We start from the raw sequence: 54,648 nt of genomic DNA on the forward strand, positions 1-54,648 counted from the left end.
TAACACCCCCACCCCGCCACCCGCGATGTGAGTGAGACTCGTGGGCGCGTAGTTGTGTATATGACACCGGGAGACGGCGCTGCCGGTACCGGTACCGGTACCGGCAGCGGTGGTGGCGGTGAAGCGGTACCAGTAGGGGGTGTCCGGGGTCAGGCCGCGGACGTCGGCCTTGACGGTGTGGTCGGCGGCGGCGGTGGCGGTCACCGTGCCGCTCGCGACGACGCGGGTGAAGGCCTGGTCGGCGGCCAGCTCCCAGCGGACCTCGGTGTCGGGGCCGAGGCCCGAGCCGGGGAGGGACTCGGGGCGGGGCGTCACCCTGGTCCAGAGCAGGACGCCGTCGGGGAGGGGGTCGCCGGAGGCTATGCCGTGCAGGAAGCGGGGGGCGGCTTCGGGGGCCTGCGCGGGTTGGGCGGCTCCGGCGGCCTGGGCGGTCTGGGTGGCCTGGGCCGGCTCGGCGGCTTCGGCGGGGGTGGGGAGGGCGATCGGGAGGGCGGCGGTCGCGCCGGCGGCCAGCGCGCCGGCCTTCAGGACCTGGCGGCGGCGCGGGTGGGCAGGGGCCATGTCATGGACAAGATCGTTCACGTCCGGAAGGTTACCCGCTAGTAAAGCGTAGGTAAATCAGGTGACCTGACGATCCGTCGTGGAGCGGGCGGGTGTGGTTGCCCGGGGCGGGCGAGCGGGGAAGGCCGGGGCGGGCGGGCCGGGGAAGTCGGGTCGCCGGATCATGCGGGATCATGGGGGAGTACCCGCCCTCAGCTGCCGAAGGACCCCGACCGTGGCCCAGATCGTCCTCTTCCACTCCGCCCTCGGGCTGCGCTCCGCCGTCCATGCCGCCGCCGACCGGCTGCGCGCCGCCGGGCACACCGTGCACACCCCGGACCTGTACGACGGGCGGACCTTCGACGACATCGAGGCCGGACTGGCGTACCAGGAGGAGGTCGGCGGCAGCGAGGAACTGCTGCGCCGGGCCGTCACCGCCGCCGCTCCGCTGTCCGACGGCGGCCTGGTCTACGCGGGCTTCTCGCTCGGCGGCTCGCTCGCGCAGAACCTCGCCCTCGCCGACGACAAGGCCCGCGGCCTGCTGCTCCTGCACGGCACCTCCGACCTGCGCGAGGACGCGGCCACCGAGATCCCGGTGCAGCTGCACGTCGCCGAGCCGGACCCGTTCGAGACCGAGGACTGGCTGAACGCCTGGTACCTGGGGATGCGGCGGGCCGGGGCCGACGTCGAGGTGCACCGCTACCGGGGCGCCGGGCACCTGTTCACCGACACCGAGCTGGCCGACTACGACGCCGAGGCGGCGGAGCGGGCCTGGGCCATCGCGCTGGACTTCCTCGGCGAGCTGGATTCCTGACCGAGGGCGGGTGCCGGGGCGGGCCGGGTCAGCCGGCGAGCCCCGGCACCACCAGGCCGGACTCGTACGCGATCACCACGGCGTGGGTCCGGTTCTGCGCGCCGAGCTTGGTCAGCACGTTGCCGACGTGCGTCTTCACCGTCTCCAGGCTCACCCTGAGCGACTCCGCGATCTCCGGGTTGGACTGGCCCGTGGCCATCGACCGCAGCACCTCCTCCTCCCGCACCGTCAACGCCGCCCGGGGCAACGCCTCGGCGGAGTCCAGCGGGCGGGCGGAGACCATCCGGCGCAGCGCCGCCGGGAAGAGGATCGCCTCCCCGGCCGCCGCCACCCGCACCGCCTCCGCGATCTGCCGCACCGGAAGCCGCTTCAGCACGAACCCGCTCGCCCCCGCGCTGAGCGCGGCGGTGACGTAGCCGTCGTTCTCGAAGGTGGTGATCACCACGACCTTCGGCGGCGCGGCCGACTCGGCAAGCAGCTGCCGGGTGGCCTCGATCCCGTTGCGGCGCGGCATCCGTACGTCCATCAGGACCACGTCCGGCCGCAGCCGCTGCGCCTGCTCGACCGCGTCGACGCCGTCGGCCGCCTCCCCGACCACCGTGATCCCCGGCTGCGCTGCGAGCAGGGTGCGCAGGCCGCTGCGGGTCACCTCGTCGTCGTCCGCGATCAGGAGGGTGACGGGGGTGCCGGTGGCGTCGCCCGGGGCTTCGGGCGCGGCGTCGGTGGGATCTGGGCCGGTCATGCCGACAACCGTACGGGCAGCCGGACGGCCAGCCGCCAGACCTGGGGCCCGTCCGGCCCGGCCTCGATCTCGCCGTGCAGCAGCCGGACCCGCTCGGCCAGGCCCGGCAGGCCGTGGCCGGAGGTCGGGAAGGCGCCCTGGTGCGGGCCCGTCCCGGTCCGGTTGGCCACGCTGAGCTCCAGGGTGTCCGGCCCGGCCGCCACCCGGACCTCGATCGGGCCGCCCGCTCCGTGCCGCAGCGCGTTCGTCAGCCCCTCCTGGAGGATCCGGTACGCCGCCCGGGAGAGCGTCCCCTGCACCTGCGCCAGCTCGCCGGACAGCTCCGGTTCCACCACCGCGCCGGCGTGCCGCAGCCGGTCCAGCAGCTCGGGCAGGTCGGCCAAGGTCCGGGCCGGGGCCGCCCCCGACTCCTCCTCGCGCAGCGCGCCCAGCACGTAGTCCAGGTCCTCCAGGGCGGCCCGGGTCGACTCCTCGATGCTGCGCATGGCGGCCCGCGCCGCCACCGGGTCGGCGGAGAGCACCTCGCCCGCCACCGCCGCCTGGATCGTGGCCGCCGTCAGGGTGTGCCCGATCGAGTCGTGCAACTCGTGGGCCAGCCGGTTGCGTTCGGCCAGCCGGCGCTCCCGCTCCGCCGCCAGCGCCAGCCGCTCGGCCGCCGACGGACCCAGCAGCTTCGGGGCCAGCCCGCGCAGCGCGCCCGCCACCGCCGCGCACACCACCGGCGCCAGCAGCAGGCAGACCGCCGCCACCACCCAGCTCCAGGCGCCCGTCAGCTGCACCGACCGGCCGGGCCAGCTCAGCCGGGCATCACCGGAGACCCAGCCGCCCGGCAGGGCCACGGCTGCGCCGAGCAGCACGAGGCTCGCCAGGCCCCCCACCCAGCCCAGCGCCACGTGCAGCAGCAGCCACAGCGGGGTGCGCCAACGGTCGGAGCCGGGGGCGTCCGCCGCCCGGGCGCCGGACACCGGATCCGGCAGCGACACCCTCAGCAGCCGACGGACGCCGCCGATCAGCACCCGCCGGGTGGTGCGGGCCAGCCCGACCACGGCGAGCAGCGCCGCCCAGACCAGCAGGGTGAGCACCGCCCGCGCGAGGTAGGGGCCGGACGGCCAGGCCATCATCGGCAGCATCGCGAACGGCAGCAGCGGCAGGCTCGCCAGCGCGCCGAAGAAGGCGAACAGCACACCCGAGTACGTGGAGCCGCGCAGCAGCGGCCGGATTCCCCTGATCATGATCACCAGTATTGCGGCGCAGCTCATGGGGGGCCTCCCCCGATCGGGGGAGCGTTCGCTCCGGTCTTTCTGTTCCGGCGGGGCGGCTACGGCGAGGCGGCCCCGGCGGCATCGGCGCGGCCCCGGGTGAGCAGGCGGGTCGTGCTGCCGTCGTCCTCCGTGATGTCGCGGACGTGCCGGAAGCCGATCCTGCCCAGCAGCGCCAGCGAAGCGAGGTTGGCGTCGGCGACCGTCGCGTGCACCTCGGCCAGCCCCAGGGCGGTGAAGCCGTAGTCGACGATCGCGGCCGCCAGTTCGGTGCCCAGGCCGCGGCCCCACGCCTCCGGGGCCAGCGCGTAGACGATCTCGAAGCCCTCGGCCACGGTGGTGGGCTTGATCTCGGCGTGCCCGACGAGGCGGCCGCCCTGCCGGACGGCCCAGACGTCGAACCGGTTCGAGGCGTACACCTGGGTGAAGATGCGGCCGAACAGGGCCCGGTCCTCGGCCTCGGACTGCGGGCCGTCGCCCATCCACCGGGACACCTCCCGGTCCTGGAACAGCGTCACGAAGTCCTCTTCGTCCGCGAGGACGTACGGGTCGAGCAGCAGGCGATCGGTACGCAGGGTCGGGGTCACGCCGGGCGACGGTACGGGGGCCGTCGTCCGCCCGGCAAGCGGTTTTCGGGAGGCTGGAGCGCCGGTGGCGATCGGGGAGTGCGAGCGGGCCGGTACCGGGTGGTCCTCGTGTCGGCCAGGCCGGTTCGGGACATGCTGCCGGTGTTCGACATCACCGTCGCGGCCGAGCCGGCGGCGGTGGCGGCCGAGATCGCGCTGCTGGCACGGGCGGCCGAGGACCGGTAGGGCGGCGGGGTGCTCGCCACCGCAGGTGCCTGATCCGGGCGTCGAGGTCGCCGCAGCGCAGGAAGTCGGGTAGGCCGACTTCCTGCGCTGCTTTCATGTGACGCAGGTCACGTCGAACGCAGAACCTGCGCGCGGTCGCCGGCGTCTGGCTGGTGTGAGATCACGCAGGAGAGCACTGGACGAGCTGGACGAGGAACGCCTCGTCCGGCTGATCGCCAGAAGTGACCGCGCGGCGTTCGACGAGCTGTACCGGCGCACGTCGCCGTGGCTGGCGGTGCGGTTGCGCCGCCGCTGCGCGGACGAGCAGATCGTCGCCGAGGTCATGCAGGAGACCTATCTGGCGGTGTGGCGCGCGGCCGGTGCGTTCGCCGGGAGCGCCGTCGGCGGGACGGCCGTCGGATGGCTGTGGACGATCGCGGCGCGCCGCCTCGTCGACGCCTTCCGGCGCCGTGCCCACCACGCCGAACCGCCGGTCGCCGCCGCCGAGCGGGCCGTGGTGCCCGCGGCGGAGGAGGAGGCGCTCGCCGGGACCGTCGGCGGCGACGTGGGCGACGCCCTGCGGCGGCTGGCGCCGGAACTCCGAGACGTACTGCAGGCGACGGTGCTCGACGGGCTCTCCGTCCGGGAGACCGCAGTCCTGCTCAGACTGCCCGAAGGCACGGTCAAGACCCGTGCCCGCCGGGCCCGGATCGCGATGCGGGAGGCGCTGGCATGAACGCGGAACACGCGTCGAGGCGGCTGATCGACGACTACGCGCGTGGTGACACGGCGATGGCCGCGGACACGGTGTGGGCACTGGAGGCCCACCTGGAGACGTGCGCGCCGTGCCGGAGCCTGCTGGCGGCCTCCGTGGCCACCGAGGCGCCCGGCGTCGCCGCGCTCGTCGACACCGTCCGGGCCGGTCTGGACGCGCAGTTGGACGCGGCCGTCGGGGCGCCCCGGAGGCGGCACCGCCCGACCTGGGTGTCGGCCTGGCTGACACCGGCCATGACCCCGTGGCTGGCGATGACCGCCGTCGTCACCCTGATGGCGATGCTGCTGGACGTGGCCGCGCCGGCGAAGGTCTTCGGCGGCTCCTCGATGGTGGCGCTGATCGCGCCCGTGCTGCCGCTGTGCGGTGTCGCCGCATCGTGGTCGCGCGGCCTGGACCCGGCGCACGAACTGACCGCCTCGACCGCCCGGGCCGGCCTGGCCCTGCTGCTCAGGCGCACCACCGCGGTCCTCGTGGTGGTCGTGCCCGGGCTCCTGCTGGGGGGATGGCTGACCGGGAACACGACGGCCGCGCAGTGGCTGCTGCCCTCCCTGGCCTTCACCTCCACCGCCCTGGCGCTGGGCACCGTGATCGGCGTGACCCGCGCCGCCGTGGGGCTGGTGACCGCGTGGGGCGCTGCCGTCGTGGTGCCCACGTTCGTCACCGGCCGCATCCCCGCAGTCCTCGAACTCGCCCTGCACCGCGACCAGTTGCCCGTGTGGGGGCTGCTCCTCGCGCTCGGCGTCTGCGCCGTGATCGCCCGCAGGGACGCGTACTCAACGCTGTGAAACCCATGTCCACCCTGGAAAGGGACCATCGCATGACGTATACGGCGAGCGCGGCCGACACCGCGCCGAAGACCTACGCCTGGGAGATCCGGGCCAGCGGCCTGAGGGTGCGCGTCGGACGGAGCAAGATGGCCGTCGACGGGCTCGACCTCTCCCTGGGCATCGGCGCCCACGGGCTCCTCGGGCCCAACGGAGCGGGCAAGACCACCCTGATCCGGACGCTGGCCACCGTGCTGCGCCCCACCGAGGGCGAACTGGAGATGCTCGGCACCTCCCTGGGAGGCCGGGTGGTCGACCACCGGGCCCTGCGCCGCCAGATCGGCTACCTGCCGCAGGACTTCGGCTACTACAAGCGCTTCACGGTGCGCGAGTTCGTCGAGTACATGGCCTGGCTGAAGGAGGTGCCGAAGGCGGACATCCCCGGGGCCGTCCAGCGGGCCGTGGAACGGGTGGGCCTGGCGGACCGCGCCGACCACCGGATGAAGACCCTGTCCGGCGGCATGGTGCGGCGGGCCGGCATCGCCCAGGCCATCGTCAACTCCCCCGCGGTGCTGCTGCTGGACGAGCCGACGGCCGGCCTGGACCCGGCGCAGCGGCTGCGCTTCCGCGAACTGCTGCAGGACCTGGGCCGCGACACCTGCGTGGTCGTCTCCACCCACCTGGTCGAGGACGTCGCGGCCGCCTGCTCCGACGTGGTGCTGTTCGCCGACGGCCGCCTCGTCTTCCAGGGCACGCCGGACGAACTGGGTGCGGCGGGCAGCACCGACCACCCGGGCGACAGCCCCCTGGAGCGCGGCTACTCGGCGCTGCTCAGCAACTCCGGCCAGCAGGGGAGCGCCTGGTGAACGGACGTGTGCTGCGGACGGAGCTGAGGCGCTCCGCCGCCCCGTGGGCCGGCATCGTCGTGCTGGCCGGCAGCCTGGCGGTCTTCTTCCCGTTCGACGCGCTCTGGTGGCACGGCACCGCGGGGTGGACGGCCCAGTGGAGCACCATGGCCATGTGGACCCGGTCCCTGCTGGCCTTCTGGTGGCCGTTCGTGATCGGCATCGGGGCGGTGTACGGGCTGCGCGAATCCCGCTCGCGGATGACCGAGCTGCTGACGACCACGCCACTGCCGGCCTGGCGCCGTGCGGCGCTGCCGGCCGGTGCGATCGGGCTTGCGCTGGCGGTGGGCTTCGGTCTGCTGGTTCTGGTGGGCGGAGTCCAGGTGGCGGCCGGTCCGACCACCTACGCATCCCTCGGCTGGCTGCCGATCTCGCTGGTGGCGGCACTGTCCCTGGTCGCGGGCGCCGTGTTCGGGATGGGCGTCGCGCGGGCGCTGCCCTCCGTGCTCACCCCGCCGGCCCTGGTGGTGATCGTCTTCGTGGGGACGGGCCTGTTCCTGCGCATGAACAACGAAGGGGCGGTACCGACGGGCAGGGTGGAGAACCGGTTCGCCCAGCTGTCCCCGGCGACCGTGGAGCCGCGGCAGATGCTGCTGACCCTGTCCGGCTCCGTCCACCTCGGCCAGACGCTCTGGCTGCTCGGCCTGCTCGCCACCGGCTTCGCGCTGCTGGCGGCTGTGACCCGCCGGGCGCGGTTGCTCGCGGTGACTCCCGTCCTGGCCGGCCTGGGCCTGGCTCTGCTGGTCCTCCCGGCCGCCGCGCGCGACACCTACGTCGTCGACAAGGCCGCCGCGGCGTTGGTGTGCGACGGGCCGGTGTGCGTGACGCAGGCGAGCCGTTCACGCCTGGCCGAGCTCGCGCAGCGCAGCAAGGAGGCGATGCCCGTGCTGCGCGACGCCTTGGGCGACAAGGCGCCGACCTCGGTGCGGGAGGACGCCACGCTGCACGAGCTCGCCGCGGCACGCGAACTCTCCGCAGACGTGCTGCTGGTCGACTTCGGCGATCGGATGCTCGCCGACGCGAAGGGCGAGAAGCTGACCCGCGCGCTGATCGCCAGGGGCCTGGCGCCGAGCTGCTACCCGGACAACGACAAGGAGGGCGGGGGGAGCCACGACATCCCCGCCCAGAGCATCGCCGTGAGCTGGGCCCTCCACGACTCCCAGCTCCAACCGCTGCAGGAGAAGGGCACCAGCCGGTACGCGCTCGAAACCTGGGCCGAGGCCGACCTCGCGTGGCAGAAGCTGATGGCGCTGCCGCCGGCCGAGCAGCGCTCGCGGATCGTCGAGCTGCACGCCGCCGCGCTCTCCTGCGAGGGGTACAAGCAGGTTCCGAAGCTGGCCGGGGGAGCGTCGCGATGAGGTGGCTGATGCTGTACGCGCGTTCACGGCAGGTGTCCACGTCGGCCGCCGCAGTCGCGCTCACCGCGCTGGTGGTGTGGGCCTTCAACCGGGGCGGCGGCACGGATGGGATGGACGCGGACGCGATCAACCCGATCGTGTACTTCGTGCTCGCCGCGAGCGTGGCGGCCGGCTCCGTCGGGCTCGGCGGGCAGGACGCCGCACTGGACAGGACGGCCGCGATCCGGTGGGCGCCCCGCCGGGCGGCGCACGCGCTGCTGATCGGCGTGGTCACGGGTGCGGCGCTGCTGGCGGTCCAGGCGGTGGGGCCGAGGTTCGCCCCCACCGAGGTCGTCGTCCGGGACACCGCGGGCCTGGCCGGCCTGGCCGCGCTCGGGGCGGTGCTGTGCGGGGCGCACCTCGCCTGGACCCTGCCGACCGCTTGGCTCGCGTTCGCCGTCCTCTCCCCGCCGCTGCCGCCCAACACCGTGGGGAAGGCGTTCGGTTGGATGTCCTACCCCCCTGGCACGGAGGCGTCGACCTGGACCGCGGTGGCCCTGCTGGTGACCGGCGCCGGGGTCTACGCCCTGGCCGGGCCGCGCAGGTAACGGGCCCGCCCCGCGCCTCGCTTCCCCCAGGCTCGCCGGGGGAGCGGGGCGTTCGGCTGCGGGCCGTCAGTCGCGGCTGCCCAGGGTGTCGCGCGAGACCTGCCAGAGCAGGGCGGCCGCCTCGGGGTCGAGGGCGTACTCGGCGACGCCGGTGCGGGCACTGAGTTCGCCGCGGACGGCTTCGTTGCAGTCCTCGAAGTAGCGGCCGCTGACGCCCGCCAGCAGCGGCGAGGCCGCGAGCAGGACGGACGTCGCCGCGCCCTGCTCGGTGGTCTTCCACAGCAGTTCCGCGCCGTTGGCGGCCTGGGCGCGCAGCCGGTCGAGCTCCTCCTCGGAGACGTGGCGCTGGAGGGCGGTGCGGATGCCGCCGGGCATCAGGGCGTTGACGGTGATGCCGTCCGCCGCCCAGCGCTTGGCGGCCTCGACCGCGAACAGGACGTTGGCGGTCTTGGACTGGCCGTAGGCGGACCAGGGCTCGTAGGCGCGCTCGCGGAAGTGGATGTCCTCGAAGACGACGGGGGAGCGGTGGTGGGCGCTGGAGCTGACGGCCACGACGCGGGCGCCGCCGTCCCGGACCAGGGCCGCGTGCAGGCCGGTGGCCAGCGCGAAGTGCCCGAGGTGGTTGGTGGCGAACTGGAGCTCCCAGCCCTCCGGCGTGCGGAGCTCGGGCGAGGCCATCACGCCGGCGTTGTTGACCAGGATGTGCAGGGGCCCGTCCCAGGCGGCGACGAACGCGGCGACGGAGGCCTGGTCGGCCAGGTCCAGCGGGGCGACCCGGAGGTCCTTGTTGCCGGTGGTCGCGGTGATGTCCTCGGCGGTGCGGGCGCCGGCGTCGAGGTTGCGGACCGCGAGGGTGACCTGCGCGCCGGCCGAGGCGAGGGCGCGTGCGGTCTCGACGCCGATGCCGGAGGCGCCGCCGGTGACGACGGCGCGGCGGCCGGTCAGGTCGACGCCGGAGATGACCTCGGCGGCGGTGGACTCGGCGCCGAAGGGGGTGGTGAGGCGCGGGGCGCTGGCGTTCATGATCATTTCCCGTCTGGTTGGGTGACCGGAGCTGGGGTGCGCGGGAGGGGGCGGCCGGTAGAGTGGAAACCGGAGGGCCCTCCGCATGTCTCCAGGTTAAGCGGAGGATCCTCCGCTTGCAACCCGAGGAGGACCAGCCGTGACCACCGCCGACCCCCGGCCGCTGCGCGCCGACGCGCGCCGCAACCGCGACCGACTGATCGAAGTGGCCGCACGGGCCTTCGCCCAGGACGGGCCGGACGCGACGCTCGGGGCGATCGCCAAGGAGGCCGGCGTGGGCATCGGCACCCTCTACCGGCACTTCGCCACCCGCGAGGAACTCGTCGAGGCGGTCTACCGCAGCGAACTCGCCAAGCTGTGCGACTCCGCCGCGGAGCTCCTGGACGACAGGGGGCCCGACGCCGCGCTGCGCGCCTGGATGGACGGCTTCGTCCGCTACATGACCACCAAGCGCGGGATGTCCGACGCGCTGCGCGCGCTCATCGCCTCCGGCGGCGACCCCTTCTCGCACAGCCGCGCGATGCTGACCGCCTCGATCACGCAACTCCTGCGGGCCGGGGCCGAGTCGGGCGTGCTGCGCGCCGACGTCGAGCCGGAGGACGTGCTGTTCAGCCTCAGCGGCCTGTCCATGGCCGCGACGACCCCCGAGCACCACGCCCGGATGGAACGCCTCCTCGACCTCCTGATGGACGGCCTGCGCTACCACGCCGCCTCCGGGCGGGGCGTCGGCTGAGAACGGCCGAAGGGCGCCAACCGTACGGCTGGCGCCCTTCGTTCTTCGTCCTTCGTCCTTCGTCGTGACTGCGGCCTGGTGCGGCCGGTCAGAGGAGCTGGAAGGTCCACTCCTGCTTCCAGCCGCCCTCGCAGCTCCACACCCCGAGCTGCTTGAAGTCGGAGTCGTGGGTGAGGCAGTTGTCGTCGTCGATCTGGACCCGGTACTTGCCGTTGCCGAGGCCGACGAACTGCCACTTCTGGTTGGAGGTGTTGCCCCACGCCTGCTGCTCGGCGACGTAGGTGTCGGGGTTCTCGGTGAGGTTGTACCCGAGGTCGTTGACGATCCGGTAGCGGTCCCCGCCCAGCGGCTTGATCGTCCAGGTGGACCCCTTGTACCCCAGGATCCCGCCCACGATCGGCGCACCCCAGGTCGAGGTCTCGGTGGGTGCCGACGCGCCCAGGCCGTTGGCGAGCTTCAGGAACAGCGGCCGCTCGGTCGGGACGGTCGGCTTGGTGTCCGGCTTCGGGTCCGGCTTCGGCTTGGGGTCCGGCTTGGGCTTCGGGTCCGGCTTCGTCGGGGTGGTCGGGTCGGTCGGGGTGATCACGCCACCGGAGGTGGACTCCAGCACCCACGCCTGCTGCCAGCCCGACTTGCACGTCCACACGCCGAGCTGCTTGAAGTCGGCGTCGTGCGCGAGGCAGTCGTCGTCGGAGATGCGGATCTGGTACTTGCCGTTGCCGACTCCGACGAGCTCCCACTTCTGCTGGGAGGAGTTGCTCCACGGCTGGAGTTCAGCCATGTAGTTGCTGTTCTCGGTGAGTTCCAGCCCGTACGAGCTGGTGATCCGGTAGCGACCGCCGCCGACCGAGGTGAGCTTCCACTTGGACTCGTTGCCGCCCCGGAGCCCGGGGACGACCGACGCGCCGGCGGAGCCGCTGACCGGGACGGCGCCCAGGCCGTTGTCGAGCTTCAGGTACACGTCGGCGCCGTTGTTGCCGCCGCCTCCGCCGGGCGTGGGCGGGTTGGTGGTCGGCGGGGTGCCGCCCCAGGCCCAGTTCTGGTTGGGCGCGTCACGCCGGTCCTCGGAGCCGCAGGCCCAGGCCGCCACCGTGCTGCCGTTGGAGGTCTGGCCGTTGAAGTCGTCGATGCAGACGTCCTTGGACCGGTCGTCCATGTCCGTCATGTGCCGGAAACCGCCGCTGGCCGACATGTTCCAGCGCTGGCCGGGGATCTCCAGGCAGTCCCAGACCTGGAGCTTGGTCCCGTTCGCGGCCTTGTTGGCCTCCAGGTCGAGGCACTTGCCGTTGGCGGCCTGGAGCTTGTACCCGTTGTAGGTCCACTTCTGGGCGTCGCTGCCGTTGCACTCCCACATCTGCACGGGGGTGCCGTTCGCGTTGCCGTTGCCGTTGACGTCCAGGCAGGCGTGGTAGCCGGGGCTGGAGTCGGGGGTCAGGCTGCCGGTCCTGGTGCCGTAGCCGGACCGCGCGGGGAAGTGGATGGTGCGCACGTCGCCGTCGCACTTGTACGGCCGCGCGGTGCCCGCCCGGCAGGTCCACGGCTCCTTCTTGACGGTGTCGCCGTCATTGCCGATGAACGCCCAGTTCATGTAGCCGCCGTCGCCGCGGTTACGGATGGTCGAGTCCCCCTGGAAGACCCAGATCCGGAATATGTCGTAGCCGGAGGGATCCTTCTTCTCCTTGTCCAAGAAATGGTTGAGCTTGTAGGTGGTGTCGATCAACACCCCCTTCATGTCGGACTTGTACTCGTTCTTGAACCACTCGGTGTCGTACATGTCGGTGCCCACGGTCTTGAACACCATGACGTTGAACCCGGGAAACTTCGCGCTCAACTTCGACGCGGTGTTCTGGGTGAACTCCGCGTTGTCCAGCTTGTTGAGGTTGGCGGCGTTGCGCATGCCCCTGACCATGTCGAAGGCGGAGCTGATCAGCGCGGTCATGCAGTTGCCGCCGCCCACCGAGGCCGGGGTTCCACAGGTCTTGTCCGCGTGGAGGGGCGGCTCCGGCGCGGCCTGGGCCTGTGCGGTCAGGCCGGAGACCATGGCGACTGCGGCGATCCCGCAGGCCAGGGCGCGTTTGAGGCGGGAGAGGGGTTTCATATCGGATTCATCTTTCTGGTCGGCAAAGCTGGATCGTAGGTTCCGGAATCCTCCGTCTCGCGAGTCCATACGGAATCCATATGGCGAGCCGGGAGGTCTTGACGCCTTTTTATGTGCCGCCCCGGAACGGTGGACTCCACGGACCGAATTCAATGCCGGTGGCCGGCCTTCCAAAGGTCAAGGGACGGCTCTGGGCAGGTCAAGCCGGCGGCCCCGTACGGCTCTTCGGGGAGTCGGTCGACCAGTGCCGGTCTGCCGAACGGCAGATGCCTGACGATCCGTCATGTGCTGGGGCGCACCGCTCCTCCGCCGTGCGTAGGCTCGGCCCGTGCAGACCGAACTGATGCCTGACACGCGTCGCCGCCGCGCGGTGTGTGCGGCGGCGGCGGCAGTGGTCGCGGCTCCGGCGGCGATCGCCCCACCGGGTGCGTGGATCGGGGCCGTCGTCGCCGTCGTGGCGATGGCGACCGCGATCCTGCGCCGGCCGCTGGGCCCGGTCGCCCCCGTCCTGGCGGCCGGCCTGGTCGCGGGGCTCTCGCTCGTCACGGACGCCGTCCACCCCGGACCGCAGGGGTTGGTGATGCTGTGGTTCCCGGTCGAGTTCGCGGCCATGCTGGTGCTGGCCGGGAGGGTGATCCGGCGGGCGCCGGTCCGCCAAGCCGCCCTGGTCGGCTCGGCGTTGGCGCTCGCACTGATGGTGCTCCCGCTGCGCTTCACGCTCCTGCTGCCGCAGGCGGTCCTCGAACCGTCGGTGGTCGCCGTCGCCATGGCGATGTTCCCGGTGGCCTGCGCCGTCGGCGTCGGGCTCTACCTGCGGGGCCAGGACAACCAACGGGCCCGCGCCGTCCAGCGGGCCCGCCGGGAGCAGCGGCTCGACGTGGGCAGGGATCTCCACGACTTCGTCGCCCACGAGTTGACGGGCATCCTGCTGGAGGTCCAGGCCGCCCAGGTCAGCGCCTACGACGAAGAGGAGAACAGCTAGCTCCTGTCCCGCCTGGAGGCGGCCGGCCTTCGGGCGCTGGACTCGATGGACCACACCCTGCAGGCGCTGCGCGACCCGGAGGCGCCCGCGCTCGCCGAACCGCCGCCGACCAAGGTCCACGGCCTCGCCGACCTACCGGAGATGGTCGACCGCTTCCTGGCGTCCGGCACGGCCGACGGCTCCCTCGAACTGGAGCCGGGCCTGGCGGGGACAGCCCCGCGCGCGATCCAGGACGCGGCCTACCGCGTCGTCCTGGAGGCGCTGACCAACGTCCGTCGGCACGCCCCGAGCGCGGGCCGGCTGGAGGTGGAGGTGGTTCGCGTCCCGGGCCCCGCCCTGCGGGTCACCGTCACCGACAGCGGGCGGCAGGGCGGCCCCGGCGGTCTGCCGGCCCGCCGCCCCGGCGGTGGGGGCACCGGCCTGGCCGGCTTGTCCGAGCGGATCGGCGCCCTCGGCGGGGACCTGTCCGCCGGCCCGCACGCCCGCGGCTGGCGCGTCCGCGGGGTGCTGCCGCTGCGACTCGACCGGAGGGGGCGGGGCTGACGGGCGGGGGCTGACGGGTTCAGACGGCCTTGGGCTGACGGGTTTCGACGGCCCGGAGACTGCCCGCCGCCCGTCGGTGGGTGGGGTCTAGGGTGGGAGCTGCGGCCACGCCGGTGGGCACCGGTGGCCGCACCGGCGTTTCCATCGCCAGTGCCATGGCGATCAACGTGGACACAGAAGGTGGGAGGACACGCGAAGTGTCAACAACGCCAGAGTTCCGTGGCTTCGACCTGGTGCGGCGCGGCTACGAGCGCCATCAAGTCGACCGCTACCTCAGCGCCCTGTCCGAAGCCGGTTCACCGCCGCCCCCGCCGGCGTTCGAGATCGTGCGGCGGGGCTACGACCGCGAGCAGGTCGACGCGCGCATCGCGGACCTCCTGCGCGGCAGGGGCACCAAGGGCTAGATCAGTCGGGCTGGATCAGGCGGGCTGGGTTCTCGGCAGGTCGGTTGAGACCAGTTCGGCGGCGCGTATGGGGTCGCCGTCCGCGCGGGTGAGCAGCGCCTCGATGTCGTAGCCCGTTGCCTCCGAGGCGGCGTGGATGCCGAGGAAACGGCCCCAGCCGCAGCGTTCCATCGAGACGGCGGCGTCCAGGTCGGGGCGGAGCCGGTGGAGCGTGCAGACCAGTTCCCAGGCGAAGGCGTCCAGGCGGGCCCGCCGCACCGGGTTGCAGGCGTTCACGGCGTCGGTGGTCCAGTCGTCGCCGGGCTCGTACTCGGGGAGGGGCGGCAGGAGTTCGGGGGCGCCCGTGATCGGCTCCGCGTCGAACGTGAGGACGTGTGCGCCCTCGGGGTTGCCGATCAGTTCGGCCAGGAGCGGGACGACGCGGGGGTCGTGCCGACTGGCCAGTCCGTGGAGTGCTTCCATGCGGGTCTCGTCGTGCTCGTCGGCCGTCCGCTCCCAGAGCGCGGCCCGGATCGCGGGGCTGTCCGCCCTGGACTGGACGCCGAGGGTGAACGTCGCCCAGTCGCGGACGTGCGGGTTCTGGTCCTGGGTCAGCCCGATGAGGGTGCGGATGTCCGGCCCGTCCGGCAGGCCGGTGAGGACCTCCGCGAACGAGCGGGCCACTCCCTCACGGACCTCGGCGTCGGGGTGCCCGGCGAGGGTGACGAGGACGGGGACGGCGCGCGGGTCGTGCGTCTTCTCGATCGCGCGTGCCAGGGCGCGCAGCACGTGCTCGTCGGTCTCCCGCTGGGCGAGGGCGACGAGTGCGGTGGCAGTTTCGGTGCGGACTGCCTCGTGGTGGTAGTTGGTGTCGCGCAGCAGGTCGCAGCCTGTCGCGCGCTCGATCGGATCGGCGGAGCCGATGAGCTCCAGGCCGAGCGGCAGCGCCGCCTCGTCGGCGGACGCGCGCCACAGCAGCGGTGCGTACTCGTCCCAGCCGTCGTGGTCGTCCGGGTCGTCCGAGGCGGTGATGGCGCGCATTGCCGACAGTGCCCGCGTGACCAGTTCCGCCACGGTGTCCGTTTCCATGCGGGCATTGTGGTGCACGAAACCGCGAGTGTGCGCGGTAATTGTCGGCCCGACCGCGCTTCCGGTCCACGGACGCGTCGACGCCGGCGGGCGTGTGCGGGTGCCGTAGGAGTGACCCCGGAAAGGATCTTGACGTGGTCATGAGCAGGGGTGATCATAGCGGAGCACTGCGCAACGCTGATGCGCGAGAAGGTCGTTGAAGGCGTTCGGCCCGAGGCGTCAGTGGCGGTCCAGTAGCCCGTCGTGTTCGGGTGTGCCGGTCGGGGCGTTTGCTCGGGCGGCCGGAGTGCAGTCCGGGGATTTCCCGGACAGGACCCATCCCTTTCGAAGGGTCGGCGGTGCGGAAGCCGGCCGGGTGCGGATTCGGCCTTGATGAAAGGGAGTTGGTGGATGTTGCGAGGCTGTGGGTCCGCTGGTGTCGATCGGTTCTCCCGGTTGGGGCCTTCGCGGTGAGAGGGTTCGGCAATGACCGGGCTGCGGCTGCCGACTCCCCGGTGGCGCCGATGCTGCTCGCCGCGGCCCGGAACAACTCGTCCTGGTGCGAGGCGATGTGTCGGGCGCACGGGTTCTCCGGAGAACTCTCCGACGTCGCGTGGGTGAATCTGAAGAAGAGCCTCACGTACTACCCGAATCTGGTGATTCTGAGCCCGTCGATGTCCGGCTCTGAGGTTCTCGACGTCCTGCGGGAGGCACCGCTGGGGCCGCTTTTCGTCAAGGACAGTTTCGCCAACGCCGACCTCCTCCCGGGGAACTATCGAATTCTCATCGAGGCGGAGTGGATCCATCGGCCGGCTGCGGTCGCGGCCTCGGTGCCGGTGGCGTCACGGGGCGGCGCCGACCAGCGGTGGCGGCGTATCACCGGTGCCGATGAGTTGCGTGCGTGGGAGCGGGCATGGGCGGGCGGCGACGCGTCGGTGAACACGTTCCCAGAAACCCTTCTGCTCGATGACGACGTGATCTTCCTCGGGGGGTTCTCGGGCGACGGCCTGGTGGCGGGAGCCGTGCTTCACCTGAGCCATGGTGTGGCGGGGGTGACGAACGTCTTCGGCCCCCCGGGGGAATCCGCCCGGACATGGGCCGGTCTCATCTCCTGTGCTCACGAAGAGGCGCCGGGAGTCGACCTGGTCGGATATGAGCGGGACGCGGAGCTGGCGGCCGCCGAGGAAAACGGATTCGCGCCGCTTGGGCCGGTTCGGATATGGCAGCAGATGGCCGGAAGCCAATAAATACCTGCCCGTCCCGCGCGGAGGGCTGCAGAAGAAGTCCGAAGAAGTCCAGGGGGAGATCAGGAATGAACTTAGCAACCGCAAGAGAACTTGGCGCCGCGCGCAGAACCCTGCGTTTCACCATCCGCTATCTCAGCTATCCGATCCTCATGGTGCTGACACTCGGGGCGTCCATCACCCTGGTCGACACCTCGTTCCCGCAGTGGGCCATCGTGCCGATGGTCACCCTCTTCGCCTCGGTGTACGTGGCCGTCCTGGAGCGGGTCCAGCCGTTCTACGAGGGCTGGAACCGCTCGCGCAAGGACGTCGTGTCGGACGCCACCTCCAGTCTGGTGGCCCTGCTGGTGGTCGCCCGGCTGATCGAGCCGCTGTTCCTCTCGGTCCTGTTCGCCGGATCCGTCCTGCTGTCCGAAGAGCTGGACAGCACGTTGTGGCCGACGAGTTGGCCTCCCGTCGCCCAGGCCGCGCTGGCGCTCCTGGTGGGAGAGTTCTTCTACTACTGGATGCATCGCTGGATTCACGGTTCGCGGGTCTTCTGGCGCTTCCACGCGGTGCACCACAGCTCGGAGCGGCTCTACTGGCTCAACTCCGCCCGGTTCCACCCCATTGACTTCTTCCTCGACGACGTGGCGATCGTCTTCCCGCTGGCCCTGACCGGGTGGACGCTGCACAGCATCTCCGGCCTGATCATCCTTCTCACCTTCTACAACTGCCACGGCGTCACCATGCACTCCAACATGGACGTCCGGCTGGGCCCGCTGAACTACCTGGTGCCCGGACCGGAAGGGCACCGCTGGCACCACTCCAGGGACCTGCGCGAAGCCAACAAGAACTTCGGTGGCAAGGTCGTCCTGTGGGATCTGCTGTTCGGGACCTTCTACCTGCCCGGCGACCGGATGCCGCCCGAGGACATCGGCCTGGCCGACCAGGTCCGCCTGCCGGACTCCTACCTCGGCCTGCTGCTGGCTCCGTTCCGCTGGTCCAAGCTCCCGCTGCGCAAGCCCGAACCGGCGTCCGTCGCCGTCCTGGTCGAGGAAAAGGCGGGCAGCGTCTGATCCTGCGCCGGGCGTGCGGGCGTGCGGGCGTGCGGGCGGGCCGGCGTGCCGGCGGGCGTGCGAGCGGGACTTGGGCGTGGTGGTCGAAATCGCCGGCCTCGGCTGCTTGAAGGCGTCGTATCCAGGCGGCGCCGCCCGCTCGTGTGCGCGAGTGCGTCGCCACTTCGGCGACTGCTACTTTTAGCGGCGATATGACTACCATCAGTCATCTGGAAAGGGACAATTCTGTGCGAAGGCCCCTCAAGATCGCTCTGGTCCCCACCGTCGCCCTCGCGTTCTCGGCGATCGGTTTGCTCCCCGCATCGCCTGCCGTCGCGGCCTCGACCACCTGGTCGTGCGCCCCGTCGGCGTGGCGCTACCCCGTCTCCCACTTCGAGGTCAGGGCCATGCTCTGCCTGGGAGAGAGCCTCGGCCAGCTCACGCCCAGCCTCACCAGCGAATGCAAGCAGAACGACGCGCTGGCTGGCTGGCAGGCCAAGGAGTGCACCGCCACCAACCTGAACTACCGTCTCACCGCCCCCGACGGGACCGTCTACAACGGCAAGCTCCCCGACGGCACGGGGTACAACTTCGACATCTACGGCACCACGACGTACAAGTGCGCTGCCGGTGACTGGACCTACGAGCAGCAGTCCACGCACACCCTCAACACCTATGCCGGCGGCTCGGGAGATACCTCCCAGACCCAGACGATCAACGTCGCATCCTGCTCCTGACGGCGCGCCTGACGGCTGGTCGGGTCGGCTCGGCGCCGGCCTGACCGGCCTTCCCCGGTGGTTGTTCGGCGCAGGAAGTCGGGCCGGCCGACTTCCTGCGCAGTGGGGCGCCGAGTGCTCCAGTGTGACGTCGTCGTCTTGATCCGAGGCTCGGAGTCGGAACGCGAGTTGGGCATCGATCGACATGGGTCGAACTCGCGTTCTAGGATTTCCGATCGTTCGTGCAACAGACTGAAGTTGACGTCAACGGGCGGGAGCGGTTCGGGCATGGCAGAGATCGTCTTGTTCCACCACGCGCAGGGGCTGACCACCGGCGTCGTCGGCTTCGCCGACGAGCTGCGTGCGGCCGGGCACGTCGTGCACACCCCGACCTGTTCGACGGGCGCACGTTCGACTCCGTCGAGGAGGGCGTCGGCTACGCGCAGCAGGTCGGCTTCGGCGAGATCATCGAGCGCGGCGTCCGCGCGGCCGGGGACCTGCCTCGGCGGGTCGTCTACGGGGGCTTCTCCCTCGGGGTGCTCCCCGCCCAGAAGTTGACGCAGACCCGGCCGGGCGCCCGGGGCGCGCTGCTGTTCTCGGCCTGCGTCCCGGTCTCCGAGTTCAGCGCGGAGTGGCCCGGCGGCGTGCCCGTACAGGTGCACGCGAAGGAGGCCGATCCGTTCTTCGCCGAGGACCTCGACGCCGCCCGCGCGCTCGTCTCCGGTTCCGCCGACGCGGAGCTGTTCCTGTACCCCGGAGACCAGCACCTGTTCGCGGACGGCTCGCTGCCGTCCCACGACCCGGAAGCCGCCGCGCTCCTGACGCGACGGGTGGTCAGGTTCCTCGACGCGCGGTGAGGCGTCTCGCGGTCCGCCGGCGGCTCGGCTGCGCCCGCAATGGTCGGCGCAAGAGGCCATCTGGGCGGGGAAAACGCAACTTCGACAGGGGCCGCGGAGGCGGCTACCTTCACCCCTGGTCCTCGGCGATCGCCCACGGTCGCACGGGAGTTCCCTCGGGCTGCGCCGCCCGCGACGGGGTGAGTCGGTCACGCCCCACGGATCCTCGCCCCCACACCAGGCACCCCCAACCAGGGAGAGACGCATGCCTCATCTTGCGCTGTACACGTTCGGCGTCCTGAAGTCACCTCTCGCCGATCCCGCACCTCTCACGCGCGAACTCCACGACACCGGCGAGGCCGTCTACCGGAAGATCAGCCGGCACCCCGGGTACCTCGCCCATGCCGAAGCGGCAGGCGGCGGCCAGGGCCCGCATTTCGACCTGGACTGGGGCGCATGGGGAGAGTTTGCCGTACCGGCCTGGTACGGCAAGGGCTGCACGGCGGAAACGACCGCCCTGGCCGCGACCCTCTCCCTCTGGACCGACCCGCACTCCGCCTTCGACGCCATCTACACCGGCCTGCACCGTGAGGCGCTGAACAGGCGTCACGACTGGTTCGAGAGGACCGGACGCCCGGCTTACGCGTTCTGGTGGGTGCCCGACGGCGTGATACCCGTCTGGCAGGACGGGGTTTCCAGGCTGGAACACCTCCACGACCACGGCTCCGCGCCGCACGCCTTCACCTTCCACCACGCGTTCGCCCCGGACGGAACTCCGGCCAGGCTGAGGCCCGGAGTGTGACCGTCGGCGATGCCCGGCGAGACCGGTTGAGAGTTCCGCCGGTCGTGACTGGAACCGGAGTGCCCCAGCTGTGTCGACGCACGATAGGCGTCACATTTGCGCGATACCTGTCACCAAGATCACCAGGGTGCGGGTCCCGAGTTGAGCCGTGACACGTTAGTTGGAACCGGCATCGGGGGCGGCGGGCGGGGACGGCACCGAGAGAGTCGGCTCGTGACCGAGCGCATTGCCCAAGCCTTCCCTGCCGACCGGAGATCAACTCTGCGCCCTGCGTGACTTCGTTCATGGGCGGAGTTACTCCGCTGGCTCGGTTGCCATCGGCTTCCCGGCGAGGCGCCTCATGCTGCGGACTCTGGTGTGGCCGATGCGGCTCGTGCCTCGGGCGCCCTGTATGACGTCACCAACGTTCTCTGCAAGCGGCTGTTCGCCGAACTCGACGCTGGTCAGCCCGGCGCCGCTGCCGAGGTTGCTTGGGAGGCGCTTCTCGCGATCGCGAGTGGTTGAGCGGGTCGGGTCGTGAGAGCTGGGACCATGTGCTACTGCGCCGGAGGTGCCAGGCCCGGCGGACGTCAAGGGGTTGTGCCGCCTCGATGGGCGCGGAGCGAACCGGGGTTCGCCTCGGGTGACGTAGGCCCAGACGAAGGCGGACGCCTCCTGTCGCTTGCGGTCGTCGAGATTGGGGCGGACGGGAACACGCTGCGGGCTCGTCCACCGTCGGTGTGCCGCGGTGCTCCGGATCGACGCACCGCGACGTTCGGACAGCCCACCAGGGCGGGCGGGGCCGTCGGCGGATGGTGAGGATGGCCGCAGATCCGGACGGTGCGCAGTGGGCCTCCGTCGGCTGGTTCGTTCAATGGAAAAGGTGATGGCTTTGTCCGGGATGGAGAAGGGGTCGGCGGTCCGGGAGCCGGGGCGGCGCGGGGTGCGCGGGGTGGCCGCCGTGGGCGCTGTGGCGTTGGGCTGGACGACGTTCGCCGCGCCGGCCCCGGCTGGCGCTGTGGCACCCGGTGCCGCGGTGCGGCCGACGGCGTCGGTGCGGGCCACGGGGTCCCTGCTGCTCGACAAGCCGGGCAGTCAGAACTTCGTCTTCCCTGCAGGGGTGACCAAGATGACCGTCTCGGTATGGGGTCCCGGGGGGCCCGGTGGTGGTGGCGGCGGTGGTGGCGGCGGGGCGGGCGGTGGCGCAGGCGAGAAGAGCAGCTCGCTCGGGTCCGGTGGCGGCGGCGGGGGCAGCGGCGGGAGTGCCGGCGGTGGGCAGGGTGGCCAGGCCGGCGGCTTCGCCACCTGTGTGGTGGACGTCGCCAAGCTCGTCAAGAACGGCGTCCTCGGGTTCAGGCTCAGGGTAGCCGCGCCGCTGGCGACCGCCGCCGGTGGTGCGGGCGGCGCGGGGGGTGCGGGCGGCGTCGGGAACGACGAGGACGGCAGCGGCGGCGACAACGGTGCGCGGGGCGGCCAGACGGTGCAGAACAATGTCAACACCCCGGAGACCTCCATCATCTTCGGGGTCCCTGGGGTGCCCTTTCCGGCTACAGTCGCGCGGGCCTACGCGGGCGCTCCCGGGTACGCGGGGGACGGCGGCACGGGTGGCACCGGCGGCGACGGAGCCGGGGCGGTGCTCGAAGGGGCCGGGTCCGGCGAGCCTGGCGGGTCGGCTGGCAGCGGCGGCAGCGGCGACCAGGGCACCTACTCGCCCGGTTGTGCGGGGACAAGCAAGCGCACCGTCGTCGGTTCCCAAGGCAGCACCGGTGCGGCCGGAAAGGACGGTCGCCGGGGCCTCAACGGCAACGGGCCGATCGGCGGCACCGCGGGCAGTCCCGGCACGGGTGGCTCCGGTGTCCTGGGCGGCATCGGCGGCCAGGGCGGCGCTGGCGGTGCCGCCACCTCCTCGGGCACGCATGCCTACGGAGCGGGCGGCGCCGGCGGCGCAGGCGGGCACGGCGGCGACAGCGGGCACGGCGGCGACGGCGGCAGCGACGGCGGCCAGCCCGGCAGCGGCGGCCTCGGAAAGAACGGCGACACCGGAAACCCGGGTACCACCGGCGGCAACGGGGCGATTCTCTTGACGTGGTGAGCGACGGCGTCTCGTCCTGCTGCTCTCCCGGCCCAGCCTCCTTCGAGGCCAGGGCAGGTGGCGAATCGGTGCGGGTGCCGGCCGAGTGCTGGCGGGCCCGGACGAAGGTGATTCCCCCAATCTCCGCGACGCCCGGTACTGCAGGCGTGCGCGGCTACGTGACCATCCACTGGTCCTTCTGACCCCGCCTCACGCGAACGCCGGGGCGACAGCTTCAGTCGCCCCGGCCTTTACGCCGGTCCCTCACCAGCCCGTTCAACGCGACACTCCCCACCAGCACACCCGCCCCTTCCGCCGGAACCGGCACCGGGCGGTGCGGGCGGCCACGGCGGAGGGCCGGACCCCAGCCCCGGAAGCCAGGCCGGCACCGACGGCACCGCAGGCCTGCCCCCGGCCGCTGGCAGGACGGGGTTTCGAGGCTGGAACACCTCCACGACCACGGCTCCGCGCCGCACGCCTTCACCTTCCACCACGCGTTCGCCCCGGACGGAACTCCGGCCAGGGTCGAAGGCATCGGGCCGAAGAGCGACCAGGTCCGCTGACAGGGAAGCCTCAACGACCAGTTGGTGGAAGTGGAGGCGGTGGCCGTGCTGCCGTGAACCCGCACTCCTGCGGACATAGGGGGATAACCCCACCCAAGACCGGGTGGGTAGCGGCATCGTCGCAGGTGGTTTGTTCCGGAGAGGGTGGGGGTAACGGCGCGATCCGCCGTTTCCCTCGACGAACAACCGGAGTTGACACATGCGCAAGCAGGCGCGGCAGACCGTCCATCCGTCCCGGCACCGGAAGGTCCTGGTGGCCGCCATGGCCGTCGGTGCCCTGGCGACGGGGGTGCTGGCCCCGACCGCGGCGTTCGCGGCGCCGAAGCCGGACATCGTCCAGCAGGGCCTCGACGCGCTGGTGCGGGACGACGGCATTCCCGGCGCGCTGGCGAGCGTCGAGAAGGGGCACGGCCGCGCCCGCAACTACACCGCCGGGGTGGGTGACCTGGCCACCAAGGCGAAGGTCCCGGTCGACGGCCAGGTGCGGATGGGCAGCAACACCAAGACGTTCACGGCGACGGTCGTGCTGCAACTGGTCGGAGAGGGGAAGATCGACCTCGACGGGCCCGTCGAGACCTACCTGCCGGGCCTCCTCCGCGGGGACGGCATCGACGGGCGAAAGATCACCGTCCGCCAGCTCCTCCAGCACACCAGCGGGCTCCCGGACTACCTCAAGGGCGATGTCCCGCCCCGCTACTACGAGCCGCGCGACCTCCTCGACACCGCACTGAAGTTCAAGGCCGACTTCGCCCCGGGCGACCGGTCCAAGTACAGCAACACGAACTACATCGTGGCCGGCCTGATCGTCCAACGGGTCACCGGCCGCCCGCTCGCGGCGGAGATCGACCGCCGCATCGTCAAGCGCATCGGCCTGCGCCACACCTACTTCCCCGCCCCCGGCGACGTGACCATCCGCGAGCCGCACCCCAAGGGCTACTACCGGGACACCCCGGACGCGCCGCTGGGCGACGTCACGGAGACGGACCCGTCCTTCGGCTGGGCAGCCGGTCAGATGATCTCCACCAACTCCGACCTCAACCGGTTCTTCTCCGAACTGCTCCACGGCGACCTGCTCCGGCCCGCCCAGCTCGCCGAGATGAAGAAGACCGTCCCCGCCGACTACCTCGGCCCCGGCGCCGCTTACGGGCTCGGCCTCGTGAGCAAGCCCCTGCCCTGCGGCGGCGGCCTCTACTGGGGCCACGGCGGCAGTTTCCCGGGCTACGAGACCCGGGGCGGCGTCACGGAGGACGGCAGCGCTGCGGCGAACATCGCCGTGACGAACCGGCCGGCCGACCCGGCGGCCATGAAGCACGTCGAGGGCCTGGTGGAAGCCGCCCTCTGCCGCTGAGGCCGCTGAGGCCGCTGGGGCCGCTGACGTCCCGGCGCCGAGGCCGCCCGGCGCACTTCGGTGCCGGGCGGCCCCGGTTTGTTGGCTCTCTCCCGGCCTCGAATGGGCCAGGGGCGCGGTAGCTGGACTCTTGCCAGCTGGTGTCGGTCAGCCGGGGTCCCGTTGTTTGGCGCAGGAAGTCGGGCTGGCCGACTTCCTGCGCTGTGGTGTGTCCAGATGAATGAGTCCAAGGGGCGTCGGCGGCTGTCCGGTCGAAGCCGGGGTTCTGCATCCTCCGCGCGGGGGAGTCGAGTTGGACCTTGCGCATGATTCGGCGGGGCGGACCGCGAGACAGCATGGGGCCATGGTCATGTTTGGGACACCGACAGCCGCTGCCGCCTCCGAGAGTCGGTCTCCTGCCCGTTGGGTGGTCCGAGTCGCGCACATTGCGGCACTCACCGCTGTGCCGTCCGGGATCTGGCGGATCGCGATGGGGGTCGGCATGCCGGTGGGGTTCAACACCACGGGATTGGACATCCCCGGCTGGTTCAGCGTCATGTGCATCGGGATGAGCCTGGGTGCCGAAGGGCTCACGTTGCTCACCCTCGGGCTGGTCAAGCCCTGGGGCGAGGTGGTGCCGGGCTGGATCCCGCTGATCGGGGGGAAGCGTGTCGCGCCGCTGGCGGCGGTGATTCCGGCGTTGCTCGGCGCGGCCGTTGTGATGCTGTTGACGATCCCCCGGGCGGGCGGCTTCGGAGGGGCGCAGGGAGCCCCGACCGGGGCGGCACTCGTCGTGATGGACGCCTGTTACGCCCCACTGCTGCTGTGGGGGCCGCTGCTCGCGGTCGTCACGATCTCCTACTACCGGCGGCGCCGGGACTGAGCAGGCGCAGTGAGCCTCGCTGCGGCCGACCCGGATCCCTTGGACTCATTCATGCAGAGGTGCGGTAGCTGGACTTCTTCCAGTTGGTGTCGGTCGGCTGGGGTCCCGTTGGTTTGGCGCAGGAAGTCGGGCTGGCCGACTTCCTGCGCTGTGGTGTGTCCAGGGCGTGTTTCGTAGCCGACGGAGCCCGGAGCCCGGAGCCGAACGGACGGGACGTCAGCGCATGCCGCCGGAAGCGAGGATGACATCCCCGGTGATCCAGCGCGCGTCGTCGGAAGCCAGGAAAGCCACCAGCGGGCCGTAGTCGTCCGGGGTGCCCGTTCGGCCCAGCGGGGTGCCGGCGATCGCCTGTGCTTCCTGGGCCGAGCCGGGGAATCCCATGGCCCTGGTGCCCTCGGTGTCCGACGGTCCGGGCATGATCGCGTTGACCCGGATGCCGCGCGGGCCCAGCTCCTTGGCCGCAACGATGGTGAACGCGTTGACAGCGCTCTTGGACGCGACATAGAGCGAGGCGTACGGCGGGTGGGTGAGTGTGCCGGCCGTCGAGACGTTGATGATCGATGCGGCGCCGATGTCGTCCTGCGCGGCCAGGGCCTGCGTAGTGAGGATCGTGCCCAGGACGTTCGTGGTCATCTCGCGCTGGAACTCCTCTTCGGTGATGCCCGACAGTGGCGCGAAGGCGGCGACGGCCGCGTTGTTCACGAGCACGTCGACCGGTCCGTACTCCTCGCGCGCCCGATCGAACAGATGGCGCACTTCGTCGCTGCGGGCCACGTCGGCCCGGACCGCGATCGCCCGGCCGCCCTCGGCGGTGATGCCCGCGACGACCCGCTCGGCGCCCTTCGCATCCTCCCGGTAGTTCACCACGACGGCTGCGCCGGTCCCGGCCAGCGCCTTGGCGATCCCCGCGCCCAGGCCCTTCGATGCGCCCGTGACGATCGCCGTACGCGCGTTGCTGCTGCTCACAGTGGCTCCTCGAACGTTGGTGCTTACGAGGTCACCGTAGGAAAGCCAGTTACTGCTGGGAAGTACCTACTTTTTTGTAAGCTCCTGCTGTGATGGAAACTCAGCAGGTCGCGACAGCCGCCCGGCTCCTGGCCCACGACACCTTCGACAACAAGTGCGCGCTCAGGCCGATCATGGACCAGACGACAAGTCGCTGGGCGACACTGATCATCTCGGCCCTCATCGCCGGCCCGCACCGCTTCGCGCAGCTGCACCAACGAGTCGGTGGCATCAGCCAGAAGATGCTGTCGCAGAACCTCAAGGCACTGGCCCGGGCCGGGCTCGTCGACCGCCAGGTCGCGCCCACCAACCCGCCCCAGGTCACCTACAGCCTGACGGAACTCGGTGTCAGCCTGGCCGGGCCGCTGACCGAACTGATCCAGTGGTTCGGCCGGTACGGAGGCGAGCTGCTCGCCGCCCAGGAGCACTACGACAGCCAGCAGGCGTCACCGCGCGAGTAACGGGCCAGTCCCATGGGCCGGTTCGGCGGAGTCTTGCGGCAGCACCAGCCGCCCCAGCCGGAGAGCACAGGTCCCGTCCCCGCTTCAACATCCACCACACGCCCGAACAGGCCGGCCGGCTCGACCAAGTCGAGCTGCTCTTCTCCACCCTGACCCGACGTCTACGACGCCGCGGCCAGTTCGCCTCCCGCGACGAACTGGCCGCGGCCATCGACACCTTCGTCCTGGCCTGTGACGAACACGACGCCAAGCCCTACTGCCGGACCTGCGACGGCAGCCCACTCAAAGCCGCATGAACCCCCGAAGGATCAACGCGGCGCTGCACTAGGACTGGAAGAGCACTTCCGGATTGTTCGGCGAGGGGCCGTCCAGCAGCGGACTGTCGATCCCCTTCAGCGTCTGGTCGAAGAACGCTGCCACGTACTCGCGGGTGATCGCCACCCCGCGTTCCGGGGAGAGGGGCGGCGTCGGGAACCCGGCCTGCTCCAGAAGCAGGTCCAGGTCGGCGAAGCTGAAGTGGTCGGCTCCGGCGACCGTCAGCCACTTCTTGTAGCCGCCGAGGGCGGCCCAGGTCTGCCCCCACGAGGTGTCGTGGCCGCCGACCGAGTGGTAGTCGGCCGTACCCAGCATGAGGAGCGGCCGGTTGATCTGGCCGGGCATCGGGGCCGGGTGGAAGCTGCCGTCCATGTTCACTCCGGCCCGTACTCGCGGGTCGGCGATCATCGTGGCGGCGGCCGCCGCTCCGCCGAGGGAGTGCCCGGCCATGCCGATCTCGTGCTTGTCGATGAGGTGCGCCAGGGGCCACGCGGTATTGCCGTGCGTCAACCGGTCGATCACGAAGGACACGTCCAGCGCGCGGCTGGCGGCGACGGAGTCGAAGTCGAGCGTCTTCGGGTCATCGCAGATCGCGCACGGCGGCGTCTGGCCGTTCGCCAGCGTCTCGCCGCTGTCCTCGTAGGTGTGGCCGACGAGCGCGACGACGTAGCCGTGACTGGCCAGGTCGGTCGCGAGCGAGGTGAGCGTCATGCGCGGGTCCTCGTACGCGGGTGAGAGGACCACCAGCGGATGCTTGCCGCGCTGCGGCCGCGCGCGGTCGAAGGCGTGAGTGGTGACGCCGGAAAGGTTCTGTGCGGTGACGCCGTAGCTCGCCGGCAACTTCCGCCGCTGGATGACTCCGGCTGCCTCGGCGAGGCTCATGTAAGGGGCCGGAGTCCCGGTCCCGGGGACGGCCGGGTAGACCATCGTGACGGTCAGTTGGCGGGGGCCGGATGACGGCACCCACGGGTCGGGACGGCTCTCGTCGGTGAGGTGGATGACGTCCTCGCCGGCGGCGTAGGGGCCGGTCGGCGCGGGGAGCGCGCCTTGGAAGGACCGCGTGGGCGCGGTGGCCGTGGCCGGTGCGGTGTCTAACGCGTGCGTGGCCACCGGTGTGGTCGTGGCGGCGAACCCGGCGCCGGTTCCGGTGACGAGGGCGGCGAGCGCCAACACCGCGACAGCGCTGATACGGCGATTGCGTTTCATGGGATCGACGCTAGGTTCCGCAGCTCCGTATCGAATCAGCCCATGGATGTAGACATTCTGGTGTCGTTCGTAGCCTCCGCGAGGTACCGGAGTCATCCGCCGGGATTATGTCGTGCGGCGCGGGGTTCCCTTCGCCGGCATCGTCGAGTGCCACCTTCGTCTTGGGCTACGACGAACACGACGCCAAGCCCTACCGCTGGACCTACGACGGCAGCCCACTCAAAGCCGCATGAACCCCCGAAGGATCAACGTGGCGCTGCACTAGGCGTGGTGGTCGAACTCGCCGGCCTTGGCGGCTTGGAGGAAGGCGGCGAAGTGGGCGGGGGTGGGGTGGAGGGTGAGGTGGCCCTGGTCGGACTTGCGGAGTTCGACCAGGCCGTCGGCGGTGCGGATCTCCACGCAGTCGCCACCGGATCCGCTGAAGGACGACTTCTGCCAGTTGGTGTCGGTCATTTGGGGTCCCGTCGGTTGTTTGGCGCAGGAAGTCGGGCTGGCAGACTTCCTGCGCCGTGGTGTGTCTAGTACTGCAACCGCATCTGTCGTTACCGCTGGCGTTCGGCGTCGTTGGTATGACTGTGTGCTGACGGTTGAGCAGGTCGAGTCGTGGTCCGAGGTGATAGTGGGCTTCCATGCCCGCTTCGCGCACCGTTTCGGCAGGCCACCTCATCGTCACACCCCGCCACCACACCAACGAGCACCATCTGCGCTGGTCACGCTTCCGCCGACGCAGCCAGGCCCGAGCCCGCCGCTCCCACTACAAACGCCGAGGCCGCAACCCCCAGATGCGGTTGCAGTACTAGTCGCCGGGGATGCCGCCTACGGCGGGCACGGCGAGAATGTCGAGGGAAAGGGTGAGGTGACGGGCGGTCATGCCTTTGTCGACGGTGATACCGAATGCGTACCTGTCGATTCTGGTGGTGGCGCGGAACCGGATTCCATCGGCTGTGAATTCCGGCTGCTCGACGGTAAGTTCGATGGGCCGCGTGGCGGCTTTGACGGTCAGCTCTCCGCGCAGGACGTACCCGGTGTCCGTGGACTGGACGGCGTTCGAGGCGAAGGCTATGTGGGGGTGTGCGGCTGTGCCCAGGTACTTGGGTGAGCGCACGACCCTGTCGCGGGTACCGCTGTCGGTCGAGAAGCTGTCGGCATCGATGACAGCCGTGGCCGACGACTGCGTGGGCTCGGCGGCGACGTGCACCTGCCCCGAGGTAAGGCCGAACGTTCCGCGCACGGCGCCCAGGCCGAAGAAGTGGCGCGTGGTGAAGGCGATCGTGCTGCGTCCGGCGTCGATGGTGTAGGTGCCGACTGCAAGGGTGGTCGGTCGGTCGTCCGAGGTGTGCGGCACATGAATCCTTAGGCAGGGGCAGTCGGTTCCGCGGTGGGGACGAGGACGGCTGGGAGTGCTCCGTGTCAGAGGCCTCCGGGGCCTGTCCGCCCGGTCGTGGTTCCGTCGTTGCGCAGGCCCACGGGAAGGTCTCTTCGGCGTTTGACGTCGAGTTCCGGTACACGCGTGTCAGGCGCTGCTCCACCCTACTTGCGTTGATGCGCAGTTGCCTGGCGGTTTGGAGATTGGTGCAGTCCATCACGGTCAGCTGCGGCGACCCGTCGCTCGGAGCCGGCGATGGAGGTGCCACCGTCGGCACCCCGAGGCTGTCTCGAAGCGGCCGCGAATAGGCCACCGACTCCAGCTCTGGGTAGGGAGATTCGATAGGACCCGCTCGGCGTCCCGCCGCACTGCGGGACGCCGAACCCCGAGTTGCAAATCGTCCTACCCGAGGGGCGACTCGACCTGCTCGACCATCAGCTCATCAGCACACAGACATACCAACGAGCCCAACACCGCATCCGTCACGCAGATGCGGTTGCAGTACTAGGCGTGGTGGTCGAACTCGCCGGCTTTGGCGGCCTGGAGGAAGGCGGCGAAGTGGGCGGGGGTGGTGGGGATGGTGAGGTGGCCCTCGTCCGACTCGCGGAGTTCGACGAGGCCGTCGGCGGTGCGGATCTCCACGCACTCGTTGTTCGCGGCGCTGTAGCTGGATTTTTGCCAGTTGCTGTCGGTCATCTGGGGTCCCGTTGGTTGTTTGGCGCAGGAAGTCGGGCTGGCCGACTTCCTGCGCTGTGGTGTGTCTAGGCGTGGTGGTCGAACTCGCCAGCCTTGGCGGCCTGGAGGAAGGCGGCGAAGTGGGCGGGGGTGGTGGGGATGATGAGGTGGCCCTCGTCGGACTCGCGGAGTTCGACCGTCCCGTTGGCCGTGCGTACCTCGACGCAGTTCTCGACGCTGCCGCTGAAGGAAGACTTCTGCCACTCGGTGTCGGTCATGATGGGCCTTTCATAGGTCTCGTGCGATTTTGCGGATCAGGTCGCGAGAGCCGCTCGCGCTCAGCGCAACCGATTCAGTGCGCTCGAAGATGTACCGGTAGCTGGCCAGCTCGTTGACGGCGTCGAGGTATTCGGGGCCCTGGGAGAGTTCCCGTTCGACAGTGTCGAGCTCAGGGACCGAGCCGAACGCATAGGCGAGGTTCTCGGCGGCCCCGGGGAAGGTCTCGACGTTGAACGGTACGACTCGAATGGTCATCCAGGGCAGTTCGGAGTCTTCGAGCAGGGAGCCGAGTTGTTCCTTGAGGATCTGGGTACCGCCGAACCGAGTCCACAGTACCGACTCGTAGATGAAAGCGGTCAGCGGCTTCGGATTGCGGCGCAGGTCGGCCTTGCGCTGCATTCTGAATGCGGTGCGGGCCTCCAACTCGTGCCGAGGGAGTGGAGGAAATACCCGACCGAAGACTGACGAGGCGTAGTTGATGGTCTGGCAGGGGCCCGGCATGTGGGTGAGGAGCCACATCATGAGCCCGTTCGAACGCTTCTCCAGCTCCGCGTTCTCAAGGATGCCGTCAGGGAGGGACCCTCGGTACTCCTCCCACCAACCCTTGGAGCGGTCCTGGACCATGGACTCCAGAGCCTCGATCAAGGGCATGTTCGTGCACTTGCAGGCTGCGGCGAAGGAGCGGAGCCGTTCTGGGCTCACGCCGATCTTGCCAGACTCCATCTGGCTGACCTGAGTTCTGTCGATGCCAAGGGCCCTGCTCAGGTTCACCGTCTGAAGACCGGCGGCCTCGCGCATCTTCCGAAGCTCGGCACCGATACGACGTTGACGGAGCGTCGGATTGAGTCGTGGCGGCATTGGGTCCTTCCTTGCCGGTGTGTTCCAAGTCTGCCGCGCCGCTTGGCGCGGGTCCACCTGGGGGCGGAGGGTGGCACTTCAGGGTGAACCTATCCGGTTTTCGTTCTACACGTGATACCGCTGCTGTATGTTCGGTGTCATGGCGATCCGACGGATCGTCAATAGGGCTCTCTCGTTGGGCCTTCGGCGGCATGCCCGCCGGTTCTTCCCTCACCGTCACGCCTCGGGAGAACTCCCATGCGCCACCTCAACACGCCCTCCCTCGCCATCGCCCGCCAGTCCCTCCGGGACGCGATGGGTCGTTGCGGGTACCTGCCCTCGGTCACCGACGACGCCGAACTCGCGCTCGTGGAACTGCTCGTGAACGCCTGGAGGCACGGCGGCACCCCCGCGCCGCTCGTCCTCATCCTCGCCGTCGGCCCCACCCTCCGGGTGTCCGTCAGTGACGAGAGCCCGGTCCTCCCGGAAAAGCAACAGCCGGCGCCCCTCGCCCAGTCCGGCCGGGGCCTCCAGCTCATCGAAGGCCTCACCCACCGCTGGGGCGTGGATCCCCAGGAACGCGGCAAAATGGTCTGGTTCGAGCTGGACGCCGCCTGATGTCCTTCCCGCTCCCGCGCCGTCGCCCCATGCTGCCGACCGACCCCCGGATCCGGCACTACACCGACGACCACATCCACACGCTCCTCGCCGAAGTCCAGGAGCGTGGCCGGAGGTTCGGCCTGATCTGGCCCTCCGCGACCACCGACAAGACCATCGACGGCCGCATCCTCGTCCGCTTCAACGCCGCCCCCGCCTCCACCCTCCTCAATCTCCTCTCCCTCCTCCTCGCCGCCGAGCGAGGCGACGACTCGTGCGTTTCCTGATCGCCACCGCCTTCGCCGTCCTCCTCGCGCTCGCGATCGCCACCGTCGCCCTGGGTGTCATCACCGCCCTGCGCGCGACCCCGCCCGACGAGGACACCTAACCCCCAGCCCCTCACCCCCACCTCCCCAGCCCCCGCCGCCCAGCCGTCGGGGGCTAAGGGACGATTGGGCACGTGGCACAGCGGAGATACGAGTACGCCCCGGCAGGCACCCTGCCCGGGCTGTTGCAGCGCGGCCGGGGCCTGGGCGCGCAGATGGCGGCGGAGGACCCGGCGGCAGCCGCCGACCTGGTCTACGGGTGCATCCGCTGGGACTGGCGCTGGGACCGGCAGGCGGACGACCGGCACCTCTACCTGGCGCGGCTCGTCCGGGACCTGGAACTGCCGGTCGGACCGATCGTCGACCTGCTGACCGGGGACGAGGACACCTGCCTGCGGGCCACCGGAGTCCTGGAGCTGCTCGCACTTGCCGACTCCGCCGAGGCCCGGGAAGCACTCCGTACCCACGTCCGAGAGGGCGAGCACCGGGTGGCCGGGCAGGACGTCCGTAAGCGGAGTGGCCCCCGCGGCTCGATGGACCCCGTCCCCGAGCAGGACAGTGCGAGCCCGCGCGCCCTGCTGCCGGAGCACGGCGGCGCGAGTGATCTGCACATCGCGAGCGATCTGCCCACGGCGACGGCCGAGCTGGAGCGGCAGTGGGCGGCCCAGGAGTGGTGTGGCCCGATGCACACCGCCCGGGGCCTGGCCCGGTTCGGCCCCGAAGCCGCCGGGGCCGCGTCGCTGCTGCGCCGCTTCTGGCTGTGGACGCCGCACTCCTCCGAGCGCCCCGCCTACCTGGAGGCACTGGCCGCCGTCGCCCCCGTCGGGCTGGCCGAGGTGTACACCGAGTGCCTCTGGGACTGCGAGGCCGGCGCCCGCCTGCCGGCCGTCGCGCACGCCCCCGACCGCCCCCACGTCCGGGAACGCCTCGCCCACCTGCGGGACGATCCGATGGAGGAGGCGGAGGTCCGCGAGGCCGCCGGGGCGCGACTCGCCGGGCTGAGCTCGGGAGGCTCCGAGCCGGAGGGAGCCGGCTCCGAAGGGGAGCTAGAGTAGACGCGTGAACGTGTGAGTGATGGTCCGGACCCCACGAGGTGGTCCGGGCCACATCCGTTTCCAGGCACCTTCCGTGACCTGCGCGTACCTGCGCGTTCGCCGGCCCACCAGACCCGCACTCGCCTCCGGAGGCCCCGCCTTGAGCGATCAGCCGTTCGCGCATCTGCACGTCCACACCGAGTACTCGATGCTGGACGGTGCCGCCCGGCTGAAGCAGATGTTCAAGGAGGTCGAGCGGCTGGGTCAGACCCATGTCGCGATGACCGACCACGGGAACATGTACGGCGCCGCCGAGTTCCACAAGCAGGCGACCGCCGCCGGGATCACCCCGGTGATCGGCATCGAGGCGTACGTCGCGCCGGAGTCCCGCTCCAACACCAAGCGCATCCTGTGGGGCCAGCCGCACCAGAAGCGGGACGACGTCTCCGCCTCCGGCGCGTACACCCACAAGACCATCTGGGCCCGTAACAAGGAGGGCCTGCACAACCTCTTCAAGCTGACCTCGCGCTCGTACGCCGAGGGCTGGCTGGTGAAGTGGCCCCGGATGGACAAGGAGCTGATCTCCGACCTGTCCGGCGGCCTGATGGCCACCACCGGCTGCCCGTCCGGCGAGGTGCAGACCCGGCTGCGGCTGGGCCAGTTCGACGAGGCGGTGAAGTCGGCCGCCGACTACCAGGACATCTTCGGCAAGGAGAACTACTTCCTGGAGCTGATGGACCACGGCCTCGACATCGAGAAGCGGGTCCGCGACGGGCTGCTGGAGATCAGCAAGAAGCTGAACATCCCCCCGGTCGTCACCAACGACTCGCACTACACCACCGAGGCCGACGCCGGGGCGCACGACCTGCTGCTCTGCGTGCAGACCGGCAAGAACCTCTCGGACCCGGACCGCTTCCGCTTCGACGGCACCGGCTACTACATCAAGTCGGCCGCCGAGATGTACGCCCTGGACTCCTCGGACGCCTGGCAGGAGGGCTGCCGCAACAGCCAGCTCCTCGTCGCCTCCCGGGTCGACACCGAGGGCATGTTCAAGTTCCGCAACCTCATGCCGCGCTTCCCGATCCCGGAGGGCTTCGAGTCCGAGGCGGACTTCTTCAAGTCCCAGGTGTGGAAGGGCATGGACTGGCGCTTCCCGGGCGGGTACGACGAGGAGCACAAGAAGCTCGCCGAGTACGAGATGGACACCATCATCCAGATGGGGTTCCCGGCGTACTTCCTCGTGGTCGCCGACTTCATCATGTGGGCCAAGGAGCAGGGCATCGCGGTGGGCCCCGGCCGTGGTTCGGCGGCGGGCTCGCTGGTCGCGTACGCGATGGGCATCACCGACCTCGACCCCATCCCGCACGGCCTGATCTTCGAGCGCTTCCTCAACCCCGAGCGCATCTCCATGCCCGATGTCGACATCGACTTCGACGAGCGCCGGCGCGGTGACGTGATCCGGTACGTGACCGAGAAGTGGGGATCCGACAAGGTCGCCATGATCGTCACGTACGGCACCATCAAGGCGAAGGCCGCCATCAAGGACTCCTCGCGCGTCCTCGGCTACCCGTACGCGATGGGCGACCGGATCACCAAGGCGATGCCGCCGGACGTGATGGGCAAGGGCATCCCGCTGTCCGGCATCACGGACAACAGCCACCCGCGCTACAGCGAGGCCGGCGAGATCCGGGGGCTGTACGAGAGCGACCCGGACGTGAAGAAGGTCATCGACACCGCGCGCGGCATCGAGGGCCTGATCCGCCAGCCCGGCGTGCACGCGGCCGGCGTCATCATGTCCGCCGAGCCGCTGACCGACCACATCCCGGTCTGGACCCGGCACACCGACGGCGTCACCATCACGCAGTTCGACTACCCCACCTGCGAGGGCCTCGGCCTTCTCAAGATGGACTTCCTCGGCCTGCGCAACCTGACGATCATGGACGACGCCGTCAAGGCGATCGAGAAGAACAAGGGCATCAAGATCAACCTGCTTGATCTGCCCCTGGACGACAAGCCGACCTACGAACTGCTGGCACGCGGCGACACGCTCGGCGTCTTCCAGCTCGACGGCGGCCCCATGCGCTCGCTGCTGCGGCTGATGAAGCCCGACAACTTCGAAGACATCTCCGCCGTCCTCGCGCTGTACCGACCGGGCCCGATGGGCGTCAACTCGCACACCAACTACGCGCTGCGCAAGAACGGCCAGCAGGAGATCACCCCGATCCACCCGGAGCTGGAGAAGCCCCTGGAGGAGATCCTCAAGCCGACGTACGGCCTGATCGTCTACCAGGAGCAGGTGCAGAAGGCCGCCCAGATCCTCGCCGGCTACTCGCTCGGCCAGGCCGACCTGCTGCGCCGGGCCATGGGCAAGAAGAAGAAGGAGATCCTGGAGGCCGAGTTCGTGCCCTTCCAGAAGGGCTGCCGGGACCACGGCTACTCGGACGCGGCGATCCAGGCGGTGTGGGACGTCCTGGTCCCCTTCTCCGGCTACGCGTTCAACAAGGCGCACACCGCCGGGTACGGGCTGGTCTCGTACTGGACGGCCTATCTCAAGGCGAACTTCCCGGCCGAGTACATGTCCGGCCTGCTGACGTCGGTCAAGGACGACAAGGACAAGTCGGCGATCTACCTCAACGAGTGCCGCAAGATGGGCATCCAGGTGCTGCCGCCGGACGTCAACGAGTCGGACTCGGACTTCACCCCGCACGGTGACACGCTCGTCCGGTTCGGCCTCACCGCGATCCGCAACGTCGGCGGCCCCGTCGTCGACTCGATGATCCGCACCCGCAAGTCGAAGGGGAAGTTCAGCTCCTTCCCGGACTTCCTCGACAAGGTGGAGTCGGTGGTCTGCAACAAGCGGACCGTCGAATCGCTGATCAAGGCGGGCTCCTTCGACTCGCTCGGGCACACCCGCAAGGGCCTCAGCGCGCAGTTCGAGCCGATGATCGACAACGTCGTCGGGGTCAAGCGCAAGGAGGCCGAGGGCCAGTTCGACCTGTTCGGCGGGGACGCCGTCTCCGACGAGCCCAGCTTCGGCCTCGACGTCGTCTTCTCCGAGGAGGAGTGGGAGAAGTCCTTCCTGCTCACCCAGGAGCGCGAGATGCTCGGCCTGTACGTCTCCTCGCACCCGCTGCACGGCATCGAGCACGTGCTCGCCGACAAGGCCGACTGCGCGGTGGCCGACCTCGCCGAACGGCCCGACGGCACCATCGTCACCATCGGCGGCATCATCTCGGGCCTCCAACGCAAGATGACCAAGCAGGGCAACGCCTGGGCGATCGCGACCGTCGAGGACCTCGCGGGCTCGATCGACTGCATGTTCTTCCCCGCCAGCTACCAGCTGGTCTCCGCCCAACTCGTCGAGGACGCCGTGGTGTTCGTGCGCGGCAAGCTGGACAAGCGGGAGGACGTGCCGCGCCTGATGGGGATGGAGCTGACCGTCCCGGACCTGTCGAACGCGCACGCCGAGGCGCCGATCATCATCAACATCCCGAGCGTGAAGATCACCCCGCCGCTGATCGCCCGGCTCGGCGAGGTGCTGGGCAGCCACCGGGGCACCACGGAGGTCCGGGTGCGGCTGGAGAGCCGCAACAAGACGACCGTGCTGCGGCTGGACCGGCACCGGGTGAAGTCGGACCCGGCGCTGTTCGGGGACCTCAAGCAGCTGCTCGGGCCGAGCTGCCTGGCGGGCTGACGTGCGCCTGATCCCCCGTGCCTCTTAGCGAGGCCCGGGGGATCAGCCGTGCCCGCCCAGGCCTGGGGGGACGGCCGTGTGCAGGGCGGAGACGAAGGCCGAGATGGCCGGGTGGGAACCGGCGCCCGCGCGGAAGGCGGCCCGGGTGCGGCGGTACATCGGCAGCCGGGTGAGGACCACGCCGGGCGGGGGCTGCGCGGCGCCCAGCTGCGGGACCAGGGCCACGCCCTGGCCGGCCGCGACCAGGGCCAGGACGGTCGCGAAGTCGTCGATCTGGTGCCGGATCCGGGGCGCGAACCCGGCGGCCTCGCAGGCCCGGACGGCCATGCTGTGGCAGAGCGTGCCCGGCGGGGCCATGATCCACGGCGCGCCGCGCTGCTCGGCGACCGTGCCCGGACTACGGGCCGCCAGGTACATCGGCTCGGTGAACACCGGACGGGTCACCGCCAGGCCCGGCTCCGGATCGGCCGGGACGAGGTCGTACTCGTGGACCAGGGCGACGTCCAGCTCGCCCGCGCGCAGCGCCGCCGCGACGCCCGCCGGATCCACCTCCGTCACCATCGGCTCCAGGCCCGGGTGCCAGGCGGCCAGCTCGCCCAGCACCGCCGGGATGATCGCGCGGGCCGCCGACGGATAGGTGCCGATCCGCAGCGGGCCGGCCAACCCCCTTCGGGCGTGGGCGAGTTCGGCGCCCGCCTGCTCCAGCAGGGCGAGCACCGCCTCGGCGTGCCGGACGAGGTTGCGCCCGGCCGGAGTGAGCGCGACCCGCCGCCCGGTCCGCTCCAGCAGCGGGACGCCCGCCTCCTTCTCCAGGACGGACAGCTGCTGGGACACCGCCGAAGGGCTGAAGGAGAGCGCCTCGGCGACGGCGGCGATGGTGCCGAGGTGGGCGAGTTCGCGCAGCAGGCGCAGGCGTCGGACGTCGAGCATCGGCTCAGCTTACGAGAAGCATCACGAATGTGAACTGGACCTGGGTGATCGGCGGGCCGCAGGATCGTGACCATGGAACTCACCGGCATCCACGTCCCCCTGATCACGCCCTTCGCCGCGGACGGCACGGTCGCGCTGGACGCCCTCGCCGTGCTCGCCGCCGAGCTGCTGGAGGCCGGTGCGGCCGGGCTGGTCGCCCTCGGGACCACCGGCGAGCCCGCCGCGCTGAGCGAGGACGAGCGCTGGGCCGTGGTCGAGACCGCCGCGGCCGCCTGCGCCGCCCGCGGGGCCCTCCTGACCGTCGGCGCGCACGGCGGCGACACCCGCTCCACCGCCGAGTCGCTGGCCGCGCTCGGCAAGCGGGTGCCGCAGGCCGCGGCCGCGCTGGTTACCGTCCCGGCGTTCCTGCGGCCGGGCGAGGCCGGGACGGTCGCGCACTTCCGGGCGCTCGCCGGGAGCAGCCCGCTGCCGCTGGTCGTCTACCACATCCCGTACCGCACCGGGCAGCAGCTGTCCGCCGCCGCGCTGCTCGAACTCGCCGCGCTGGACGGCGTGGTGGGCGTCAAGTACGCGACCGGGGGAGTGGACCAGACGGCGGTGGAACTGCTCGCCGCCGCCCCCGCCGACTTCGCGGTGCTGACCGGGGAGGACGCCTTCCTGTCCCCGCTGCTGGCGCTCGGCGCGGCCGGCGGCATCCTCGCCTCCGCCCACCTGGCCACCGCCCGGTTCGTCGAGCTGACGCAGGCCTGGCAGGCCGGGGACGCCGCCCGGGCCCGGGCGCTCGGGCACCGGCTCACCGGGCTGGCGCTGGCCGCCTTCGCCGCGCCGAACCCGACGGTGATCAAGGGCGTGCTGCACGCCCAGGGCCGGATCCCCACCCCGGACGTCCGGCTGCCGCTGCTGCCGGCCGGCGGGGCGGAGGTCGAGGCGGCGCTGAAGCTGGTGAGTGGTCTGGACCACTAGCCGCTCTCACACCGTGGAACACCAGGCCGCCGCACCCTCGTGACAAGGCATGATGGGCAGAGTGCGGCTGTAGACAGCACCATCCAGAGGAGTAGTCGGAATGAAGATCGGCATTGTCGGGGCCACCGGCCAGGTCGGCGCAGTGGTCCGCGAGATCCTGGCGGAGCGCGCTGGTCGTGAAGGCGGACTGGGCCCGGTCGAGCAGCTGCGGCTGTTCGCCTCGGCCCGCTCGGCCGGACGCACCCTGCCCTGGCAGGGCACCGAGGTCACCGTCGAGGACGCATCCACGGCCGACTACACCGGCCTGGACATCGTGATCTTCTCGGCCGGCGGCTCCACCTCCAAGGCCCTCGCCCCCAAGGCCGCCGCGGCCGGCGCCGTCGTCATCGACAACTCCTCCGCCTGGCGCCGCGACCCCGACGTCCCGCTGGTCGTCTCCGAGGTCAACCCCGGCGCCATCGCCGACCGGCCCAAGGGCATCATCGCCAACCCGAACTGCACCACCATGGCCGCCATGCCCGTGCTGCGCCCGCTGCACGAGGAGGCCGGCCTCGCCGCGCTCGTCGTCTCCACCTACCAGGCCGTCTCCGGCAGCGGCGTGGCCGGCGTGGCCGAACTCCAGGACCAGGCCGCCAAGGTCGTCGACGGCGCCGCCGCGCTCGCCCACGACGGCTCCGCCGTCGAGTTCCCCGAGCCCAAGGTCTACCAGCGCCCGATCGCCTTCAACGTGGTGCCGCTGGCCGGCTCCATCGTCGAGGACGGCTCCAACGAGACCGACGAGGAGCAGAAGCTCCGCCACGAGAGCCGCAAGATCCTCGGCATCCCGGACCTCAAGGTCGCCGGCACCTGCGTGCGCGTCCCGGTCTTCTCCGGCCACTCGCTCCAGATCAACGCCCGCTTCGAACGCCCGATCAGCCCCGAGCGCGCCGCCGAACTGCTCGCCGCCGCCCCCGGCGTCGAACTGTCCGACATCCCCACCCCGCTCCAGGCCGCCGGCCGGGACCCGAGCTACGTCGGCCGCATCCGGGCCGACGAGACCGTCGAGCACGGCCTGTCGCTGTTCGTGTCCAACGACAACCTGCGCAAGGGCGCCGCGCTCAACGCCGTCCAGCTGGCCGAGCTGGTCGCCGCCGAGCTCAAGGGCTGACACCCGGCCCCGCCGGGCCGCGGGCGCTCGCACCCCGCACCTCGCGGCGAGCGCCTCGCCCCTCGCGGGGGGCGCCCCGCACCTTGGGGCGGGCGCCCGCTCGCACTCCCCGGCGTGACCAAGGGCGGGCCCCGTCGTTGAACGGGGCCCGCCTTTGCGTTCCGTTGGGCTTGCCGTTGCGGTACCGCGACATCCGTCGAGGTTCGGCGCGCGAACCAGGGGGAAAAGGTGACCCAACGATCGGGCGGCCACGGGGGCCCCTCACCCCACCACGTCCGGACGACGGGCGGATCCGCGCCCACCCGGCCCGACCCCCACACGAGGGCGAGTGGAAAGAGGTGCGCGATGGACCGCTGTGTCGTCCTGGTGGATGCCGGATACCTGCTGGGCGCCGCCGCCAGCCTGCTCGCCGGTGACCCATCCCGTTCCAGAGTCACCGTCGACCACACCGCGCTGATCACCGCGCTGCGCGAACGCGCCGAAGCCGAGACCGGGCTTCCGCTGCTGCGCATCTACTGGTTCGACGCCGCCCCCGACCGGCGCCCGATGCCCGAACACCGCCGGCTGCGCGTCCTGCCCCGCGTCACCGTGCGGCTCGGCGCCCTCACCCGCGCCGAAGGGCGCTGGGTGCAGAAGGGCGTCGACGCCGCCATGCACGCCGAACTCTCCGAACTCGCCCGCAACCGGGCCTGCGCCGACGTCGTCCTGATCACCGGCGACGGCGACCTGCTGCCCGGCATGATGACCGCCAAGGAACACGGCGTGGCCGTCCACCTGTGGGCGCTCCAGGCCGCCGACGGCGACTTCAACCAGTCCGAGGACCTGGTCGGCGAGGCCGACGAGCGAAGAGTGCTCGACCGCGAGTGGATCGAGGGCTCCTTCAGCCTCCGGGACAACGCCAACGTCTTTCCGGCGCCCGGCGCCCGCCAGGAGATCGCCAAGATCCTCGCCGCCCCGCCCGGCGCCCCGCCCGTGGTGGCACCCGCCGCGGCGCCGGTCGTGGCGCCCCCGGTCGTCCAACCGGCCGCCGCCGCCCCGGCCGCCGTGCCCGCTGCCCTCAGGGCCTCCGCCGTCGGGGCCGCTGTCGTCGGGGCCGTCCCAGGCGCCGGGCGGCCCCAGCCGGCCGCCGCGCTCAAGGTCGTCCCCACCCCCAAGGACCTCGCCGGGCGCACCCCCGCCGTCGCCCCGGCCGTCAACGGGCATGGCGGTACCGGACTCGCGAACGGCCACGGCGGCAACGGGCTCGTCAACGGGCACGGCGCCAACGGGCACGGCGGCAACGGGTTCCTGAACGGGCAGGCGAACGGGCAGGCGAACGGGCACGGCACCAACGGGCAGGCCGTCGGCACGACGGGCGCCCCCGGACAGGCCGGCCCCGTCCTGCGCTGGTCCTCCGACCGCGGATGGGTCGACCGCCCCGCCCCCGAACCCGCCGTCACCGCCGGCGACAGCCTCCCCACCCTCGCCCACCTCACCACCGCCGAACAGCGCTGGGCCGACCGCGAGGAGGACATCACCTCCATCGGCGGCGACGCCCACGAAGTCGGCCAGGTCTTCGCCCGCCGCTGGAGCGAACGGCTGGGCGACGTCGAACGGCTCACCGTGCTCTGGCCCGACTACCCCCGCATCCCGCACCGGGTCGACGGCGAACTCCTCCGCTACGCCGCCCGCTTCGGACTGCTCGCGCACAAGGACGACCAGATCGACGAACACGACCGCTACGCCATCCGGGCCGGATTCTGGAAGGAACTGGCGGTGCGGGTGCCCGGCGGATCGATGGTCGTCGTGGACGACTGACGGGCGCACGGCCCGGGTTGGACCCGGCGAGCCGCGTGCCGGTTTTCGGTGATCAGGCCCCCTTGTCCGGTTCGCCCGGGCGAACGCGTAAAGTCTTCGGTCGTGACCGAGTCGGCAGGGCGAGTACCCCAGAACACCCCGCCGTGCGTCGCCGTGCGCGACCTCGTCAGGACCTACCGCACCGGGCGCGGAGCCTCCGCAGGCGAGATCCGGGCCAACGACGGAATCAGCCTCACCGTCCGCCAGGGCGAGATCTTCGGGCTGCTCGGACCCAACGGGGCCGGCAAGTCCACCCTCGTCCGCCAGCTCACCGGCCTGCTGCGGCCGGACTCCGGATCCGTCGAACTCCTCGGCCACGACATCGTCCGCCACCCCGAACGGGCCGCCCGGTTGCTCGGCTACCTCGGCCAGGAATCCAGCGCCCTCGACGAACTGACCGTCGCGCTCGCCGCCGAGACCACCGGACGGCTGCGCGGCCTCACCCGGGCCCAGGCCCGTACCGAAGCTGCCGACGTCCTCACCGAACTCGGGCTCGAACCCCTCGCCCAGCGGCCGCTCGCCAAGCTCTCCGGCGGCCAGCGCCGACTCGCCTGCGTCGCCGCCGCCCTCGTCGGGGAACGGCCGCTGCTCGTCCTCGACGAACCCACCACCGGCATGGACCCCGTCGCCCGGCGGGCCGTCTGGACCGCCGTCGACCGGCGCCGCACCGAACGCGGCGCCACCGTCCTGCTGGTCACCCACAACGTCATCGAGGCCGAGACCGTGCTCGACCGGGTCGCCGTCATCGACGACGGGCGGGTCATCGCCTGCGACACCCCCGGCGGGCTCAAGGCCCTCGTCGACGGCGACGTCCGGCTCGACCTGGTCTGGCGGGACGAGGCGCCGCTCGCCGTCCCCGCCGTCGCCGCACTCGCCGAACGGGCCGAACGCACCGGCCGCCGCTGGACCGTCCGCACCACCCCCGAACAGGCCCGCGAACTGGTCGCCGCCGTCACCACCGGCCCGGCCTTCGCCGCCCTCGACGACTTCACCCTCGCCACCCCGAGCCTTGAGGACGCCTACCTCAAGCTCGGGGGCCGCCACGGAGGACTGGCCAAGTGACGCTGCTCTCGGTGCCGCCGCAGGCCACCGCCCCCGCGACCGGCGGCACCCCCGCCCCGCTCGCCCCCGCGGCCCGGCTGCTGCCCGCCCTCGCCGCCGTCTACCGGGCCCAGCTCGCCCGGGCCCGGGTGGCGCGGATCCCGCTGCTGTTCGTCGCCACTTTCCAGTCCGTCGGCATCCTCGTGATGATGCGGGGCGTGGTGGACGCCGGGCAGACCTCGGCCGCGCGGTCCGTGGTCGCCGGGTCCAGCGTGCTGGTGGTGGCGTTCGTCGCCCTCAACCTGCTCGCCCAGTACTTCGGGAAGCTGCGGGCCACCGGCGGACTCGACCACTACGCGACGCTGCCCGTACCCGCCGCCTCCGTGGTGCTCGGCGCGGCCGCCGCCTACGCCTCGTTCACGCTGCCCGGGACGGTCCTCACCGCGGCCTTCGGCGCCGTGATGTTCGGGCTGCCGCTCGGGCAGCTGTGGGTGCTGCTGGCCGTCGTCCCGCTCGCCGGAGCCGCCCTGTCCGGGCTCGGGGCCGCCTGCGGGCTGCTCGCGCCCCGCCAGGAGATCGCCACCATGCTCGGGCAGCTCGGCATGTCGGCGGCGCTGCTGCTCGGCGTGCTGCCCGTCGACCACCTCCCGCAGCCCGTCCTGTGGCTGCGCGACCTGCTGCCCTCCACGTACGGCGTCGAGGCCTTCGCCCGGACGTTCGAACCCGACCCGGACTGGGCGCTGATCGCGGGCGACCTCGCCGTCTGCGCGGGCGTCGGCGTGGTGTCGCTGGCGATCGCCACCTGGGCCTACCGGCGGGCCGTCTCCCGGTAGGGGGTGTCCCGGGGGCCGCCCGGGGTCCGGCTCCGCGCGGTGCGGGGTCCGGCTCCGGGAGGCACGGGCGGCGGCTCGTCCCGGCCGCGATCGTGAAACGATGGGGCCTGTGACCGTACCGAACACACCTCCGGACCCCACCCGCGCCGCCGCGGACGCGGTGCCGGACATCACCCCCGATCCGTACGCGCCGCCGCCCGCCCCCGACGCCGGGACCCCGCCGCCGGCCGGCCTCGCGGTCGCGCAGTCGCCGGGCCCCACGCTCAAGGAGCGGCTGCTGCCCGAGCTGCGGCTCGGCGCGGGCACGGTACTGGCCTGCATCGCGGTCGGACTGGTGATGGCAGGGCTGTGGGTCTGGCTCGCGCCCAAGGTGCCGCTGGTCGTGGACGGCGACCGCATCCTCTACGCCGACCCCGAAGGCGAACAGCGGGCGGGGGCCGACGCGGTCTTCGCCCTGATCGCGCTCGGCGCCGGCCTCCTGACCGCGCTCGGGGCCTTCCTGGCCACCCGGCAGCGCGGCGGCGGCATCGCGGTCGCGCTCGGACTGATGGTCGGCGGACTCCTCGGCTCGGTCGGCGCCTGGCGGCTCGGCCGGTGGCTCGGCCCCAGCAACGACCTGATCGCCGAAGCCCGGCGGGTCGGCAACGGCGGGCACTTCGACGCGAGCATCGACCTCGGCGCGCTGGGGGCGCTGCTGGTGTGGCCGATGGCGGCGATGGTGGTGCTGCTGGCGCTGTCGGCGGCGTTCGGCAAGCGCGAGGAGGACCCGCCGCCGTACTGGGCCGGGCCGTACGGGGCGGCTGCGCCGCAGGCCCCCGCGGACGGCGCTGTGTGGCCTCCGCAGGACGCCGTGCGGGCGGACGACGGTGTTCGGCCGGAGGACGCTGCGCGGCCGGGGGAGCGCGGGCAGGGCTGACCGCGTAGGCCCGGGCCCCCCCCCGGGGGGGGGCGGGGGGCGGGGGGGGGGGGGGCGCGGGGGGGGGGGGGGGCGGGGGGGGGGGGGCCGCGCGCGCGGGGGGGGGGGGGTCAGAGAGGGCGGGGGGCCCGTCGGCCGGGGTCAGCGAGCGATCGGTGCGGTGCGGGCGCCGGTCAGGGTGACCAGGTCGGCCGGGGCGAGTTCGACCTCCAGGCCGCGGCGCCCGCCGGAGACGTAGACGGTGGGGTGGGTGAGCGCGCTGGCGTCGACCACGGTCCGCAGCGGGCGGCGCTGGCCGAGCGGGGAGATGCCGCCGAGGACGTAGCCGCTGCTACGCTCGGCGGCCGCCGGATCGGCCATGGCGGCGCGCTTGCCGCCGACGGCGGCGGCGAGGGCCTTGAGGTCGAGTTGCCCGGCGACCGGGACCACGCCGACGGTGAGCACGCCGTCCACGTCGGCGACCAGGGTCTTGAAGACCCGCTCGGCGGCGACGCCCAGGACCTCGGCGGCCTCGCCGCCGTAGGAGGCGGCGGCCGGGTCGTGCTCGTAGGCGTGCACGGTGAACGGGACGGCGGCGGTCTCCAGGGCGACGGTGGCGGGGGTGCCCTGCCCGCCCTTCTTCGGCTTCTTCGCCATGTGGGGCTCCTTCTTCGCCGTGCGGGTTTTCCGGGCCAGCGTGCGGGCTTCCCGGGTCAGCGTGCGGGTTTTCCGGATCAACGTGCGGGCTGCCCGGGTCAGCGTGCGGGTTCTCCGGATCAGCGTGCGGGCTTCCCGGATCAGTTGGGGCTGAACGACTGGCGGGTGAGGTCGACGGCGGGCAGCGACGGCAGCCAGCTGAGCACGGAGCTCTCGCGGCGCAGCAGGTCGAGTTCGGTGCGCAGCCGCTGGGCGGTGTCGGGGCAGGCCAGCAGCTGCTGCTTGACCGGGGTCTCGAACACCGAGGCGGCGGCGACCAGGTAGGAGAGCACCTGCGGGTCGTCCGGGAGCTCCTGGCGCCCGACCGTGCTGGCCTCGCGGGCCCCGGCGAGGCGCTTCTGGTAGACCCGGAAGGCCCGCTCGACCTCGGCGGCGAGGGCGCCGGAGCCTTCGCCGGGCTGTTCCTCGACGAGTTCGGCCTCGCCGGTCAGGTACGGGCCGGAGACGTCCGCCGAGCGGAGCCGGAACCGGGTGGTGCCGGTGACCAGCAGCTCGTAGCGGCCGTCCGGCTGCTCCTGGACGGAGGCGACGTCGGCGACGCAGCCGATGTGGAACATCGCCTCCAGGGGGTCCCCGGTGGCGGTGCCGAGGCCGTCGAGCGGCCCGGCCGGGCCCTCGTCGGGGCGGACCGGGGAGACCTCGCGGCCGTCCTTGATGGCGAGCACGCCGAAGCGGCGCGGCGTGTCGGCCGGTAGTTGGAGCAGGTCGGCGACGAGACGGCGGTAACGCTCCTCGAAGACGTTCAGGGGCAGCACGAGGCCCGGGTAGAGCACGTTGTTCAGCGGGAAGAGCGGGAGCCGTTCTGTCACGGCGGACAGCGTAGTTCCCCGCGCGGTCGCGGCGCGTCGGGGTTGCGCCCGAGGGCGGCCCGCCGGGGCGGTCAGCCCCGTTGCAGCATGCGGGTGGCGCCGGCCACGACGGTGGTGGCGAGCAGCCAGCCGACGATCACCAGCCCGGCGGTGACGTACTGGCTGAGGCCCCCGGGGTTCCAGCCCTGCTGGCCGAGCTCGACGACCGGGACCAGTTGGCTGAGCGTGTACAGCACCGGGTTCCAGTGCGGGTGCTCGTCGGCCTTCAGCGGCTCCAGCGGGTGGGTGGCGAACCAGACGCTGCCCAGCGCCCAGGCGAGCAGCAGCCACAGGCCGGCCCGGCCGGGGCGGTAGCCGTAGCCGACGGTGGCGTCCTGGACGCGGCCCCAGATCCGGGCGGGCAGCGGGAGGGTCCGGTGGCGGCGGCGCTGCTTGGCGTACAGCACCTCGCGGGCGTCGTCGTCGGCGCCGTCGCGGCGCAGGGCGGCGGCGAGCTGCTCGTAGGACTCGGGCTGGAAGTCCACCGAGGAGCCCTCCAGCCAGGCGATCCGCTGCTGGACGCTGAAGGGCCCGACCGGGCGCAGCACCTCGTAGACGAAGCCGGTCAGGCCCAGGTGGCGCCCGCGCGGCCAGGCGTCCGGGGTGTCGACGAGGTTGCCGACCCGGGCGCGGGAGAGCGAGACGGTGCCGGTGGGGCGGACCCGGCAGGTGAACCGCAGCTCGGGGGTGTGGATGCGGCGCAGCGAGAGCTCGTCGTCACCCTCCAGGTGGAACTCGCCGGAGATCAGGCAGGCGCTCTCGAAGCGGGCGTCGGAGAGCCGGACCCGGCCGAAGGCGCGGAACGGGGTGCTGGGGGCGCCGGGCGGCGGGTTCTGGCCGTAGCCGGAGCCGTAGTAGCTGCGGGAGCCGAACCAGCCGCCGTCGGCGGAGCTGGTCAGGTAGAGGGTGTGGCCGACGGTGAGCCGGACGGCGTTGAGGCAGGTGCGGTTCTGCGGGACGGCGTGCAGCTGGGCGCCGCGCAGCGACAGCCGGCCGCCTATCCGGGCCGTGCGCAGGCTCAACTCGCCCTGCACATCGACGCGTTCGGCCTCGAAATCCTGGTGGACGGCCAGGCCGTCGGCGGACAGCGCGCGGCCGTAGCGGTCGCCGCCCAGGACGGTCTGGTTGAGCAGCAGGTCGGTGCCGACCTTGGCGTCGGTGAGCCGTACGCCCTCGGGTATCCGGCAGCGGGCCAGATGGAGGTCGCCGGTGGTGGTGAGCCGGGAGGCCTCCAGGCGGGGGATCAGGCAGGTGACGAAGCGCAGCGTCGAGGCCGAGGCCTCCGAGATGAGGATCTTGCGCTCGAAACGGCACTCGCGGAGCTCGACGTAGTGGCCGATGGCGCCGCCGGCCAGGTTGAGCGCGCCGGTGACCAGCACGCCGTTGAGCCGCAGCGAAGCGACCCGCCCGGTGGCGGCGGCCGGGCCGGCCAGCAGCAGATGGGCGAGCACCCTGGCCCGGACGGTGCGCCCGGGGCCCCAGGCGGCGTCCCCGAACGGGTCGTCGGTGGCGGCGTCGCCACTCCGCCGGTCGAAGACGTTGCCGCGACGGAAGGCCTCCCAGAGCTCACGCTCCGTATCGGTCCAGCCCTCCGGAGCGTGCTCCAGCATGGTTTTCCCCGTCCCCCCGGTCGTCTCGCCTTTCGTATCACGGACTGAAATGCGGGACCAGGGGTTCCGGCCACTCCTTACACTGGGTGGCGTGATCTCTCGAATCGACCTCCGCGGCTCGCTGGACGACCCGCGTGACCTGCTGCCCCGTGCCGAGTTCGACGTGGCGGCCGCCCTGGAGAAGGTGCGGCCGATCGCCGAGGACGTACGCCATCGCGGGGTCGCGGCCGTGATCGAGATCACCGAGCGCTTCGACGGCGTCCGGCTGGAGTCGACCCGTGTCCCGGCCGAGCAGCTGACCGAGGCCCTGGAGACGCTGGACCCGAAGGTGCGGGCCGCGCTGGAGGAGTCGATCCGCCGGGCCCGCGCCGTGCACGCCGACCAGCGCCGCACCGAGCACACCACCCGGGTGGTGCCGGGCGGCACCGTCACCCAGCGCTGGGTGCCCGTGGAGCGCGTCGGCCTGTACGTGCCGGGCGGGCTGGCCGTCTACCCGTCCTCCGTGGTGATGAACGTGGTGCCGGCCCAGGAGGCGGGCGTCCAGGGCATCGCCGTGACGTCCCCGCCGCAGAAGGAGTTCGACGGCCGCGTCCACCCGACCATCCTGGCGGCCTGCGCGCTGCTCGGCGTGGACGAGGTGTACTCCGTCGGCGGCGCCCAGGCCGTGGCGATGTTCGCGCTGGGCACCGAGGAGTGCGCGCCGGTCAACATGGTCACCGGCCCCGGCAACATCTACGTGGCCGCCGCCAAGCGCTTCTTCGCCGGCCGGATCGGCATCGACTCGGAGGCCGGCCCGACCGAGATCGCCGTCCTCGCCGACGACAGCGCGCTGCCCTCCGACGTGGCCGCCGACCTGATCAGCCAGGCCGAGCACGGTCCGACCTCCGGCTCGGTGCTCGTCACCGACTCGCCGGCGCTGGCCGACGCGGTCGAGGCGGAACTCGCCGTTCAGGTCGCCAGGACCAAGCACAGCGAGCGGGTCGCCGAGGCGCTGGGCGGCCGGCAGTCCGGGATCATCCTGGTCGACGACCTGGAGCAGGGCCTCGCCGTGGTCAACGCCTACGCGGCCGAGCACCTGGAGATCCAGACCCGGGACCCGCACGCGGCGGCCGCCAAGGTCGTCAACGCGGGCGCCGTCTTCATCGGCCGCTGGACGCCGGTCTCGCTGGGCGACTACGCGGCCGGCTCCAACCACGTGCTGCCCACCGGCGGCTGCGCCTGCCACTCCTCGGGCCTGTCCGTGCAGACCTTCCTGCGCGGCGTCCAGGTCGTCGAGTACGACCGGGACGCGCTCGCCGACGTCGCCGCGCACGTGGTCAACCTCGCCAACGCCGAGGACCTGCCCGGGCACGGCGACGCGATCAAGGCGCGCTTCGACTGGACGGTGCCGGGATCGTGACTGCTGTTACTTCTTCTGTGACTCCTGTGACTTCTGAGGCTGGTGCGACTCCGGTGGCTGGTGCGACTCGGGTGACTCGGATCGACGACCTCCCCATCCGCGACGAGCTGCGCGGCCAGTCCCCGTACGGCGCGCCGCAGCTGGACGTGCCCGTCCAGCTGAACACCAACGAGAACCCGTACCCGCTCCCCGAGGAGCTGGTCGCCCGGATCGCCGAACGCGTCGCCGAGGCCGCCCGCAACCTCAACCGCTACCCCGACCGGGACGCCGTCGAACTGCGCGAAGGCCTCGCCGCGTACCTCGGCCGGACCACCGGCTTCGCCGTCACCCGGCAGCAGGTCTGGGCCGCCAACGGCTCCAACGAGGTGCTCCAGCAGCTGCTGCAGACCTTCGGCGGCCCCGGCCGCAGCGCGCTCGGCTTCGAGCCCTCCTACTCGATGCACGCGCTGATCTCCCGGGGCACCGGCACCGAGTGGATCTCCGGCCCGCGCAACGACGACTTCACCATTGACCTGGACGCCGCCCTCGGCGCGATCGCCGAGCACCGGCCGAACGTGGTCTTCATCTGCTCGCCGAACAACCCGACCGGCACCGCCGTCGCCGCCGACACCGTGCTGCGGCTGTACGAGGCCGCGCAGGCCGCCGGGCCCAGCCTGGTCGTCGTCGACGAGGCGTACGTCGAGTTCTCGCACCGGGCCTCGCTGCTGCCGCTCATCGAGGGCCGCCCCAACCTGGTGGTCTCCCGCACCATGTCCAAGGCCTTCGGCGCGGCTGGGCTGCGCCTGGGCTACCTGGCCGCCGACCCGGCCGTGGTGGACGCGGTGCAGCTGGTCCGCCTGCCGTACCACCTGTCGTCCGTCACCCAGGCCACCGCGCTGGCCTGCCTGGAGCACACCGACACCCTGCTCGGGTACGTCGGCCGGCTCAAGGCGGAGCGCGACCGGCTGGTCGACGCGCTGCGCGGGCTCGGCCTGGAGGTCACCGACTCGGACGCCAACTTCGTCCAGTTCGGCCGCTTCGCCGACACCCACGCCGTCTGGCAGGCCATCCTCGACCAGGGCGTCCTGGTCCGTGACAACGGCGTCCCCGGGTGGCTGCGCGTCACCGCCGGCACGCCCGCAGAGAACGACGCCTTCCTGGACGCCGTTCGAACAGTGATCAAGGAGCTGTAACCCGTATGTCCCGCATCGGACGCGTCGAACGCACCACCAAGGAGACCGCGGTCCTGGTCGAGATCGACCTCGACGGCACCGGGAAGACCGACATCTCCACGGGCGTCGGGTTCTACGACCACATGCTCGACCAGCTCGGCCGCCACGGTCTCTTCGACCTCACCGTCAAGACCGACGGCGACCTGCACATCGACACCCACCACACCATCGAGGACACCGCCCTCGCGCTCGGCGCCGCCTTCAAGCAGGCGCTCGGCGACAAGGTCGGCATCTACCGCTTCGGCAACTGCACGGTGCCGCTGGACGAGTCGCTCGCCCAGGTCACCGTGGACCTCTCCGGCCGGCCGTACCTGGTGCACACCGAGCCCGAGAACATGGCGCCGATGATCGGCTCGTACGACACCACGATGACCCGGCACATCCTGGAGTCCTTCGTGGCCCAGGCGCAGATCGCCCTGCACGTCCACGTGCCGTACGGGCGCAACGCCCACCACATCGTGGAATGCCAGTTCAAGGCGCTCGCCCGAGCCCTGCGCTACGCCGCCGAGCGCGACCCGCGCGCGGCCGGAATCCTCCCCTCGACCAAGGGTGCACTGTGAGCAAGGCGACCCTCGCCCTCATCTTCGTCGGCCTCTTCCTGGCCGGCGGCGTGATCTCGTTCTGGAAGCAGAAGCTGCCCAAGGGCGTCATCCTGGTGCTCGCGTTCGGCTCGGTCATGTGCCTGGCCTCCGGCATCATGCGCCTCTAGCCGCATGGACGCTGGATACATGGGCTCTGGACACGTGAGCTCCGGACACGTAGAGAGACTGGACACCTGAACATGGGCAAGAACGTCGTCGTCCTCGACTACGGGTCGGGCAACCTCCGCTCCGCGCAGCGCGCGCTCGAACGGACCGGGGCGGACGTCACCGTCACCTCCGACTACGACACCGCGATGAACGCGGACGGCCTGCTCGTCCCCGGCGTCGGCGCCTTCGAGGCCTGCATGCGCGGCCTGAAGTCCGTCCGGGGCGACTGGATCATCGGCCGCCGGCTCGCCGGGGGCCGCCCCGTCATGGGCATCTGCGTCGGCATGCAGATCCTCTTCGAGAAGGGGGTCGAGCACGGCGTGGAGACGGCCGGCTGCGACGAGTGGCCCGGCGTCGTCGAGCCGCTGGACGCCCCCGTCATCCCGCACATGGGCTGGAACACCGTCGACGTGCCCGAGGGCAGCCGGATGTTCGCCGGCCTCGACCCGCAGAGCCGCTTCTACTTCGTGCACTCCTACGGTGTGCGGCACTGGGAGCTGGAGACCCACAGCGCACGGATCCACGCCCCGCTCGTCACCTGGGCCACCCACGGGCAGCCCTTCGTCGCCGCCATCGAGAACGGCCCGCTCTGGGCCACCCAGTTCCACCCCGAGAAGTCCGGCGACGCCGGCGCCGCCCTCCTGACCAACTGGGTCAACACCCTCTGAGCTTGGAAGAGTTGTGACTATGAGCCGCCTCGAACTGCTTCCCGCCGTCGACGTCCGGGACGGCCAGGCCGTCCGCCTGGTCAAGGGCGCGTCCGGCACCGAGACCTCCTTCGGCGAACCGCTCGCCGCCGCCCTCACCTGGCAGAACGCCGGCGCCGAGTGGCTGCACCTGGTCGACCTCGACGCCGCCTTCGGCACCGGCACCAACTACGAGCTGCTGCGCGAGGTCACCGGCCGCCTCGACATCAAGGTCGAGCTGTCCGGCGGCATCCGCGACGACGAGTCGCTCGCCAACGCGCTCGCCACCGGCTGCACCCGGGTCAACCTCGGCACCGCCGCCCTGGAAGCCCCCGAGTGGGTCGCCAAGGCCATCGCCGAGCACGGCGACAAGATCGCCGTCGGCCTGGACGTCGTCGGCACCACCCTGCGCGGCCGCGGCTGGACCCGCGACGGCGGCCAGCTCTTCGAGGTGCTGGAGCGGCTCAACCAGGAGGGCTGCGCCCGCTACGTCGTCACCGACGTCAACCGGGACGGCACCCTGACCGGCCCCAACCTGCAGCTGCTGCGCGACGTCTGCGCCGCCACCGACCGCCCCGTCGTCGCCTCCGGCGGCGTCTCCTCGCTCGACGACCTGCGCGCCATCGCCGGCCTGGTCGGTGCGGGTGTCGAGGGCGCCATCGTGGGCAAGGCACTCTACGAGCAGAAGTTCACCCTCGAAGAGGCCCTGGAGGCGGTTTCAGGATGACGGAACGTCGGATCGTACGTGGCAGGGTCGGCGGATTCTCCCCCTGGGAGGACCAGTTCGGCTACTCGCGGGCGGTCGCCGCGGGAGACCACGTGCACGTGGCCGGCTCCACCGCCTGGGTGGACGGCCGGATCGAGCACGAGGGAGACCCCTACCGGCAGACCCTCGCCGCGTTCGGCGTCGGGCTCAACGCCCTCGCCGCGTACGGTCTGACGGCGGACGACGTGGTCCGCACCCGGATGTACATCACCCACGTCCGCGACGCCGACGAGGTGGGCCGCGCCCACCACCAACTCTTCGACGCCGCCCGCCCGGTGGCCACCATGGTGGTGGTCGACGGGCTGATCGACTCCCGGATGATGGTCGAGATCGAGCTCGACGCCTATCGATCCGGGCTGGCAAAGACCCTGGAAGGCAAACAGCCGTGACCCTCGCCGTACGTGTCATCCCCTGCCTGGACGTCGACGCCGGGCGGGTGGTCAAGGGCGTCAACTTCCAGAACCTGCGCGACGCCGGCGACCCGGTCGAGATGGCCAAGCTCTACGACGCCGAGGGCGCCGACGAGCTGACCTTCCTCGACATCACCGCCTCCTCCGGCGACCGGGAAACCACCTACGACGTGGTCCGCCGCACCGCCGAACAGGTCTTCATCCCGCTCACCGTCGGCGGCGGCATCCGCGCCGTCGAGGACGTCGACAAGCTGCTGCGGGCCGGCGCCGACAAGGTCGGCGTCAACACCGCCGCCATCGCCCGGCCGGAACTGGTCCGCGAGATCGCCCAGCGCTTCGGGCGGCAGGTCCTGGTGCTGTCCGTGGACGCCCGGCGCTGCCCTCCCGGCACCGAGACCGCGTCCGGCTACGAGGTCACCACCCACGGCGGGCGCAAGGGCACCGGCCTCGACGCCGTCGAATGGGCCGGGCGCGCGGCCGAACTCGGCGCCGGCGAGATCCTGCTCAACTCGATGGACGCCGACGGCACCAAGGACGGGTACGACCTGGAGATGATCCGGGCCGTCCGCAAGACCGTCTCCGTGCCCGTCATCGCCTCCGGCGGCGCCGGCAAGCTCGCCGACTTCGCGCCGGCCGTCGAGGCGGGTGCGGACGCGGTGCTCGCCGCGAGCGTCTTCCACTTCGGGGACCTGCGGATCGGGCAGGTCAAGGACGCGCTGCGGGAGGCCGGGCACCCGGTGCGGTGACCGGCCGTACGGCTTGAGGGCCCGCCGCGCTGGTGCGTGGCGGGCCCTTCCGCGTTCTCAGGTCTCCTGCGTTCTCAGGCCTGCGGCGGCTCGCCCTTGATCAGCGCGAACGGCGTACCGTGCGGGTCCGCCAGCCAGGCCAGCCGCCCGACGTTCGGCACGGTCTCCGCGGGCATCAGCACCGAGCCGCCGGCCGCCGTCGCCTTCGCGATCACCGCGTCCACGTCGTCGGCGGCGAAGTACGGCGTCCAGGCGGAGGGCTGACCCGGCTGCATCGTCGGGGCGATGCCGCCGAAGGCCGTGGCCTGCTGGTCGCCCTCGGAAGTCGAGATCACCCGGTAGTCCATGCCCGGAGCCGGCTCGAACTTCTCCACCCGCCAGCCGAACAGCGCCTGGTAGAAGCCGAACCCGGCGCCCTGGTCCGAAGTGTGCAGCTCGGACCAGACCAGCGTGCCGTCCTCCGACACCACGTCCAGACCGGTGGTCGCGCCCGGCTGCCAGACCGCGAACCTGGCCCCCTGCGGGTCGGCGAACTGGGCGAACCACCCCTCGCCCATGACATCCATCGGCGGGACCAGGACCGAACCGCCCGCCTGCTCGGCGGCCTGCGCGGTGGCGTTCACGTCGGCCGTACGGAAGTACGTCGTCCAGGTCGGCTGGTCACCCTCGTCGAGCGGGCCGACGGCGCCGACCGTCCTGCCGCCCAGCTGGAAGAAGCCGTAGCCGCCCGCCTCCGGGCCGCCGGACCGGAACGTCCAGCCGAAGACCTTGCCGTAGAACTCGGCGGTGGCGGGGATGTCCGGGCTGCCGAGGTCGATCCAGCAGGGCGCGCCGGCCGGAAAGTCGGTGGTGAGCATGAGGTGGTGCCCCTTCGACGGAAGACGTGACCAGGCCGGTTCCGTCGGGCGCGCGCACGCACCCTCCCCGACCCTCTGCGAGTCTGCACCCGCCCACTGACATCCGCAGCCGGGGGAGCGGCCGCAGACCTCAGCTGCGCCCGCGGAAACGGGCCCACTGCTGAGCCGCCCGGTTCAGCCCGGCAGTCCACGGGTCCGGATCGTCTCCGGCGATCTCGGCCCACATCCGGGCCTGAGCCTGCGCGAAGGCGAAGACGGCGCCCCTGGCGGTGCTGAGTTTGGCGGCGATCTTGGAGTTGAAACCGGCCGAGACGGTCTGTGCGGCAAGGACCGGCGTCCCGAGGCGGGCGGTGACGGCCCGGTGTACGGAGCCGGGCAGGTCTGCC

56 protein-coding genes and 3 pseudogenes (1 of these 59 only partly in view) are annotated in these 54,648 nt (G+C 71.7%); 39 read left to right on the forward strand and 20 right to left on the reverse strand.

Translation table 11 applies throughout. The annotated features are described in order from the left end of the window. Positions 1–5: 5 nt before the first annotated feature. Positions 6–363: pseudogene (locus tag ACFV6D_RS00660) on the reverse strand (PhoD-like phosphatase N-terminal domain-containing protein); the annotation flags it as partial. 361 nt (positions 364–724) lie between these two features. On the opposite strand from ACFV6D_RS00660, the gene ACFV6D_RS00665 reads away from it, so the two are divergent. Further along, on the forward strand, positions 725–1,354 hold the full coding sequence (locus tag ACFV6D_RS00665; RefSeq protein WP_063347223.1) for a dienelactone hydrolase family protein: 630 nt from the start codon (positions 725–727) through the stop codon (positions 1,352–1,354). Positions 1,355–1,382: 28 nt separating this feature from the next. Here the strand turns inward: ACFV6D_RS00665 and ACFV6D_RS00670 are convergent, their stop codons facing one another. Genes ACFV6D_RS00670 through ACFV6D_RS00680 form a run of 3 tightly spaced genes read right to left on the reverse strand, consistent with a single transcriptional unit; the run spans position 1,383 to position 3,942 of the window. Beyond that, positions 1,383–2,096 (reverse strand): response regulator, encoded by a 714-nt coding sequence (locus ACFV6D_RS00670; protein WP_380557325.1) that lies wholly within the window; start codon positions 2,094–2,096, stop codon positions 1,383–1,385. Beyond that, on the reverse strand, positions 2,093–3,355 hold the full coding sequence (locus ACFV6D_RS00675) for a sensor histidine kinase (RefSeq protein ID WP_380557327.1): 1,263 nt from the start codon (positions 3,353–3,355) through the stop codon (positions 2,093–2,095). The genes ACFV6D_RS00670 and ACFV6D_RS00675 overlap by 4 nt, the downstream gene beginning before the upstream one ends. A 59-nt stretch (positions 3,356–3,414) precedes the next feature. Further along, on the reverse strand, positions 3,415–3,942 hold the full coding sequence (locus ACFV6D_RS00680) for a GNAT family N-acetyltransferase (protein ID WP_380557329.1): 528 nt from the start codon (positions 3,940–3,942) through the stop codon (positions 3,415–3,417). Between the two features lie 379 nt (positions 3,943–4,321). On the opposite strand from ACFV6D_RS00680, the gene ACFV6D_RS00685 reads away from it, so the two are divergent. The 5 genes from ACFV6D_RS00685 to ACFV6D_RS00705 are packed head-to-tail and all read left to right on the forward strand — an operon-like array spanning position 4,322 to position 8,535. After that, positions 4,322–4,882 carry an RNA polymerase sigma factor gene (locus tag ACFV6D_RS00685; RefSeq protein WP_063347220.1) on the forward strand — a complete coding sequence of 187 codons (561 nt, stop codon included), beginning with the start codon at positions 4,322–4,324 and terminating at the stop codon, positions 4,880–4,882. Then, a complete protein-coding gene (locus ACFV6D_RS00690; RefSeq protein ID WP_363368437.1) occupies positions 4,879–5,706 on the forward strand; it encodes a zf-HC2 domain-containing protein in 828 nt (275 codons plus the stop codon). Before ACFV6D_RS00685 ends, ACFV6D_RS00690 begins: the two co-directional genes overlap by 4 nt. A gap of 32 nt (positions 5,707–5,738) precedes the next feature. Further along, a complete protein-coding gene (locus ACFV6D_RS00695) occupies positions 5,739–6,551 on the forward strand; it encodes an ABC transporter ATP-binding protein (RefSeq protein WP_208869062.1) in 813 nt (270 codons plus the stop codon). Next, the gene (locus ACFV6D_RS00700) at positions 6,548–7,948 is read left to right on the forward strand and encodes a hypothetical protein (protein ID WP_380557332.1); all 1,401 of its coding nucleotides are present in this window, start codon (positions 6,548–6,550) and stop codon (positions 7,946–7,948) included. The genes ACFV6D_RS00695 and ACFV6D_RS00700 overlap by 4 nt, the downstream gene beginning before the upstream one ends. Then, positions 7,945–8,535: a hypothetical protein gene (locus ACFV6D_RS00705; protein WP_380557335.1), complete on the forward strand. Its 591-nt coding sequence runs from the start codon at positions 7,945–7,947 to the stop codon at positions 8,533–8,535. The genes ACFV6D_RS00700 and ACFV6D_RS00705 overlap by 4 nt, the downstream gene beginning before the upstream one ends. A gap of 66 nt (positions 8,536–8,601) precedes the next feature. Here the strand turns inward: ACFV6D_RS00705 and ACFV6D_RS00710 are convergent, their stop codons facing one another. Further along, a complete protein-coding gene (locus ACFV6D_RS00710; protein ID WP_380557337.1) occupies positions 8,602–9,558 on the reverse strand; it encodes an SDR family NAD(P)-dependent oxidoreductase in 957 nt (318 codons plus the stop codon). A 139-nt stretch (positions 9,559–9,697) separates the two neighbouring features. Between ACFV6D_RS00710 and ACFV6D_RS00715 the strand changes: the two genes are divergently transcribed. Beyond that, a complete protein-coding gene (locus ACFV6D_RS00715; protein ID WP_380557339.1) occupies positions 9,698–10,291 on the forward strand; it encodes a TetR/AcrR family transcriptional regulator in 594 nt (197 codons plus the stop codon). Positions 10,292–10,379: 88 nt separating this feature from the next. Here the strand turns inward: ACFV6D_RS00715 and ACFV6D_RS00720 are convergent, their stop codons facing one another. Next, positions 10,380–12,389, reverse strand: a complete 2,010-nt coding sequence (locus tag ACFV6D_RS00720; protein WP_380557342.1) for a ricin-type beta-trefoil lectin domain protein — start codon at positions 12,387–12,389, stop codon at positions 10,380–10,382. Positions 12,390–12,732: 343 nt separating this feature from the next. On the opposite strand from ACFV6D_RS00720, the gene ACFV6D_RS00725 reads away from it, so the two are divergent. The 3 genes from ACFV6D_RS00725 (at position 12,733) to ACFV6D_RS00735 (ending at position 14,318) form a co-directional block, all read left to right on the forward strand. Beyond that, positions 12,733–13,371, forward strand: a complete 639-nt coding sequence (locus ACFV6D_RS00725) for a histidine kinase (protein WP_380557345.1) — start codon at positions 12,733–12,735, stop codon at positions 13,369–13,371. Between the two features lie 45 nt (positions 13,372–13,416). Further along, complete coding sequence (locus tag ACFV6D_RS00730; RefSeq protein WP_380557348.1) at positions 13,417–13,914, forward strand: ATP-binding protein; 498 nt, start codon at positions 13,417–13,419, stop codon at positions 13,912–13,914. 197 nt (positions 13,915–14,111) lie between these two features. Beyond that, positions 14,112–14,318 carry a hypothetical protein gene (locus ACFV6D_RS00735; protein WP_380557351.1) on the forward strand — a complete coding sequence of 69 codons (207 nt, stop codon included), beginning with the start codon at positions 14,112–14,114 and terminating at the stop codon, positions 14,316–14,318. Positions 14,319–14,333: 15 nt separating this feature from the next. Here ACFV6D_RS00735 and ACFV6D_RS00740 read toward each other — a convergent pair whose 3' ends face one another. After that, positions 14,334–15,386: a HEAT repeat domain-containing protein gene (locus tag ACFV6D_RS00740; protein WP_380557354.1), complete on the reverse strand. Its 1,053-nt coding sequence runs from the start codon at positions 15,384–15,386 to the stop codon at positions 14,334–14,336. 503 nt (positions 15,387–15,889) lie between these two features. On the opposite strand from ACFV6D_RS00740, the gene ACFV6D_RS00745 reads away from it, so the two are divergent. The 10 genes and pseudogenes from ACFV6D_RS00745 (at position 15,890) to ACFV6D_RS00790 (ending at position 24,823) form a co-directional block, all read left to right on the forward strand. Continuing rightward, a complete protein-coding gene (locus ACFV6D_RS00745; RefSeq protein ID WP_380489965.1) occupies positions 15,890–16,612 on the forward strand; it encodes a hypothetical protein in 723 nt (240 codons plus the stop codon). A 149-nt stretch (positions 16,613–16,761) separates the two neighbouring features. Further along, a complete protein-coding gene (locus ACFV6D_RS00750) occupies positions 16,762–17,667 on the forward strand; it encodes a sterol desaturase family protein (protein WP_380557357.1) in 906 nt (301 codons plus the stop codon). A 227-nt stretch (positions 17,668–17,894) separates the two neighbouring features. Further along, a complete protein-coding gene (locus ACFV6D_RS00755; RefSeq protein WP_380557360.1) occupies positions 17,895–18,383 on the forward strand; it encodes a hypothetical protein in 489 nt (162 codons plus the stop codon). Positions 18,384–18,650: 267 nt separating this feature from the next. Then, positions 18,651–19,219, forward strand: a pseudogene (locus ACFV6D_RS00760) (dienelactone hydrolase family protein). A 244-nt stretch (positions 19,220–19,463) separates the two neighbouring features. Continuing rightward, entirely contained in the window at positions 19,464–20,000 is a 537-nt protein-coding gene (locus tag ACFV6D_RS00765; RefSeq protein ID WP_380557363.1) for a DUF3291 domain-containing protein, read from the forward strand. A 357-nt stretch (positions 20,001–20,357) separates the two neighbouring features. After that, positions 20,358–20,504, forward strand: coding sequence for a hypothetical protein (locus tag ACFV6D_RS00770; RefSeq protein WP_380489955.1), 147 nt, complete (start codon positions 20,358–20,360; stop codon positions 20,502–20,504). A 427-nt stretch (positions 20,505–20,931) separates the two neighbouring features. Next, positions 20,932–22,071 (forward strand): hypothetical protein, encoded by a 1,140-nt coding sequence (locus tag ACFV6D_RS00775; protein ID WP_380557366.1) that lies wholly within the window; start codon positions 20,932–20,934, stop codon positions 22,069–22,071. 398 nt (positions 22,072–22,469) lie between these two features. Beyond that, positions 22,470–22,613 (forward strand): annotated as a pseudogene (locus ACFV6D_RS00780) (DUF3291 domain-containing protein); the annotation flags it as partial. Between the two features lie 199 nt (positions 22,614–22,812). After that, positions 22,813–23,961 (forward strand): serine hydrolase, encoded by a 1,149-nt coding sequence (locus ACFV6D_RS00785; protein WP_063347206.1) that lies wholly within the window; start codon positions 22,813–22,815, stop codon positions 23,959–23,961. A gap of 442 nt (positions 23,962–24,403) precedes the next feature. Next, positions 24,404–24,823, forward strand: coding sequence for a hypothetical protein (locus ACFV6D_RS00790; protein WP_380557369.1), 420 nt, complete (start codon positions 24,404–24,406; stop codon positions 24,821–24,823). A 216-nt stretch (positions 24,824–25,039) separates the two neighbouring features. On the opposite strand, the gene ACFV6D_RS00795 is transcribed toward ACFV6D_RS00790, so the two are convergent. Next, positions 25,040–25,789 carry an SDR family NAD(P)-dependent oxidoreductase gene (locus ACFV6D_RS00795; RefSeq protein ID WP_063347205.1) on the reverse strand — a complete coding sequence of 250 codons (750 nt, stop codon included), beginning with the start codon at positions 25,787–25,789 and terminating at the stop codon, positions 25,040–25,042. Positions 25,790–25,881: 92 nt separating this feature from the next. Here ACFV6D_RS00795 and ACFV6D_RS00800 point away from each other — a divergent pair, with 92 nt between their 5' ends. Continuing rightward, a complete protein-coding gene (locus ACFV6D_RS00800) occupies positions 25,882–26,289 on the forward strand; it encodes a winged helix-turn-helix transcriptional regulator (RefSeq protein WP_380557372.1) in 408 nt (135 codons plus the stop codon). Positions 26,290–26,613: 324 nt separating this feature from the next. On the opposite strand, the gene ACFV6D_RS00805 is transcribed toward ACFV6D_RS00800, so the two are convergent. The 6 genes from ACFV6D_RS00805 to ACFV6D_RS00830 form a co-directional block, all read right to left on the reverse strand. After that, positions 26,614–27,810, reverse strand: a complete 1,197-nt coding sequence (locus tag ACFV6D_RS00805) for an alpha/beta hydrolase family protein (RefSeq protein ID WP_380557375.1) — start codon at positions 27,808–27,810, stop codon at positions 26,614–26,616. A 261-nt stretch (positions 27,811–28,071) separates the two neighbouring features. Beyond that, a complete protein-coding gene (locus tag ACFV6D_RS00810) occupies positions 28,072–28,263 on the reverse strand; it encodes a DUF397 domain-containing protein (RefSeq protein WP_380557378.1) in 192 nt (63 codons plus the stop codon). Positions 28,264–28,606: 343 nt separating this feature from the next. Then, a complete protein-coding gene (locus ACFV6D_RS00815) occupies positions 28,607–29,155 on the reverse strand; it encodes a YceI family protein (RefSeq protein WP_380557381.1) in 549 nt (182 codons plus the stop codon). A 525-nt stretch (positions 29,156–29,680) separates the two neighbouring features. Continuing rightward, entirely contained in the window at positions 29,681–29,872 is a 192-nt protein-coding gene (locus tag ACFV6D_RS00820; protein WP_380334000.1) for a DUF397 domain-containing protein, read from the reverse strand. 65 nt (positions 29,873–29,937) lie between these two features. Continuing rightward, entirely contained in the window at positions 29,938–30,129 is a 192-nt protein-coding gene (locus tag ACFV6D_RS00825; RefSeq protein ID WP_380334003.1) for a DUF397 domain-containing protein, read from the reverse strand. Between the two features lie 10 nt (positions 30,130–30,139). Further along, entirely contained in the window at positions 30,140–30,988 is an 849-nt protein-coding gene (locus tag ACFV6D_RS00830; RefSeq protein WP_380334006.1) for a helix-turn-helix domain-containing protein, read from the reverse strand. 237 nt (positions 30,989–31,225) lie between these two features. On the opposite strand from ACFV6D_RS00830, the gene ACFV6D_RS00835 reads away from it, so the two are divergent. From ACFV6D_RS00835 to dnaE, 4 genes are all read left to right on the forward strand, one after another. Continuing rightward, a complete protein-coding gene (locus tag ACFV6D_RS00835; protein WP_380481672.1) occupies positions 31,226–31,585 on the forward strand; it encodes an ATP-binding protein in 360 nt (119 codons plus the stop codon). Further along, positions 31,585–31,851, forward strand: coding sequence for a hypothetical protein (locus ACFV6D_RS00840; RefSeq protein ID WP_159398403.1), 267 nt, complete (start codon positions 31,585–31,587; stop codon positions 31,849–31,851). The genes ACFV6D_RS00835 and ACFV6D_RS00840 overlap by 1 nt, the downstream gene beginning before the upstream one ends. 173 nt (positions 31,852–32,024) lie before the next feature. Beyond that, on the forward strand, positions 32,025–32,945 hold the full coding sequence (locus tag ACFV6D_RS00845; protein WP_380557384.1) for a hypothetical protein: 921 nt from the start codon (positions 32,025–32,027) through the stop codon (positions 32,943–32,945). Between the two features lie 139 nt (positions 32,946–33,084). Next, positions 33,085–36,618 (forward strand): DNA polymerase III subunit alpha, encoded by a 3,534-nt coding sequence (gene dnaE / locus ACFV6D_RS00850; protein WP_063347195.1) that lies wholly within the window; start codon positions 33,085–33,087, stop codon positions 36,616–36,618. A gap of 42 nt (positions 36,619–36,660) precedes the next feature. On the opposite strand, the gene ACFV6D_RS00855 is transcribed toward dnaE, so the two are convergent. Then, positions 36,661–37,548, reverse strand: a complete 888-nt coding sequence (locus ACFV6D_RS00855; RefSeq protein ID WP_380334016.1) for a LysR family transcriptional regulator — start codon at positions 37,546–37,548, stop codon at positions 36,661–36,663. A gap of 72 nt (positions 37,549–37,620) precedes the next feature. Here ACFV6D_RS00855 and ACFV6D_RS00860 point away from each other — a divergent pair, with 72 nt between their 5' ends. The 6 genes from ACFV6D_RS00860 (at position 37,621) to ACFV6D_RS00885 (ending at position 44,284) form a co-directional block, all read left to right on the forward strand. Beyond that, positions 37,621–38,511 (forward strand): dihydrodipicolinate synthase family protein, encoded by an 891-nt coding sequence (locus ACFV6D_RS00860; RefSeq protein ID WP_380481666.1) that lies wholly within the window; start codon positions 37,621–37,623, stop codon positions 38,509–38,511. A gap of 100 nt (positions 38,512–38,611) precedes the next feature. Beyond that, entirely contained in the window at positions 38,612–39,658 is a 1,047-nt protein-coding gene (locus tag ACFV6D_RS00865; RefSeq protein WP_380489932.1) for an aspartate-semialdehyde dehydrogenase, read from the forward strand. A 345-nt stretch (positions 39,659–40,003) separates the two neighbouring features. Further along, the gene (locus tag ACFV6D_RS00870) at positions 40,004–41,455 is read left to right on the forward strand and encodes an NYN domain-containing protein (RefSeq protein ID WP_380557387.1); all 1,452 of its coding nucleotides are present in this window, start codon (positions 40,004–40,006) and stop codon (positions 41,453–41,455) included. Positions 41,456–41,557: 102 nt separating this feature from the next. Beyond that, positions 41,558–42,556 carry an ABC transporter ATP-binding protein gene (locus ACFV6D_RS00875; RefSeq protein ID WP_380557390.1) on the forward strand — a complete coding sequence of 333 codons (999 nt, stop codon included), beginning with the start codon at positions 41,558–41,560 and terminating at the stop codon, positions 42,554–42,556. Then, positions 42,553–43,368 carry an ABC transporter permease gene (locus ACFV6D_RS00880; protein ID WP_063347189.1) on the forward strand — a complete coding sequence of 272 codons (816 nt, stop codon included), beginning with the start codon at positions 42,553–42,555 and terminating at the stop codon, positions 43,366–43,368. The genes ACFV6D_RS00875 and ACFV6D_RS00880 overlap by 4 nt, the downstream gene beginning before the upstream one ends. 109 nt (positions 43,369–43,477) lie before the next feature. After that, positions 43,478–44,284: a hypothetical protein gene (locus tag ACFV6D_RS00885; protein ID WP_380376359.1), complete on the forward strand. Its 807-nt coding sequence runs from the start codon at positions 43,478–43,480 to the stop codon at positions 44,282–44,284. A gap of 141 nt (positions 44,285–44,425) precedes the next feature. Here ACFV6D_RS00885 and ybaK read toward each other — a convergent pair whose 3' ends face one another. The 3 genes from ybaK to ACFV6D_RS00900 form a co-directional block, all read right to left on the reverse strand. Next, the gene (ybaK, locus tag ACFV6D_RS00890) at positions 44,426–44,920 is read right to left on the reverse strand and encodes a Cys-tRNA(Pro) deacylase (protein WP_063347187.1); all 495 of its coding nucleotides are present in this window, start codon (positions 44,918–44,920) and stop codon (positions 44,426–44,428) included. 140 nt (positions 44,921–45,060) lie between these two features. Next, positions 45,061–45,789, reverse strand: coding sequence for an LON peptidase substrate-binding domain-containing protein (locus ACFV6D_RS00895; protein WP_380423259.1), 729 nt, complete (start codon positions 45,787–45,789; stop codon positions 45,061–45,063). Positions 45,790–45,860: 71 nt separating this feature from the next. Beyond that, positions 45,861–47,438, reverse strand: a complete 1,578-nt coding sequence (locus ACFV6D_RS00900) for an oxidoreductase (protein WP_380557393.1) — start codon at positions 47,436–47,438, stop codon at positions 45,861–45,863. A 91-nt stretch (positions 47,439–47,529) separates the two neighbouring features. Between ACFV6D_RS00900 and hisD the strand changes: the two genes are divergently transcribed. The 8 genes from hisD (at position 47,530) to hisF (ending at position 53,405) form a co-directional block, all read left to right on the forward strand. Continuing rightward, on the forward strand, positions 47,530–48,837 hold the full coding sequence (gene hisD, locus ACFV6D_RS00905) for a histidinol dehydrogenase (protein ID WP_063347184.1): 1,308 nt from the start codon (positions 47,530–47,532) through the stop codon (positions 48,835–48,837). Between the two features lie 71 nt (positions 48,838–48,908). After that, positions 48,909–50,009 (forward strand): histidinol-phosphate transaminase, encoded by a 1,101-nt coding sequence (locus ACFV6D_RS00910; RefSeq protein ID WP_063347183.1) that lies wholly within the window; start codon positions 48,909–48,911, stop codon positions 50,007–50,009. A gap of 5 nt (positions 50,010–50,014) precedes the next feature. Continuing rightward, complete coding sequence (gene hisB, locus ACFV6D_RS00915; RefSeq protein WP_380334030.1) at positions 50,015–50,608, forward strand: imidazoleglycerol-phosphate dehydratase HisB; 594 nt, start codon at positions 50,015–50,017, stop codon at positions 50,606–50,608. Further along, positions 50,605–50,757: a hypothetical protein gene (locus tag ACFV6D_RS00920; RefSeq protein WP_167745856.1), complete on the forward strand. Its 153-nt coding sequence runs from the start codon at positions 50,605–50,607 to the stop codon at positions 50,755–50,757. Before hisB ends, ACFV6D_RS00920 begins: the two co-directional genes overlap by 4 nt. 72 nt (positions 50,758–50,829) lie before the next feature. Continuing rightward, complete coding sequence (gene hisH / locus ACFV6D_RS00925; protein ID WP_063347181.1) at positions 50,830–51,465, forward strand: imidazole glycerol phosphate synthase subunit HisH; 636 nt, start codon at positions 50,830–50,832, stop codon at positions 51,463–51,465. 19 nt (positions 51,466–51,484) lie between these two features. Then, a complete protein-coding gene (priA, locus tag ACFV6D_RS00930; protein WP_380557396.1) occupies positions 51,485–52,210 on the forward strand; it encodes a bifunctional 1-(5-phosphoribosyl)-5-((5-phosphoribosylamino)methylideneamino)imidazole-4-carboxamide isomerase/phosphoribosylanthranilate isomerase PriA in 726 nt (241 codons plus the stop codon). Beyond that, the gene (locus ACFV6D_RS00935) at positions 52,207–52,638 is read left to right on the forward strand and encodes a RidA family protein (RefSeq protein WP_063347179.1); all 432 of its coding nucleotides are present in this window, start codon (positions 52,207–52,209) and stop codon (positions 52,636–52,638) included. The genes priA and ACFV6D_RS00935 overlap by 4 nt, the downstream gene beginning before the upstream one ends. Then, entirely contained in the window at positions 52,635–53,405 is a 771-nt protein-coding gene (gene hisF, locus ACFV6D_RS00940) for an imidazole glycerol phosphate synthase subunit HisF (RefSeq protein ID WP_063347178.1), read from the forward strand. Before ACFV6D_RS00935 ends, hisF begins: the two co-directional genes overlap by 4 nt. 74 nt (positions 53,406–53,479) lie before the next feature. Here hisF and ACFV6D_RS00945 read toward each other — a convergent pair whose 3' ends face one another. Continuing rightward, positions 53,480–54,262, reverse strand: coding sequence for a VOC family protein (locus tag ACFV6D_RS00945; protein WP_380557399.1), 783 nt, complete (start codon positions 54,260–54,262; stop codon positions 53,480–53,482). A 130-nt stretch (positions 54,263–54,392) separates the two neighbouring features. Continuing rightward, positions 54,393–54,648: the 3' portion of a hypothetical protein gene (locus ACFV6D_RS00950; protein ID WP_380557402.1), read on the reverse strand. The gene runs 23 nt beyond the window's last position; only the last 256 of its 279 coding nucleotides appear in the window; the start codon falls outside the window, past its right edge; it ends in the stop codon at positions 54,393–54,395.

The organism is Kitasatospora sp. NPDC059812 (assembly GCF_042732075.1).
GTDB lineage: Bacteria > Actinomycetota > Actinomycetes > Streptomycetales > Streptomycetaceae > Kitasatospora.

What these genes read in the sequence shown, in the direction of transcription:
- ACFV6D_RS00665 (WP_063347223.1), top strand. Translation starts at nt 725, where the DNA reads ATGCGGGATCATGGGGGAGTACCCGCCCTCAGCTGCCGAAGGACCCCG.
- ACFV6D_RS00670 (WP_380557325.1), bottom strand. Translation starts at nt 2,096, where the DNA reads ATGACCGGCCCAGATCCCACCGACGCCGCGCCCGAAGCCCCGGGCGAC.
- ACFV6D_RS00675 (WP_380557327.1), bottom strand. Translation starts at nt 3,355, where the DNA reads ATGAGCTGCGCCGCAATACTGGTGATCATGATCAGGGGAATCCGGCCG.
- ACFV6D_RS00690 (WP_363368437.1), top strand. Translation starts at nt 4,879, where the DNA reads ATGAACGCGGAACACGCGTCGAGGCGGCTGATCGACGACTACGCGCGT.
- ACFV6D_RS00695 (WP_208869062.1), top strand. Translation starts at nt 5,739, where the DNA reads ATGACGTATACGGCGAGCGCGGCCGACACCGCGCCGAAGACCTACGCC.
- ACFV6D_RS00705 (WP_380557335.1), top strand. Translation starts at nt 7,945, where the DNA reads ATGAGGTGGCTGATGCTGTACGCGCGTTCACGGCAGGTGTCCACGTCG.
- ACFV6D_RS00710 (WP_380557337.1), bottom strand. Translation starts at nt 9,558, where the DNA reads ATGAACGCCAGCGCCCCGCGCCTCACCACCCCCTTCGGCGCCGAGTCC.
- ACFV6D_RS00720 (WP_380557342.1), bottom strand. Translation starts at nt 12,389, where the DNA reads ATGAAACCCCTCTCCCGCCTCAAACGCGCCCTGGCCTGCGGGATCGCC.
- ACFV6D_RS00725 (WP_380557345.1), top strand. Translation starts at nt 12,733, where the DNA reads ATGCCTGACACGCGTCGCCGCCGCGCGGTGTGTGCGGCGGCGGCGGCA.
- ACFV6D_RS00730 (WP_380557348.1), top strand. Translation starts at nt 13,417, where the DNA reads ATGGACCACACCCTGCAGGCGCTGCGCGACCCGGAGGCGCCCGCGCTC.
- ACFV6D_RS00740 (WP_380557354.1), bottom strand. Translation starts at nt 15,386, where the DNA reads ATGGAAACGGACACCGTGGCGGAACTGGTCACGCGGGCACTGTCGGCA.
- ACFV6D_RS00745 (WP_380489965.1), top strand. Translation starts at nt 15,890, where the DNA reads ATGCTGCTCGCCGCGGCCCGGAACAACTCGTCCTGGTGCGAGGCGATG.
- ACFV6D_RS00750 (WP_380557357.1), top strand. Translation starts at nt 16,762, where the DNA reads ATGGTGCTGACACTCGGGGCGTCCATCACCCTGGTCGACACCTCGTTC.
- ACFV6D_RS00765 (WP_380557363.1), top strand. Translation starts at nt 19,464, where the DNA reads ATGCCTCATCTTGCGCTGTACACGTTCGGCGTCCTGAAGTCACCTCTC.
- ACFV6D_RS00785 (WP_063347206.1), top strand. Translation starts at nt 22,813, where the DNA reads ATGCGCAAGCAGGCGCGGCAGACCGTCCATCCGTCCCGGCACCGGAAG.
- ACFV6D_RS00800 (WP_380557372.1), top strand. Translation starts at nt 25,882, where the DNA reads ATGGAAACTCAGCAGGTCGCGACAGCCGCCCGGCTCCTGGCCCACGAC.
- ACFV6D_RS00805 (WP_380557375.1), bottom strand. Translation starts at nt 27,810, where the DNA reads ATGAAACGCAATCGCCGTATCAGCGCTGTCGCGGTGTTGGCGCTCGCC.
- ACFV6D_RS00810 (WP_380557378.1), bottom strand. Translation starts at nt 28,263, where the DNA reads ATGACCGACACCAACTGGCAGAAGTCGTCCTTCAGCGGATCCGGTGGC.
- ACFV6D_RS00820 (WP_380334000.1), bottom strand. Translation starts at nt 29,872, where the DNA reads ATGACCGACAGCAACTGGCAAAAATCCAGCTACAGCGCCGCGAACAAC.
- ACFV6D_RS00825 (WP_380334003.1), bottom strand. Translation starts at nt 30,129, where the DNA reads ATGACCGACACCGAGTGGCAGAAGTCTTCCTTCAGCGGCAGCGTCGAG.
- ACFV6D_RS00830 (WP_380334006.1), bottom strand. Translation starts at nt 30,988, where the DNA reads ATGCCGCCACGACTCAATCCGACGCTCCGTCAACGTCGTATCGGTGCC.
- ACFV6D_RS00835 (WP_380481672.1), top strand. Translation starts at nt 31,226, where the DNA reads ATGCGCCACCTCAACACGCCCTCCCTCGCCATCGCCCGCCAGTCCCTC.
- ACFV6D_RS00840 (WP_159398403.1), top strand. Translation starts at nt 31,585, where the DNA reads ATGTCCTTCCCGCTCCCGCGCCGTCGCCCCATGCTGCCGACCGACCCC.
- ACFV6D_RS00855 (WP_380334016.1), bottom strand. Translation starts at nt 37,548, where the DNA reads ATGCTCGACGTCCGACGCCTGCGCCTGCTGCGCGAACTCGCCCACCTC.
- ACFV6D_RS00860 (WP_380481666.1), top strand. Translation starts at nt 37,621, where the DNA reads ATGGAACTCACCGGCATCCACGTCCCCCTGATCACGCCCTTCGCCGCG.
- ACFV6D_RS00865 (WP_380489932.1), top strand. Translation starts at nt 38,612, where the DNA reads ATGAAGATCGGCATTGTCGGGGCCACCGGCCAGGTCGGCGCAGTGGTC.
- ACFV6D_RS00870 (WP_380557387.1), top strand. Translation starts at nt 40,004, where the DNA reads ATGGACCGCTGTGTCGTCCTGGTGGATGCCGGATACCTGCTGGGCGCC.
- ybaK (WP_063347187.1), bottom strand. Translation starts at nt 44,920, where the DNA reads ATGGCGAAGAAGCCGAAGAAGGGCGGGCAGGGCACCCCCGCCACCGTC.
- ACFV6D_RS00900 (WP_380557393.1), bottom strand. Translation starts at nt 47,438, where the DNA reads ATGCTGGAGCACGCTCCGGAGGGCTGGACCGATACGGAGCGTGAGCTC.
- hisB (WP_380334030.1), top strand. Translation starts at nt 50,015, where the DNA reads ATGTCCCGCATCGGACGCGTCGAACGCACCACCAAGGAGACCGCGGTC.
- hisH (WP_063347181.1), top strand. Translation starts at nt 50,830, where the DNA reads ATGGGCAAGAACGTCGTCGTCCTCGACTACGGGTCGGGCAACCTCCGC.
- priA (WP_380557396.1), top strand. Translation starts at nt 51,485, where the DNA reads ATGAGCCGCCTCGAACTGCTTCCCGCCGTCGACGTCCGGGACGGCCAG.
- ACFV6D_RS00935 (WP_063347179.1), top strand. Translation starts at nt 52,207, where the DNA reads ATGACGGAACGTCGGATCGTACGTGGCAGGGTCGGCGGATTCTCCCCC.
- ACFV6D_RS00945 (WP_380557399.1), bottom strand. Translation starts at nt 54,262, where the DNA reads ATGCTCACCACCGACTTTCCGGCCGGCGCGCCCTGCTGGATCGACCTC.